The sequence below is a fragment of the Streptomyces sp. NPDC089799 genome (genome assembly GCF_040684755.1).
Lineage (GTDB): Bacteria > Actinomycetota > Actinomycetes > Streptomycetales > Streptomycetaceae > Streptomyces.
This window is the reverse complement of the sequence record NZ_JBFBGR010000004.1, coordinates 168,834-226,504: the sequence shown is the minus strand read 5'-3', so window position 1 is coordinate 226,504 and position 57,671 is coordinate 168,834. Positions and strand designations below refer to the sequence as shown.

General features: G+C 70.4%; 41 protein-coding genes (2 of these 41 cut by a window edge). 24 read left to right on the top strand and 17 right to left on the bottom strand.

Going from position 1 to position 57,671, the window contains the following annotated elements; translation table 11 throughout:
- The 4 genes from AB0O36_RS05555 to AB0O36_RS05540 all read left to right on the top strand — a co-directional run.
- On the top strand, window positions 1–1,287 hold the 3' portion of the coding sequence (locus tag AB0O36_RS05555; protein WP_365104407.1) for an acyl-CoA carboxylase subunit beta. 309 nt of this gene lie to the left of the window's left edge; only the last 1,287 of its 1,596 coding nucleotides appear in the window; the start codon falls outside the window, past its left edge; it ends in the stop codon at window positions 1,285–1,287.
- Between the two features lie 8 nt (window positions 1,288–1,295).
- Window positions 1,296–1,502: an acyl-CoA carboxylase epsilon subunit gene (locus tag AB0O36_RS05550; protein WP_365104405.1), complete on the top strand. Its 207-nt coding sequence runs from the start codon at window positions 1,296–1,298 to the stop codon at window positions 1,500–1,502.
- Between the two features lie 90 nt (window positions 1,503–1,592).
- Window positions 1,593–1,727 carry a hypothetical protein gene (locus AB0O36_RS05545; protein ID WP_365104402.1) on the top strand — a complete coding sequence of 45 codons (135 nt, stop codon included), beginning with the start codon at window positions 1,593–1,595 and terminating at the stop codon, window positions 1,725–1,727.
- Window positions 1,728–1,786: 59 nt separating this feature from the next.
- Complete coding sequence (locus AB0O36_RS05540; RefSeq protein ID WP_365104399.1) at window positions 1,787–2,404, top strand: nucleoside triphosphate pyrophosphatase; 618 nt, start codon at window positions 1,787–1,789, stop codon at window positions 2,402–2,404.
- On the opposite strand, the gene AB0O36_RS05535 is transcribed toward AB0O36_RS05540, so the two are convergent.
- The gene (locus tag AB0O36_RS05535) at window positions 2,385–2,891 is read right to left on the bottom strand and encodes a hypothetical protein (protein ID WP_365104396.1); all 507 of its coding nucleotides are present in this window, start codon (window positions 2,889–2,891) and stop codon (window positions 2,385–2,387) included. The two genes, AB0O36_RS05540 and AB0O36_RS05535, sit on opposite strands and share 20 nt — an antisense overlap.
- A gap of 307 nt (window positions 2,892–3,198) precedes the next feature.
- On the opposite strand from AB0O36_RS05535, the gene AB0O36_RS05530 reads away from it, so the two are divergent.
- Window positions 3,199–4,962 (top strand): biotin carboxylase N-terminal domain-containing protein, encoded by a 1,764-nt coding sequence (locus AB0O36_RS05530; protein WP_365104393.1) that lies wholly within the window; start codon window positions 3,199–3,201, stop codon window positions 4,960–4,962.
- A 91-nt stretch (window positions 4,963–5,053) separates the two neighbouring features.
- Here AB0O36_RS05530 and AB0O36_RS05525 read toward each other — a convergent pair whose 3' ends face one another.
- Window positions 5,054–10,072 (bottom strand): FG-GAP-like repeat-containing protein, encoded by a 5,019-nt coding sequence (locus tag AB0O36_RS05525; protein WP_365104391.1) that lies wholly within the window; start codon window positions 10,070–10,072, stop codon window positions 5,054–5,056.
- Between the two features lie 454 nt (window positions 10,073–10,526).
- On the opposite strand from AB0O36_RS05525, the gene AB0O36_RS05520 reads away from it, so the two are divergent.
- Window positions 10,527–17,291 carry an RHS repeat-associated core domain-containing protein gene (locus tag AB0O36_RS05520; protein WP_365104389.1) on the top strand — a complete coding sequence of 2,255 codons (6,765 nt, stop codon included), beginning with the start codon at window positions 10,527–10,529 and terminating at the stop codon, window positions 17,289–17,291.
- On the top strand, window positions 17,288–17,635 hold the full coding sequence (locus tag AB0O36_RS05515) for a hypothetical protein (protein WP_365104386.1): 348 nt from the start codon (window positions 17,288–17,290) through the stop codon (window positions 17,633–17,635). The genes AB0O36_RS05520 and AB0O36_RS05515 overlap by 4 nt, the downstream gene beginning before the upstream one ends.
- 98 nt (window positions 17,636–17,733) lie before the next feature.
- Here the strand turns inward: AB0O36_RS05515 and AB0O36_RS05510 are convergent, their stop codons facing one another.
- The gene (locus AB0O36_RS05510) at window positions 17,734–22,650 is read right to left on the bottom strand and encodes an FG-GAP-like repeat-containing protein (RefSeq protein ID WP_365104384.1); all 4,917 of its coding nucleotides are present in this window, start codon (window positions 22,648–22,650) and stop codon (window positions 17,734–17,736) included.
- A 461-nt stretch (window positions 22,651–23,111) separates the two neighbouring features.
- On the opposite strand from AB0O36_RS05510, the gene AB0O36_RS05505 reads away from it, so the two are divergent.
- Window positions 23,112–30,347, top strand: a complete 7,236-nt coding sequence (locus AB0O36_RS05505) for a polymorphic toxin-type HINT domain-containing protein (protein WP_365104381.1) — start codon at window positions 23,112–23,114, stop codon at window positions 30,345–30,347.
- A gap of 13 nt (window positions 30,348–30,360) precedes the next feature.
- Window positions 30,361–30,756 (top strand): hypothetical protein, encoded by a 396-nt coding sequence (locus AB0O36_RS05500; RefSeq protein WP_365104380.1) that lies wholly within the window; start codon window positions 30,361–30,363, stop codon window positions 30,754–30,756.
- Between the two features lie 55 nt (window positions 30,757–30,811).
- Here the strand turns inward: AB0O36_RS05500 and AB0O36_RS05495 are convergent, their stop codons facing one another.
- Both AB0O36_RS05495 and AB0O36_RS05490 read right to left on the bottom strand, forming a co-directional pair.
- Entirely contained in the window at window positions 30,812–31,753 is a 942-nt protein-coding gene (locus AB0O36_RS05495; RefSeq protein ID WP_365104377.1) for a DeoR/GlpR family DNA-binding transcription regulator, read from the bottom strand.
- 175 nt (window positions 31,754–31,928) lie between these two features.
- Window positions 31,929–33,368 carry an NAD(P)H-quinone dehydrogenase gene (locus tag AB0O36_RS05490; RefSeq protein ID WP_365104374.1) on the bottom strand — a complete coding sequence of 480 codons (1,440 nt, stop codon included), beginning with the start codon at window positions 33,366–33,368 and terminating at the stop codon, window positions 31,929–31,931.
- A 501-nt stretch (window positions 33,369–33,869) separates the two neighbouring features.
- Between AB0O36_RS05490 and AB0O36_RS05485 the strand changes: the two genes are divergently transcribed.
- The 4 genes from AB0O36_RS05485 to AB0O36_RS05470 all read left to right on the top strand — a co-directional run bounded on the left by AB0O36_RS05485 (window position 33,870) and on the right by AB0O36_RS05470 (window position 37,693).
- A complete protein-coding gene (locus tag AB0O36_RS05485) occupies window positions 33,870–34,307 on the top strand; it encodes a gamma-glutamylcyclotransferase (protein WP_365104371.1) in 438 nt (145 codons plus the stop codon).
- Between the two features lie 160 nt (window positions 34,308–34,467).
- Window positions 34,468–35,274, top strand: coding sequence for a purine-nucleoside phosphorylase (locus AB0O36_RS05480; RefSeq protein ID WP_365104369.1), 807 nt, complete (start codon window positions 34,468–34,470; stop codon window positions 35,272–35,274).
- Window positions 35,275–35,401: 127 nt separating this feature from the next.
- On the top strand, window positions 35,402–37,063 hold the full coding sequence (locus tag AB0O36_RS05475) for a phospho-sugar mutase (protein WP_365104692.1): 1,662 nt from the start codon (window positions 35,402–35,404) through the stop codon (window positions 37,061–37,063).
- A 195-nt stretch (window positions 37,064–37,258) separates the two neighbouring features.
- A complete protein-coding gene (locus AB0O36_RS05470) occupies window positions 37,259–37,693 on the top strand; it encodes a CBS domain-containing protein (RefSeq protein WP_365104366.1) in 435 nt (144 codons plus the stop codon).
- A gap of 58 nt (window positions 37,694–37,751) precedes the next feature.
- Here the strand turns inward: AB0O36_RS05470 and AB0O36_RS05465 are convergent, their stop codons facing one another.
- The 4 genes from AB0O36_RS05465 to afsQ1 form a co-directional block, all read right to left on the bottom strand.
- Window positions 37,752–38,102, bottom strand: coding sequence for a hypothetical protein (locus AB0O36_RS05465; RefSeq protein ID WP_365104364.1), 351 nt, complete (start codon window positions 38,100–38,102; stop codon window positions 37,752–37,754).
- A 106-nt stretch (window positions 38,103–38,208) separates the two neighbouring features.
- Window positions 38,209–38,844 carry a hypothetical protein gene (locus AB0O36_RS05460; protein ID WP_365104362.1) on the bottom strand — a complete coding sequence of 212 codons (636 nt, stop codon included), beginning with the start codon at window positions 38,842–38,844 and terminating at the stop codon, window positions 38,209–38,211.
- 5 nt (window positions 38,845–38,849) lie between these two features.
- Window positions 38,850–40,466 (bottom strand): HAMP domain-containing sensor histidine kinase, encoded by a 1,617-nt coding sequence (locus tag AB0O36_RS05455; RefSeq protein WP_365104690.1) that lies wholly within the window; start codon window positions 40,464–40,466, stop codon window positions 38,850–38,852.
- Window positions 40,364–41,041 (bottom strand): two-component system response regulator AfsQ1, encoded by a 678-nt coding sequence (gene afsQ1, locus AB0O36_RS05450; RefSeq protein WP_365104359.1) that lies wholly within the window; start codon window positions 41,039–41,041, stop codon window positions 40,364–40,366. The genes AB0O36_RS05455 and afsQ1 overlap by 103 nt, the downstream gene beginning before the upstream one ends.
- Before the next feature lie 170 nt (window positions 41,042–41,211).
- Between afsQ1 and AB0O36_RS05445 the strand changes: the two genes are divergently transcribed.
- Entirely contained in the window at window positions 41,212–41,961 is a 750-nt protein-coding gene (locus tag AB0O36_RS05445; RefSeq protein WP_365104356.1) for a SigE family RNA polymerase sigma factor, read from the top strand.
- A gap of 157 nt (window positions 41,962–42,118) precedes the next feature.
- Here the strand turns inward: AB0O36_RS05445 and AB0O36_RS05440 are convergent, their stop codons facing one another.
- Complete coding sequence (locus AB0O36_RS05440; protein WP_365104354.1) at window positions 42,119–42,832, bottom strand: uridine kinase; 714 nt, start codon at window positions 42,830–42,832, stop codon at window positions 42,119–42,121.
- 23 nt (window positions 42,833–42,855) lie between these two features.
- On the opposite strand from AB0O36_RS05440, the gene AB0O36_RS05435 reads away from it, so the two are divergent.
- Window positions 42,856–43,203 carry a hypothetical protein gene (locus AB0O36_RS05435; RefSeq protein ID WP_365104351.1) on the top strand — a complete coding sequence of 116 codons (348 nt, stop codon included), beginning with the start codon at window positions 42,856–42,858 and terminating at the stop codon, window positions 43,201–43,203.
- Window positions 43,204–43,292: 89 nt separating this feature from the next.
- Here the strand turns inward: AB0O36_RS05435 and AB0O36_RS05430 are convergent, their stop codons facing one another.
- The 3 genes from AB0O36_RS05430 to deoC are packed head-to-tail and all read right to left on the bottom strand — an operon-like array spanning window position 43,293 to window position 46,586.
- Window positions 43,293–44,189: an aldehyde dehydrogenase family protein gene (locus AB0O36_RS05430; protein WP_365104349.1), complete on the bottom strand. Its 897-nt coding sequence runs from the start codon at window positions 44,187–44,189 to the stop codon at window positions 43,293–43,295.
- Window positions 44,182–45,618, bottom strand: coding sequence for an aldehyde dehydrogenase family protein (locus AB0O36_RS05425; protein ID WP_365104346.1), 1,437 nt, complete (start codon window positions 45,616–45,618; stop codon window positions 44,182–44,184). The genes AB0O36_RS05430 and AB0O36_RS05425 overlap by 8 nt, the downstream gene beginning before the upstream one ends.
- A 5-nt stretch (window positions 45,619–45,623) precedes the next feature.
- Complete coding sequence (gene deoC, locus AB0O36_RS05420) at window positions 45,624–46,586, bottom strand: deoxyribose-phosphate aldolase (RefSeq protein WP_365104688.1); 963 nt, start codon at window positions 46,584–46,586, stop codon at window positions 45,624–45,626.
- A 150-nt stretch (window positions 46,587–46,736) separates the two neighbouring features.
- Here deoC and AB0O36_RS05415 point away from each other — a divergent pair, with 150 nt between their 5' ends.
- Genes AB0O36_RS05415 through AB0O36_RS05405 form a run of 3 tightly spaced genes read left to right on the top strand, consistent with a single transcriptional unit; the run spans window position 46,737 to window position 48,253 of the window.
- Window positions 46,737–47,363, top strand: a complete 627-nt coding sequence (locus tag AB0O36_RS05415; RefSeq protein ID WP_365104344.1) for a PH domain-containing protein — start codon at window positions 46,737–46,739, stop codon at window positions 47,361–47,363.
- A gap of 44 nt (window positions 47,364–47,407) precedes the next feature.
- A complete protein-coding gene (locus AB0O36_RS05410) occupies window positions 47,408–48,016 on the top strand; it encodes a VanZ family protein (RefSeq protein ID WP_365104341.1) in 609 nt (202 codons plus the stop codon).
- A gap of 36 nt (window positions 48,017–48,052) precedes the next feature.
- Window positions 48,053–48,253, top strand: coding sequence for a PspC domain-containing protein (locus AB0O36_RS05405; protein ID WP_365104338.1), 201 nt, complete (start codon window positions 48,053–48,055; stop codon window positions 48,251–48,253).
- A 76-nt stretch (window positions 48,254–48,329) separates the two neighbouring features.
- On the opposite strand, the gene AB0O36_RS05400 is transcribed toward AB0O36_RS05405, so the two are convergent.
- The 3 genes from AB0O36_RS05400 to AB0O36_RS05390 form a co-directional block, all read right to left on the bottom strand.
- Window positions 48,330–49,082 (bottom strand): hypothetical protein, encoded by a 753-nt coding sequence (locus AB0O36_RS05400; RefSeq protein WP_365104336.1) that lies wholly within the window; start codon window positions 49,080–49,082, stop codon window positions 48,330–48,332.
- 139 nt (window positions 49,083–49,221) lie between these two features.
- Entirely contained in the window at window positions 49,222–49,482 is a 261-nt protein-coding gene (locus tag AB0O36_RS05395) for a hypothetical protein (protein ID WP_365104333.1), read from the bottom strand.
- A gap of 140 nt (window positions 49,483–49,622) precedes the next feature.
- Window positions 49,623–50,771, bottom strand: coding sequence for an adenosine deaminase (locus tag AB0O36_RS05390; RefSeq protein WP_365104330.1), 1,149 nt, complete (start codon window positions 50,769–50,771; stop codon window positions 49,623–49,625).
- 114 nt (window positions 50,772–50,885) lie between these two features.
- On the opposite strand from AB0O36_RS05390, the gene AB0O36_RS05385 reads away from it, so the two are divergent.
- The 3 genes from AB0O36_RS05385 to AB0O36_RS05375 all read left to right on the top strand — a co-directional run bounded on the left by AB0O36_RS05385 (window position 50,886) and on the right by AB0O36_RS05375 (window position 53,797).
- The gene (locus tag AB0O36_RS05385; RefSeq protein ID WP_365104328.1) at window positions 50,886–51,605 is read left to right on the top strand and encodes an alpha/beta hydrolase; all 720 of its coding nucleotides are present in this window, start codon (window positions 50,886–50,888) and stop codon (window positions 51,603–51,605) included.
- 134 nt (window positions 51,606–51,739) lie between these two features.
- A complete protein-coding gene (locus AB0O36_RS05380) occupies window positions 51,740–52,105 on the top strand; it encodes a cupin domain-containing protein (protein WP_365104325.1) in 366 nt (121 codons plus the stop codon).
- A gap of 621 nt (window positions 52,106–52,726) precedes the next feature.
- Window positions 52,727–53,797: a helix-turn-helix transcriptional regulator gene (locus AB0O36_RS05375; RefSeq protein WP_365104322.1), complete on the top strand. Its 1,071-nt coding sequence runs from the start codon at window positions 52,727–52,729 to the stop codon at window positions 53,795–53,797.
- Here AB0O36_RS05375 and AB0O36_RS05370 read toward each other — a convergent pair.
- On the bottom strand, window positions 53,748–54,674 hold the full coding sequence (locus AB0O36_RS05370; protein ID WP_365104319.1) for a LysR family transcriptional regulator: 927 nt from the start codon (window positions 54,672–54,674) through the stop codon (window positions 53,748–53,750). The two genes, AB0O36_RS05375 and AB0O36_RS05370, sit on opposite strands and share 50 nt — an antisense overlap.
- 98 nt (window positions 54,675–54,772) lie before the next feature.
- Here AB0O36_RS05370 and AB0O36_RS05365 point away from each other — a divergent pair, with 98 nt between their 5' ends.
- The 3 genes from AB0O36_RS05365 to AB0O36_RS05355 form a co-directional block, all read left to right on the top strand.
- The gene (locus AB0O36_RS05365; protein WP_365104317.1) at window positions 54,773–56,068 is read left to right on the top strand and encodes an MFS transporter; all 1,296 of its coding nucleotides are present in this window, start codon (window positions 54,773–54,775) and stop codon (window positions 56,066–56,068) included.
- A 170-nt stretch (window positions 56,069–56,238) separates the two neighbouring features.
- Complete coding sequence (locus AB0O36_RS05360; protein WP_365104686.1) at window positions 56,239–56,904, top strand: L,D-transpeptidase family protein; 666 nt, start codon at window positions 56,239–56,241, stop codon at window positions 56,902–56,904.
- A gap of 98 nt (window positions 56,905–57,002) precedes the next feature.
- Window positions 57,003–57,671 carry the 5' portion of a sigma-70 family RNA polymerase sigma factor gene (locus tag AB0O36_RS05355; RefSeq protein WP_365104314.1) on the top strand. The gene runs 312 nt beyond the window's last position, so only the first 669 of its 981 coding nucleotides appear in the window; it begins with the start codon at window positions 57,003–57,005; its stop codon lies beyond the right edge, outside the window.

Here is a 57,671-nt window from a genome sequence, read left to right as displayed (position 1 = left end):
GACTTCACCGTCTTCGGCGGGGCGCTCGGCGAGGTCTACGGCCAGAAGATCATGAAGGTCATGGACTTCGCGCTGAAGACCGGATGCCCGGTCGTCGGCATCAACGACTCCGGCGGCGCCCGGATCCAGGAGGGCGTCATGGCCCTCGGCATGTACGGCGAGATCTTCCGCCGCAACACCCTCGCCTCCGGGGTGATCCCGCAGATCAGCCTGGTCGTCGGACCGTGTGCGGGCGGTGCCGTGTACTCCCCGGCGATCACCGACTTCACGGTGATGGTCGACCAGACCTCGCACATGTTCATCACCGGCCCGGACGTCATCAAGACGGTCACCGGCGAGGACGTGGGCTTCGAGGAGCTGGGCGGCGCCCGGACCCACAACACCACCTCCGGCGTGGCGCACCACATGGCGGGCGACGAGAAGGACGCCATCGAGTACGTCAAGTCCCTGCTCTCGTTCCTGCCTTCGAACAACCTCTCGGAGCCGCCGGCCTTCCCGGAGGAAGCCGACACCGAGGTCCTGGACGCCGACCGCGAGCTGGACGTCCTGATCCCGGACTCGGCCAACCAGCCGTACGACATGCACACCGTGCTGGAGCACGTGCTGGACGAGGGCGAGTTCCTGGAGACCCAGTCGATGTTCGCGCCGAACATCCTGACCGGCTTCGGCCGGGTCGAGGGCCACCCGGTGGGCATCGTCGCCAACCAGCCGATGCAGTTCGCCGGCTGCCTGGACATCAACGCCTCCGAGAAGGCCGCGCGCTTCGTGCGCACCTGCGACGCCTTCAACGTCCCGGTGCTGACCTTCGTGGACGTGCCCGGCTTCCTGCCGGGCGTGGACCAGGAGTACGGCGGCATCATCCGGCGCGGCGCCAAGCTGATCTACGCCTACGCCGAGGCCACCGTGCCGCTGATCACGGTCATCACCCGCAAGGCCTTCGGCGGTGCGTACGACGTCATGGGCTCCAAGCACCTGGGTGCCGACCTGAACCTGGCCTGGCCGACCGCGCAGATCGCCGTGATGGGCGCGCAGGGCGCGGTCAACATCCTGCACCGGCGGGCGATCGAAGAGGCGAATGCCGCCGGAAACGCAGAGGCCGCCCGGGCGCAGCTGATCTCCGAGTACGAGGACACCCTGCTGAACCCGTACACGGCGGCCGACCGCGGATACGTGGACGCGGTGGTACTCCCGTCCGAGACCCGGGCACACATCGTGAAGGGGCTGCGCGCCCTGCGCACGAAGCGGGAGTCGCTGCCCCCGAAGAAGCACGGCAACATCCCCCTCTAGGAGGTCCGGTGATCAAGGTCGTCAAGGGGAACCCGACCCCCGAGGAGCTGGCCGCCGCACTGGCGGTGGTCCAAGCGCGCGCGGCGGCACTGGCCTCGGTGCCGCCGGGCGCTCCGGGCGCGGCGGACCAGTGGGCCGATCCGGCCCGGGTGGCGCGGCGGCGGATGCCGCAGCCGGGCCCGCGCGCGTGGGGCCGTACGTACTGGCCCGCGTAGTGGTGCGGTCCGTCCCCTAGGGGAACGGAAGGCGGCGCCTGAGTACCCGTACTCAGGCGCCGCCGCGCCGTGGGGCGGGAGGATCGGGGCATGCTCTGGTCCGACCCGAAAGACGAGCCGCCGAAGGACATGCGCGAGGCTCAGGCGATGATCCGCCGGCTGACCGTGGTCCTGGCCGTGGCCATGCTGGTCCTGGTCTACGTCCTGGGCGTGGGTGGCCTCTGACCCGGCCCGACCCGGCCCCGGTCCCGGCCCCCGGTCCCGCCTCCCGGGCCCGCCCTACGATGAGGCCCATGACTGCTGCCGAACCCCGCACCCTGGTCCTCGCCTCCGCCTCCCCCGCCCGGCTGAACCTGCTGCGGCAGGCCGGGCTCGCCCCGCACGTGATGGTCAGCGACTTCGACGAGGACTCGCTGGACGCGGACACGCCCGCCGAGCTGGCGCTGGCCCTGGCGGAAGCCAAGGCGGCCGTGGTGGCCGGCCGGGCCGAGGCCGCGGGGGCGCTGGTGATCGGCTGCGACTCCGTCCTGGAGCTGGACGGCGAGGCGCTGGGGAAGCCCGCGGACGCCGAGGAGGCCACCGCCCGCTGGAAGGCCATGCGCGGGCGGGCCGGGGTGCTGCGCACCGGGCACTGCCTGATCGACACGGCGACCGGCCGTCAGGTGTCGGCCACGGCCTCCACCACGGTGCGGTTCGGCGAGCCCACGGACGCGGAGGTGGCGGCGTACGTGGCGAGCGGGGAGCCGCTGCACGTGGCCGGGGCCTTCACCCTGGACGGCCTGTCGGGGCCGTTCGTGGAGGGGATCGAGGGCGACCACGGGAACGTGATCGGGCTGTCGCTGCCGCTGCTGCGCTCGCTGCTGGGCGAACTGGGTGTGTCCATCACGGACTTGTGGGCCTGATCCCGGCGATCCCACCGTTCCCGCCCTCGTTCCCGCCCTTGCCCCCGCGCTCGTTTCCGCGCTCGTTCCCGTCCCCCGGCCGGCCTTCCCGGCCGGGGGTGCCCGGCTGGAGCATCAGGGTCAGGGCGATCAGGCAGAGGGCCAGCATCAGCACGGCGAAGGCGGTCCACCCCAGCAGGCCGACGGCCAGCGCGCCGAGCAGCCCGTGGGCCACCGCGGCGCCGAAGAGGACCGCGCGGGCGAACCGGGCGGGCGGCCGGTCGCGGACGGCGGCCCAGCCGAGCAGTCCGGCGCAGAGCAGCAGGAAGGCGCCCATCCCGGCCCCCAGCGCATACGTCGCCATAGACATGACATCCGGATCGCTGCCGGCGATCGACATGGACTGGCTCTCCGTCGTGCGGCCCAGCACGGCGTGCACCAGGACGACGACCGCCGCCTCCGCGACGAGCACGAGCGCGGCCGTTCCGGCCACCAGTCTTCGCAGCATGCCCCGGAGGCTACTAACGGGTAAATCAGGGGACAAGACTCCGGACACGGGCAAAGAAAGATCAGGTGCTTGGTAGGGATCCAACAAAGATTCCGCAGGGGCCGCTGCGCGTGCGCACAGAGACCTTGGCCACATCTCGGGGTTACTGTGCCGTTGGGGATGCCTCCGACCTGGGGCGCCACAAGGGTTCTTTCACTCGAACCGGCCTCGAATCACGCTCTGTGTGGGCAAGCTCACCTCCGGAGACGGGTCGAAAGCCCGTGTCGGCTGTCCCTAAACTCAGCTTGATTCTCAGGAGGGAGCCATCGTGCGCAAGGTGCTCATCGCCAACCGTGGCGAAATCGCTGTCCGCGTTGCCCGGGCCTGCCGGGACGCCGGGATCGCCAGCGTAGCCGTATACGCCGACCCGGACCGGGACGCTCTGCACGTCCGCGCGGCCGACGAGGCCTTCGCGTTGGGCGGCGACACCCCCGCCGCCAGCTACCTGGACATCTCCAAGGTCCTGCAGGCCGCCGCCGACTCCGGCGCCGACGCCATCCACCCCGGTTACGGCTTTCTCTCCGAGAACGCGGAGTTCGCGCAGGCCGTCATCGACGCGGGGCTGACCTGGATCGGCCCGCCGCCGCAGGCCATCCGCGACCTCGGCGACAAGGTGGCCGCCCGGCACATCGCCCAGCGCGCCGGCGCGCCGCTGGTGGCCGGCACCCCGGACCCCGTCTCGGGTGCCGACGAGGTCGTCGCCTTCGCCCGCGAGAACGGCCTGCCGATCGCCATCAAGGCCGCCTTCGGCGGCGGCGGCCGCGGCCTGAAGGTCGCCCGCACCCTCGAAGAGGTCCCCGAGCTCTACGACTCCGCCGTGCGCGAGGCCGTGGCCGCCTTCGGCCGCGGCGAGTGCTTCGTCGAGCGCTACCTCGACAAGCCGCGCCACGTCGAGACCCAGTGCCTGGCCGACAGCCACGGCAACGTGGTCGTCGTCTCCACGCGTGACTGCTCGCTCCAGCGCCGCCACCAGAAGCTGGTGGAGGAGGCCCCGGCCCCGTTCCTCTCCGAGGAGCAGAACGCCGAGCTGTACGCCGCCTCCAAGGCCATCCTCAAGGAAGCCGGCTACGTCGGCGCCGGCACCGTGGAGTTCCTCGTCGGCCTCGACGGGACGATCTCCTTCCTGGAGGTCAACACCCGCCTGCAGGTCGAGCACCCGGTCACCGAAGAGGTCACCGGCATCGACCTGGTCCGCGAGATGTTCCGCATCGCCGACGGCGAGGAGCTCGGCTACGGCGACCCGCAGCTGCGCGGCCACTCCTTCGAGTTCCGCATCAACGGCGAGGACCCGGGCCGCAACTTCCTCCCGGCCCCCGGCACCGTCACCGTCTTCAACGCGCCGACCGGCCCCGGTGTCCGCCTGGACGCCGGCGTGGAGTCCGGCAGCGTGATCGGCCCGGCCTGGGACTCCCTGCTGGCCAAGCTGATCGTCACCGGCGCCACCCGTGAGCAGGCCCTGCAGCGCGCCGCCCGTGCCCTGGCCGAGTTCCAGGTCGAGGGCATGGCCACCGCCATCCCGTTCCACCGCGCGGTCGTCGTCGACCCGGCCTTCGCGCCGACCGACGGCACTCCGTTCAAGGTCCACACCCGCTGGATCGAGACCGAGTTCGTCAACGAGATCCCGGCCTTCGCCGTCCCGGCCGCCGAGGACACCGAGGACGAGCCCGGCCGCGAGACCGTCGTGGTCGAGGTCGGCGGCAAGCGCCTGGAGGTCTCCCTGCCCTCCTCGCTGGGCATGACCCTGGCCCGTACGGCGGCCGCCGGCGGTGCCAAGCCCAAGCGCCGCGCCACGAAGAAGTCCGGCCCGGCCGCGTCCGGCGACACCCTGGCCTCGCCCATGCAGGGCACCATCGTCAAGGTCGCCGTCGAGGAGGGCCAGCAGGTCCAGGAGGGCGAACTCGTCGTCGTCCTGGAGGCCATGAAGATGGAGCAGCCGCTCAACGCGCACCGCTCGGGCACCATCGTCGGCCTGAACGCGGAGGTCGGCGCCTCCATCACCTCCGGCGCCGCGATCTGCGAGATCAAGGACTGACCTCCGGCTCGCGCAGCACGTACGAAGCCCCCGCCCGGAAGATCCGGGCGGGGGCTTCGCGCTGTGGTGCTACATGCTGTCGGCTACCGGACTACCAGGTGCCCGGGGTGGCCTGCCAGCTCTTCAGCGGGGCGTCGAACCCGCCGTCGGTGCGGGCCTTGAAGGTGAACGCCGCCGTGGCTCCGGTGGCGTAGTTGTACATGATCGAGATGTCCTTGCGGCCGTCCTTGTTGACGTCGCCGGAGACCGGCATGCCGTACGAGCCGGCGTACCAGTTCCCCGCGGGGACCTCCCAGCTCTTGAAGTCCTCGTTGACCCCGCCGTCGGGCCGGCCGGTCAGCGTGAACAGCGCCGCCTTGCCCTCGGTGTAGTCGTAGAGGATGCCGAGGTCGGCACGACCGTCGCCGTTGTAGTCGCCCGCGGTGATCCGGCTCTTGTTGAACTCCCAGTTGCCCGGGGAGCGGGTCCAGGAGGCCACCGGGTCGGCGAAGCCGCCGTCGGGCCGGCCGAGCAGGGTGTAGGCGGTCACGGTGCCGTTGCCGTTGCCGTAGACGGACAGGATGTCGTCCCGGCCGTCGCCGTTGAAGTCACCGGCGACCTGCTTGGACTCGTTCCAGTACCAGCCGCCCTGCGCGGAGCGCCAGCTGCCGAAGGAGTAGTTGAACGAGCCGTCCGCCTTCGACAGGAAGGTGTGGGCGCCGGTGGATCCGCCGTGGTCGTAGAAGAACGCCACGTCGTCGCGCTTGTCACCGTTGAAGTCACCGGCCACGAGCTTGGCCTTGGTCGCATCCCAGTTGCCCGGCCCGGTGTAGGCGCTGCGCGACACCTGGACGAACGTGCCGTCGGGCTGGCCGAGGAAGGTGAACATGCCGTTGGCGCCGTCCCCGTAGCCGTAGAGCGCGGCCAGGTCGTCGCGGCCGTCGCCGTTGAAGTCACCGGCGACCCACTGCGACTGGCTGTAGCGCCAGTTGCCGCGGCCGGTGTCGTAGGCGAGGACGGGCGCGGCGAAGCCGCCGTCGGCCTTGCCCGCGAGCGTGTAGAGCGCCGTGGCGTCGTAGCCGTAGTCGTAGACGGTGGCCATGTCGGACCGACCGTCACCGTTGAAGTCACCCGCCAGGTCGGTGCGCAGGTGGGCGGTGCGGTCGTTCGGCTTGTGCTCGGTGCTCACGAAGGTGGTGTGGTTGTGCCGGATGTAGCCGCCGCTGAAGTCCTCGCGGGGGCCGCCGTAGACGTCGTACTCGTCCGACTGCGGGTAGCCCAGGAAGCTCTTCTCGGCACCGAGCGACACCCACTTGTTGCGGATCTCACCGCGGACCGACCACGCCTTGCCGGTGGTGGAGGTCCAGTAGATGGAGGCGGTGTCGGAGCTCTGGTCCCGGTGGCGGAAGTGGTTGTAGCGGGCCACGCCGTCGGGGTGAGCGGTCTCGTCGGTGGTCGGGTAGCCGAGCAGGCCGCCGGGACCGCCGGTCTCCAGGTACTTCTTGTAGTTCGTGCCGTGGACCTCGTGGGAGTCGGTCGTGGGCGACCAGTAGATGGCGCCCTCACCGCCCGATCCCCGGAAGGTGGACACCACGCCGACGCCGTCGGGGTTGCGGTTCTCGTCCGAGGTCGGGTAGCCCAGGACGCCGTTCTCGGCACCGAGGCTGAACCACTTCGAACGGTTGCCGTTGATGACGATCCAGGCGCCCGTGGAGCGGTGCCAGTAGATGGAGGCGTTGTCGTAGTTGGAGCCGTTCATGCGGAAGTGCATGAACCGGCCGTTGTCGGCGGCCTCACCGACGGCACTCGTCGGCTTGCCGAAGCCAGCGAGTCCGCCGGCCGCCTTGAACTTGGCCAGCAGCGGACCGCACAGGGAGTGCTTGACAGTGGCGTCGGCGGAGGACGGCAGGCTCTCGCACTCGTTCCAGGGCGTACCGCCCAGGACGAGCGTCTTGCCGGGACCGAAGGCGGAGCCGCCGCTCAGGGCGCGACCGGGGAACTCGGTGATCACGCCGTCGCCGCTGCGCGACCACAGGTCGACGAAGCCGTCGTTCTCGAAGTCGCCGTTGCTGCTCAGGTGCGGGTAGGCGGTGCCGGTGAAGCCGGTACCTATGGAGGTGTTCCGGACCGCCGGGTCGGCATACACGGTCAGGTCGAGGGCCACGGCCGCGTTCGGGTCCGTGGTCTTGCGGCTGGTGTACTGGTGGATCTTGCCGGTGGTCTTGTTACGGGCCCAGATCTCCGGCAGACCGTCCTTGTTGAGGTCGCCGGGGGCGATCAGGGTCATGTCCGCCCAGTCGGCGTTGCCCAGCGCGATCGGCCTGAAGTTGCGCAGGCCGAGCTGGCCCGTGGGGGTGCCGGCGTAGAGCCAGAGGTTGGAGCCCTCCTTGACCAGCAGGTCGGGGTTGTCGGCGGCGTCGATCTTGCCGTTCCCGGTTTCCAGGACGGGGTCGATGTCGTCGTTGACGCTGCTGATCGCCACGACCTGGTCGGCCTGGCCCCAGCGGTCGTCCGAGCTGTACTGGGTCGACATCTGGATCGCGGTGCTGTCGCGCTGCTCCAGGTCGCCGTCACCGCTGCCCCGGTAGAGGTACAGGTGCTTGCGGCTGTTGTTCGGCTCCGGCCGCAGGGCGACCAGGTCCTCGTAGTAGTCCGCGTCCCAGCTGCCCCGGTGGGTCAGCGAGGTGACGTTGGCGAAGGAGCCCTTGTCGAGCTTCTTCGACGCCTCGAACGACCCGTCGCCGTTGCCCGGGTGCATCCACAGCTGGCCGGAGCCGGGGTCGACGCTCCAGATGTCGACGGTGCCGTTGCCGTCGAGGTCACCGTGCTTGTCCCGGTTCAGCTGGCGCTTGGCCGAGTAGGCGTACGACCGGACGTCGGAGCGGTTGCCGGAGGCGTCGAGGCTCCAGACGAAGAAGGTGTGCGGGCCCGCCGAGGTCGGGGTGTACTTGACCTGCGCCGGACCGCCGACGGACGTCGCGTTCACCGTACGGACGGTCGGGTCGGACGCCGTGTTCCACTGGTACTTGACGATGTCGGAGACCCCGTTCGCGGTGAGGTTGAACGTACCCTCGGAGCGCGCGTAGGAGGTGTTCACCGGATCGTTCTCGGGGAACTGGGGCGAACTCACGCCCGGCTGCGAACCGGGGCGGTCCCGGTCGATGCCGAACGCGCACTGGCCGGCCCAGGGGCCCGCGCCGGTCCCGTCGAGACCGCGTACGTCCCACCGGTAGGCGGAGCCGGGCAGGTCGGCCTTCGGGATCCGCAGGAGGGCGACGTTGCCGTTGGTGATCTCGACCTGGGCCCTCTTGATGGTGCCGTTGTAGTCGCTGGCCTGCCAGTAGTTGAACTCGGCCCAGACCTTGTTGTCCTCGGCGTCACTGATGCGGGCGCGCAGCACCACCTCGTCGGTGGTCCCGATCGGGCCGCCCTCACAGGGGACGGCCGGGGAGGGGTCCATCGAGCGCTCGGACGGCGGGTTGGGCAGCGTGTTGAACTCGGTCGAGATGCGGGCGCTGTCCGGGTTCAGCTTGCGCCAGGAGACGTCGACCGTATCGTTGGCGGACTTCAGGCCGAAGGTCCAGGCCGGCCAGCCCCAGCGGGCGGCGTCCGCGACCGCGGAGGTCACGTTCAGCTCGATGGTGTCGCCGTCGCCGGGGCAGTTTCGGCCGCCGTAGGACTGGCCGGAGGCGTCGACGAGACGCTTCCAGGCGGGCTGGTTGTTCCAGGTGGTGGCACCGGAGATGGCGTCGGTGTCCCAGACCTGGATGTCGCCGGAGTTGCAGCTCCAGGAGCCCGCCGACTTCTGCTGGATGCGCAGGGTGGATCCCAGGATCTGCTTGCCACCCAGGCCTCCCATGCCAACCTGGAAGAAGGTCTTGGCACAGACGACGGCGTTGCCCTTCTGGGCGTCCTTGGCGCAGCCGACGCGGGCGTCGTTGCTGAGGGTGCCGCCGTTCCAGTAGTTGGTGTTCGCCGAACCGGGGATGGCGTTGTGCTTGTAGGCGACCGCCCAGGCCGACTTCCAGTCGTCCCGCCACACCGGGTCGATGACGACCGGGAAGGCGGTGTCGGGCGCGGTGAGCAGCTTGCGGTCGGTGGTGAGCGTCAGCTTGTCGGCCTTCAGTGCCACGCCGAGGTCGGCCTGCTTGCTGCCGAGGGAGATGCCGTCGACGGCACGGACCCGGTCGGCGGCGTGGGACTTCGGCGCCTTGGCGGCCTTGGCCGCCGGGGCGGCCTGGGCAGCGGCGGCGGCTTCGGCGGCGGACTTCGCCGAGGAGCCGCCGGAAGACTTGGCGGGCGGGGTGGGCGTCGGGGAGGCGGCCGGCTGGGCCTGATCGGCGCCCGAGTCCCACATCTGCGGCTTGGCGGAGCTGAACAGGGTCTGGCCCGCCGGGTCGACGGCCCGGAGCTCGCCGTTGACCTCCTTGCGGACCGTCACGCCGTTGCCCTTGAGGCCGAAGTCGACGGAGGCCAGCTCCGGGTTGGCCGCGGCCTCCCGGTCCTTGACCACCAGCTGGTGCGAGAAGCCGGTCACGTCCGCGCTGACCCGGAGGTCCACGCCCTTCATGACCTCGGCGTAGGTGGCGCTGTTGCCCTCCACCGTCGGGGCGGGCAGCGGCTTCGGCCAGGTGAGACTGATGTCCCGGCCGTCCTTGCGCATGGTGACCAGGGCGCCCTTGCCGCCGCCGGAGAAGCTGAGCCCGGCGACCGTCGCCTTGGGGGCGATCCGGCCGTCCTTCTGCTTCACCAGGCCCGTGTCCACGGGGACGTAGGCCCCGCCGCGACGGACCCGGGTGGGCACCAGCGACTGCTCCGAGGTGAACGAGCCGTCCGGGTTCGCCCAGACCTCTTCGGTCTCCGAACGCAGCGACGGGACCTCGGTGCGCTTGCCGGTGCGCTTGGCCTCGGCACCGGCCTTGGCCGAGGCCTTCGCCTCGGGGGACATGTTCTCCTGCTCGGCCTTCTCGGCCTTGGCCGCCTGCGCGGCGGACGCGAGCGCGGGCGCCCCCGCGGCAACCGCGGGCAACGCGCCGGTCAGGGTGGCGACGAGCGCGGTCGCCAGGATGAGTACGGGCGCCCTGCGCGAGGGCGGCCCCGCGACGCGTGACCGCGTCGGGAAGGGTCTCACTGACTGAGTCCTTGGGGTCGGTTTCCGGCACGGCCCCTCAGAGAAGCGGCCGGAAATCATCGGTTGAACCCGCCACCGGACGACGAGATTCCGCCATCCACAGGGAGTTCACAGGTGTTCGATTGCTTTCTAGCACCCGCACCCCCGGTAATTCGAGGCCCCAGCCCCGAAACCGCCCGTAACCTCGGCTCCTTATCAGGCATTTCCCGGAACTCCAAATTCCGAATATCGAATTCCGCTTCAGGGTTCGGACCTGCCCATACGGACCCGGCACCCGCTCCGGTGCACCGCCAAAGCGGCGGCACCCAACAACCCCTCGCTGCTAAATTCGGCGCGATTGAAGCAAGCGCGAAAATACCGCGCTTCGCGCCACCTGACGAGGAGTGTTCGAATTTTGAGAAGGTCCCAGGCACACGCGATGCGTGCGCCTCTGAGACGTGTCTGGCGGTGGCCCGTGCCACTGCTGGCCACGACGCTGCTCGCGAGCGGCCTGACCGTGGTGGAGGCGTCCGCCGACTCCCGGACCCAGCTCCCTGGGCTCCAGAAACTGACGAAGGTCAGCGGTTCGGACGTCAAGGGCAAGCCCGCGGCCGGTCCCGCGGAGTCGCAGAAGAAGGCGTGGAAGTCCGCGCCGGCGATCTCCTGGCCCGCGCCGGGTTCGGCCGAAATCGCGCTGCCTGACGCCCCCGGTGTCGGAAAGAGCACACTGAAGTCGGCCACCGGTGGGGCCTTCGGCCTCGCCGCCAGTGACACCGGCGCGGCCGGCAAGCCGGTCAAGGCAGGCAGCCTGCCCGTCTCGGTCGCCGCCGTCGCACCGAGCGCGGCGTCCGGCAACCCCGCGAAGCAGTCCATGGCGGCCGGGGCTCCGGCTGCCGCCCCGACCGGCGTCAAGCTGAAGGTCGACCTGCTCGATCAGCCCGCCGCGAAGCGCGTCGGCCGGGCGGGCGGCCTGGTCCTGAACGTCGACCGCACCGACGCGGGCCGTACCTCCGCTCCTGTTTCGGTGGAGTTGGACTACGCCTCGTTCAAGAACGCCTACGGCGGCGGCTGGGGCTCCCGGCTCCGTTTCACCGCGGTCCCGGCATGTTCACTGACCACCCCGAACCGGCCGGAGTGCCGGGGGAACATCCCGGTCACCACCAGGAACAACCCCGAGACCGGCAAGCTGATCGCCACGTTCGAGGCCCCGGCCAAGGCGGCCCCGGCCGTGAAGCCGGCGGGTGCGGCGTTTCTGAGTGCGCCTGCGGCGGCGGCTGCGAGCGGTGCGGTGATGTTGTCCGCCACCGCGGGTGCGGAGGGTGCGAACGGCACCTACAAGGCCACGTCGCTGAGCGCCTCCGGCTCCTGGCAGGCCGGCGGTTCGGCGGGTGACTTCTCCTGGTCCTACCCGCTGGACATCCCCGCCTCTCTGGGTGGTCCGAGCCCGTCGCTGTCGCTGGGCTATTCCAGTGCCCAGATCGACGGCCGGACGAGTGCTTCCCAGCAGCAGACGTCCTGGGTGGGTGACGGCTGGGACCTGGCCTCGAACTACATCGAGCGCTCGTTCACGCCGTGCAGCCAGGACAAGCGCAAGGATTCGGGCTTCAACAACCCGAAGGACGACACCGGAGACCTCTGCCACGGCGCGCCGATGGTCACGATGTCGCTGAACGGTGGCTCGACCCCCCTCGTCCTGGACGACGCCACCAAGAAGTGGCGTCCTGCCAAGGACGACGGCTCCCGCCTGGAACTCCTCTCCGGCGCCGACAACGGCGACAAGGAGGGCGAGCACTGGCGGTTCACCAACCCCCAGGGCATCCAGTTCTACTTCGGCCTGAACAAGGTCCCCGGGTGGACGGCCGGCAAGCCGGTCACCAACGCCACCTGGACCGTCCCGGTCTACGGCAACCACCCCGGTGAGCCCTGCTACAACGCCACCTTCGCGGACGCGGTCTGCGACCAGGCCTACCGCTGGAACCTGGACTACGTCGTGGACCCGCGCGGGAACGCGATGACGTACTGGTACCAGAAGGAGCAGAACTTCTACGGCTCCAACTACAAGATCGCCGGCGGCTCCACCGCCCGCGAATACACCCGCTCCGGCTGGCTCGACCACATCTCCTGGGGCCTGCGCAGCAACAACCTGTTCGCCTCCGCCCCGGCCGAGGCGCGTTTCAAGGTGGAAGAGCGCTGCCTGAAGTCGGACACCTTCGACTGCGACCCGGCCAAGCTCAAGCCCGAGGTCGACTGGAACATCGCCAAGATGTGGCCGGACACCCCCGGCGACCAGCTCTGCGCCAAGGGCGAGGAGTGCAAGGCCCGGTTCACCCCGACCTTCTTCTCCCGCAAGCGCCTCACCGAGGTCAGCACCTTCGTCTGGAACGGCACCACCCACAAGCCGGTCGACACCTGGAAGCTGACCCAGGACTTCCCCCAGACCGGTGACGGATCCGACTACCCCCTGTGGCTCTCCGAGATCCGCCACGTCGGCAAGAACGGCACCGACGTCGTCGGCACGCCGAACAAGGAGATCGAACTGCCCGCGGTGAAGTTCCGCGGCAAGCAGCTCGACAACCGAGTCGACGCCAACGGCGACGGCAAGGTCCCCTACAAGCGCTACCGCATCGAAGCCATCGACACCGAGACCGGCTCGACCATCTCGGTCAACTACGCACCCACCCAGTGCAAGGCCACCGACCCGCGGGTCATGCCGGCCTCCCCGGAGAACAACACGCTCCGCTGCTACCCGGTCGTATCCGAACTCCCGGACCCCTCCGATCCCAATCGCGAGCGGAAGATCTACTCCACCGACTGGTTCCACAAGCACATCGTGGACTCCGTCCAGGAGGAAGACCGCAACGGCAACTCGCCAACCCGGCGCACCGAGTACAAGTTCATCGGCGACCCCGCGTGGGCGTTCGATGACGAGACGGAGATGATGCGTCCGAAGACACGTACGTGGTCGCAGTGGCGCGGCTACGAGCGGGTCAAGACGCTCATCGGCGCGGCGCCCGACAAGCGCTCCATGACCGAGACGCTCTTCTTCCGCGGCCTGGACGGCGACCGTGCCGGCCCTGACGGCGGCAAGAAGTCGGTCAAAATCAAGGACTCCGAAGGCAACGAGATTGCCGACCACCGCCTCTACGCCGGCCAGACCCGCGAGGTACTGGCCTACAACGGCGAAGGCGGCGCACTCGAAGCAGCCACCACCTACACCCCCTGGATCCGCGGCCCCACCGCCACCCGGCTCCGCAAGGGCGAGGTCGCCGCGGAGGACATCGAGCCCCTCCAGTCCTTCGTCCAGCAGACCACCCACGTCAACTCGCGCATCCTGCTCTCCGACGGCCGCGGCTGGCGCCGCACCGCCATGGAGACCAACTACGACGACCGCGGCATCGCCCAGTGGGTGTCAAACAAGGGCGACATCGCCGACCCCAAGGACGACAGCTGCACGCGCTACGAGTACGAGTCGGACGAAGCCCGCTGGATCATCGCCCGCCAGAAGCGCGTGGAAACGGTCGCCAAGGCATGTGACGCCACCGTCCAGCGTCCGGCGGACGTCACCTCCGACGTCAAGATGGCGTACGACGCGGCCGGCAACGTGAAGTCGACCGAGTCGCTGACCGGTTACTCCGGCAGTACCCCGCAGTACCAGGTCGACGGCAGCGCCACCTTCGACGCCTACGGCCGCCCGAAGACCACCACCGACGTGTTCGGCAAGGTCACCAAGCTGGACTACACCCCGGCATCGGGTCAGATCGTCACCAAGGTCGTCTCGACCAACCACGCCGGTCACACCCAGACCACGGAGACCGACCAGGGACGTGGTTCCGTCCTGGCCAAGGTGGACACCAACAGCCGTCGCCAGAACATGGAGTACGACGCGCTCGGCCGACTGACCAAGGTATGGGGTCCCTCCCGTAACCCGTCGAGCAAGTCGCCGAACGGTGAGTTCTCCTACGACGTCCGCACCGACGGTCCGGTCGTCATCACCAACAAGGCCCTGCTGGACGACGGCACCTACCGCACCAGCTACGACATCTACGACAGCAGCCTGCGCATCCGCCAGACCCAGATGGAAGCACTGGCAGGCGGCCGCATCATCTCCGACACCTTCTACAACAGCCTCGGCCAGGTCTGGAAGTCCAACGGCGCCTACTACACCGCAGGCACCGCCTCCGGCACCCAGTTCGCACCCAAGGACAACGAGGTCCCCTCCTCCACGGTCACCGAGTACGACGGATCGGGCCGCTCCACCGCCCAGATCTCCCGGAAGCTCGGCGAGGAAACCTCCCGTACGACGACCTCGTACGGCGGCGACAACATCACCGTCGACCCGCCGACCGGTGAGACGCCCACCCGGGCCTTCCTCGACGGAGCCGGCCGCAAGACCGAACTCCGCTTCTTCCGGGGAGACTCCCCCACCGGCGCCTACGACAAGACCAGCTACGCCTACAACCAGCGCGGCGCACTGGAAGCGGTCGTCAACCAGGCCGGCGACAAGTGGGAGTTCGGCTACGACATCCGCGGCCGCCAGACCACGCAGAAGGACCCCGACAAGGGCACGACGTCCATGACGTACGGCCAGGGCGACCGTGTCACTTCGGTGACCGAGGGTCGCGGCAAGACCGTCGTTCCGGAGTACGACGCGCTCGGCCGAGTCATCGCGACCCACGAAGGCACCCTCGCAGGTCCGAAGCTGACCTCCACGACGTACGACACCCTGCCGGGTGCCGTCGGTCTGCCGGTCGCCTCTACCCGCTACGTGAACGGCAAGGCATACACCCAGGAAGTCACCGGCTACGACATCGCGTACCGCCCCACTGGGTCGAAGACCACGATCCCGTCCTCGGAGGGTGCTCTCGGGGGTACGTACGAGTTCACCACCGGGTACCGGGAGAACACCGGCCTGGTCGACTGGATGGAACAGCCGGCCGTCGCCGGTCTGCCCATCGAGCTCACCACGGTCAAGTACAACCACTTCGAGCTGCCCACCGTGATGGGCATCGAAGGGAAGACCTTCGTCGACAAGGTCGACTACTCCCCCATGGGCGATGTCCTGCGCACCCACACGGGCGCTGCCGGATCCCAGGTCTACACCTCGAATTTCTACGACGAGCAGACCCGTCAACTGACCCGGACGGTCAACAGCCAGGAGAAGTCCCCGGCCGCGATCAACGACACGTCGTACAACTACGACGCCGTCGGCAACATCCTCAAGATCTCGGACAAGGAAGGCACCAACCCCACCGCCGACGTCCAGTGCTTCGCCTACGACTACATGCGCCGCATGAACGAGGCGTGGACCGCCACCGACGACTGCGCCGCCAAGCCGGACTCCGCGGGTCCCGGCTCCAAGCCGCAGGTCGGCGGCCCCAACCCCTACTGGAGCTCCTACAGCTTCGATGCGGCCGGCAACCGCACCAAGGAAGTCCAGCACTCCCCGACCGGTGACCTGACCAAGGACGTCACCCGCACCTACACCTACGGAACCCCCGGCAAGCCCGCAGCCAACCGGCTGCAGAAGGTCGACACCACCGGACCCGGCGGATCCCGCACCGAGTCCTACACCTACGACGACGCCGGCAACACCAAGACCCGCACCATCCAAGGCGAAACCCAGACGTTTGACTGGACCATCGGCGGTCAGCTGGAGAAGGCCACCAAGGGCACCGACTCGACCGAAGTCGTGTACGACGTGGGCGGAAGTCGCCTGATCAAACGCGACAAGACCGGCACGACGCTCTACCTGGCCGGAACCGAAGTCAAGCTGACGGCCGCGGGGAAGCTGGAGGGCACCCGGTACTACGCCCACCCGGCCGGCCCCACCATGGTCAAGACCGTCAAGGACGGCGTGACCACCACCTCCTACCTGATGGCCGACCAGAACAGCACGGCCACCACCGCGGTCGACACCAAGACCGGAGCCGTCACCCGCCGCAAGTTCACCCCCTACGGCGAGACGCGCGGTGCACAACCCTCCGTCTGGCCCGGCAAGAAGGGCTTCGTCGGCGGCGAGATCGACGAGACCATCGGCACCGTCCACCTCGGCGCACGCGAATACGACCCCGCAACGGGCCGGTTCCTCTCCGTCGACCCCATCGTCGACTTCAGCGAGCCCAAACAGCAGAACCCGTACGCCTACGCCAACAACTCGCCCATCACCTACAGCGACCCCACCGGCCTTTCCATCGCACCGCCCGTGATGCCCATCAAGGACTTCACGGACGCCGAAGCCGCCTGGGCCAACATGATCCAGGGCAAGTCCGCCCTGGACATCGCCCTCGAAGTCGCCATGGGCATCCTCAAGGACGCCTCCGGCTACAACGACATCCGCGACTGCCTCGGCGGCGACTGGGGCGCCTGCGCAGGACTCGCACTCGACGCAGCACTCCCCTTCGCAGGCCGCGCCAAGCGCATCCTCAAAGCACTCGACCGCGCCTGGGAAGCCTTCAACAGCTGGGCCGGCAAACTCTCACTCGCCCGAGACATCCTCCGACGAGTCGAGCGCTACCAGCAGGCCATGGCCAAATACGCCGAAGACCTGGCCGAATGGAAACGCCAGATAGAAGAAGCCGCCGAACGAGCAAGAAAACTCGAGGAAGAAGCAGCAGCAGCACGCAGAGCCGCACAAGAAGCAGCCGCCGCAGCCGCCAAGAAAGCCGACGAAGCAAAGGCCACTGCAGCCAAGCAGGCCAAGTCGTCGACCACCAAGACGAAGAACACCGACGGCGGCGGAAAGGCGGCGAAGGCCGAGGAGACGAAGAAGGCCGACGCTCCCAAGAAGTCGGACGCCAAGAACGCGGACACCGGTACCGAGAGTCGCCTCGCGGGAAGGCCCAGCGCCCCGGGGAAGGCGACGGTCCGCTGGGATGAAGACATGGAGCATGCCACCATCCGAGTGGAGAGTCACGGTAAATCCCTCGAAACCGAGCAGACTCTTCCGGAATGGGATGGGGAGGGACAGGCTCCTCACGGCTCCCCCACCGAGTCCGATCGCGCCGGCCCCCTCGGAAAGAACGTCATCGAGATAACCATCGACCTCCCCGACGCAGGTGCTGCCAAGAGGTACCAGAGGCAAGACATCGGCCGACCCAGGGGTGGTTACGATAAGTACCACAACAGCTGCATGACCTACGCTGTTGACGTCCTCAGAGCAGGGGGCGTCGATATCCCGGCCGGCGCCCCAGGAATGGTGGTTCTCATGAAAATGATGAAGGCGAAGAAGGCGTCGGGATGATCCGAAGGGAAGAGCACCATGACGCAGTTCTCGCCGAGATCATCCTGAGCGACCGGGTCGGAACGTCCCACATCCGCTACGTCGGAGACATCCTCTCCACTCGGGCACAGTTGAGCATGGGAATGACCGGACCGGTGGGTCTCGATCTCGACCAGTACACCGAGATGGTTGAGAAGGTCCTCGAACTTGAGGATGCTTACCGGCGCGCATGGAAGGCAATGGCCGGCGAGGCTGACTTCAACAAGGCCAAGTCGAAGCTGCCGGAGCTTGAAGACGCTCTGCGAAGCGCCGCCGAAGGACTCCGTGAAATCGGTGCCCGTCACGGCATCGAGTTCGGCTCCTGACCGACCTGAACATGCATGAAGAAGCCCCCGCCCGGGTGATCCGGGCGGGGGCTTCGTCGTGTCACGCGATCACGTGGTCACACCATCAGGCGGTGGTGTCACCAGGTGCCCGGCAGGGCCTGCCAGCTCTTGAAGCTGTTCTCGAAGCCGCCGTCGGTGCGGCCCTTGAACGTGAAGGCGGCGGTGGCGCCGGTGGCGTAGTTGTACATGATCGACACGTCCTCGCGGCCGTCCCCGTCGGCGTCGCCCGAGACCGCGAGGCCCGTGCTGCCGGCGTACCAGTTGCCGTCCGGGGTGTCCCAGCTGCGCAGCTCGCCGCCGACCTTGCCGTCGGCCTGGCCGAGCAGGGTGGTCAGCGTGTCGTTGCCCTCGGCGTGGTCGTACATCAGCGCCGCGTCGGCACGGCCGTCACCGTTGTAGTCGCCGACCGTGAACTTGGTGCGCGCGTACTCCCACTCCTCCTTCGTCTTGCTCCACGACTTGACCGGGGCGGCGAAGCCGCCGTTGGCCTGGCCGTTGAAGGTGAACATCGCGACGCCGCCGGCGGTGTAGCCGTACAGCGCCATGATGTCGTCGCGGCCGTCGCCGTTGACGTCACCGGCCCGGAACGAGGCGTGGAAGATCCACCAGTTGCCCGTGGGCACCCGCCAGCTGGCGACAGCCGAGTTGAAGGTGCCGTTGGCGTTGCCGGTCCAGGTGTGCAGGCCGGCCGCGCCGTCGCCGTAGTCGTAGACCATGGCGATGTCGGACCGCTTGTCGCCGTTGAAGTCGCCGGCGACGTAGATGCCCTTGGACCAGTCGAAGTTGCCCACGGCCGCCGTCAGACCCTTGACCGGGGTGAAGGTGCCGTCGGCGTTGGAGAGGAAGTTCCACAGGGCGTTGCTGCCGTCGGCGTAGCCGTAGACCGCGGCGATGTCGTCGCGGCCGTCGCCGTTGAAGTCACCGGCGAGCCACTTGGCACGGTTGTAGTCGAAGCTGCCCTTGTTGCTGGTCCAGCGGACCGTCGGCTCGCCGTAGCCGCCGTCCCCGCGGGCGTTGAGCACCCACAGGGCGCTGGAGCTGTCGTCGTAGTCGTAGACGGTCGCCATGTCGCTGCGGCCGTCGCCGTTGAAGTCACCGGCGAGGTCGGTCCGCAGGTGTGCGGTGCGGTCGGCGGGACGGTGCTCCAGAGCCACGCCGGTCGTGCGGTTGTAGCGGATGTAGCCCCCGGCGAAGTCGGCCCGTACACCGGCCGCGACCTCGTACTCGTCCGACTTCGGGTACCCCAGGAAGCTCTTCTCCGCGCCGAGCGCGATCCACTTGGTGCGGATGGCGCCGTAGACCGGGTGCGCGCCCGTGGCCGACGTCCAGTAGATGGAGGCGCTGTCCGCCGTCTGGCCGCGCTTGCGGAAGTGGTTGTAGCGGCCGATGTTGTCGGTGTGCCTGGTCTCGTCGTTCGTCGGGTAGCCGAGCCGGCTCGGGCCGCCCATCTCCAGGTAACGGCGGTAGATGCCTCCGTTGACCTCCCAGGCGCCGAAGTCCGACGTCCAGTAGATCGCGCCGGCGCCCCCGGAACCGTTGAAGGTGCTGAACCGGCCGACCTCGTCGAACGTCTTGCCCTCGTCGGAGGTCGGGTAGCCGAGGAGGCTCTTCTCCGCGCCGAGCGCGATCCACTTGGTGCGGATGGCGCCCTGGACCAGCCAGGCACCGGTGCTCGGGTGCCAGTAGATGGAGGCGTTGTCCGAGGTGGTGCCGTTCATCCGCAGGTGGACGAACTTGCCGCCGTCGGGGTTGTCCGTGACCTTGCCCGAGGGCTTGCCGAAGCCGGCGACCCCGCCCTTGGCCTTGAACTTCGCCAGGATCGGGCCGCACAGCTGCTGGGTCGTCCCGGCGGTCACCGCCGCGACGTTCTCGCACGTGGTCCACGGGGTGCCGCCGACCGCGATCTGGCGGGCCGCACCGAAGGCGGACCCGTTGACCGGCTGACGGCCCTGGAACTCCCAGAGCACGCCGTTGTTGTCACGCGACCACAGGTCGGGGAAGCCGTCCTTCTCGAAGTCGCCCAGGCTGGCCAGGTGCTTCCGGTCCGCACCGGTGAAGCCGGTGCCGAGGGACTGGGTGCGCACGGCCGGGTCGCCGTAGACGGTCAGGTCGATGCCGGCCTTGGAGGACGGGTCGGTGGAGGGGCGGCTGGTGTACTGGTGGATCTTGCCGGTGGTCTTGTCGCGGGCCCAGACCTCCGGCAGGCCGTCCTTGTTGAGGTCGCCGGGCGCGATGAGGTCCATGTTCTGCCAGTCGGCGTTGCCGAGCTGGATCGGGTCGTAGCCACGCCGGTCCAGAGTGCCGTCGGACTGACCGAAGTAGAGCCAGAGCTGCCCGTCGCCGGTCTTGACCAGGAGGTCGGCCTGGTCCGCCTCGTCGATCTTGCCGTCGCCCTCGGTCTGGTCGGCCAGGGGGTCGTCGTTGACGCTGCCGATGGCCAGCACCTGGTCGGCGTTCGACCAGCGGTCGTTGTCGTCGAAGCGGGTGCCCAGCTCGATCCGGCTGGCCTCCGGGTCTTCGAGCTCGCCGTCGCCGGCACCGCGGTAGACGTAGAGGTTCTGCCGGCTGTTGTCGGCCGAGGGCTCCAGGACGATCAGGTCCTCGTAGAAGTCGCCCTCGTTCCAGCTGCCCCACTGCGTCAGGGACCGGGCGGAGGCGAAGTTGCCGTGCTCGGCCTGGCGGGGCACGCCGAAGGCGCCGCCGCTCGTGCCGGGGACCACCCACAGCCTGCCGTCGCCCGGGTCGACGCTCCAGATGTCGGTCTGGCCGTCACCGTTGACGTCGCCGTGCTTGTCCCGCTCCAGCGGGCGCTTGGCGTAGTACTGGAAGAAGGTCTTGTTCGACGGGTTGCCCGCCGCGTCCAGGCTCCACACGTAGAGGCTGTGCGGACCGGCCGACACCGGGGTGTACTTCACGTCCACCGATCCGCCCTTGACGGCCGGGGTGGCCGTCCGGACGGTCGGGTTGTCCGCGGTGTACCACTGGTACTTGGCCACGTCGGGGTCGGGTACGACACCGGACTCGAACGTGAAGGTGCCCTCGGTGCGGGCGTAGCCGTTGCCCGTCTGGTCGTCCTCCGGGAACTGCACGGAGGACACCTTGGGCTTGGTGGTCGGGTCCTTCAGGTCCACGGTGAACGAGCACTGGCCCAGCCAGCCGCTGGTGTCGGTGCCGTCGCTGACCCGGACGTCCCACTTGTAGGTACCGTCGGCGGGCTTCGGGATGCGCGCCGTGACGACGCTGCCCGAGGACTTCTTCTCGAAGACCTTCTTCAGCGTGCCGCTGTAGTCCTCCGCCCGCCAGTAGTTGAACTCGGCGGTGAGGGCGGTGTCCTCGGCGTCCTTCACGGTGGCGCGCAGGACGACCTCGTCCGTACGGCCGATGGTGCCGCCCGAGCAGGACACGTACGGGTCCATCGTGGGGCTGGAGACGGTCGGGGTGGTGTTGTACTTGGTGGAGATGCGGAGGCTGTCCGGGTTGAGCTTCCGCCAGGAGACGTCGACGGTGTCCTTCGCGGCCTTCAGGCCGAGGGTCCACACCGACTTGCCGCCCTTGAGGGCGCCGGCCACGCCGGAGGTCACGTCCATCTCGATGGTGTCGGAGTCACCCGGGCAGTTGCGGCCGCCGTAGGACTGGCCGGAGGCGTCCACCATCCGGTTCCAGTCGGGCTGGTTGTTCCAGGTGGTCGACTTGCTGATGGGGTCGGTGTCCCAGACCTGGATGTCCCCGGAGTTGCAGCTCCAGGAACCCGCCGACTTCTGCTGGATCCGCAGCGTGGAGTCCATGATCCGCTTGTTCCGGTACTGGCTGACCGGGACCTGGAAGAAGGTCTTGGCGCAGACCACGGCGCCGCCCTTGGCGGCGTCCTTGGCGCAGCCCACCCGGGCGTCGTCGCTGAGGGTGCCACCGTTCCAGTAGTTGGTGTCGGCGGTGCCCGCGATCCCGTTGTGCTTGTACGCCACCGTCCAGGCGGACTTCCAGCTGTCGGTCGTCTTGGGATCGATGACGACGGGATAGGTGGTGTCCGGAGCCGTCAGCAGGCTGCGGTCCGGGGTGAGGGTGAGGTTCTCACCCTTCAGTGCGACCCCGAGGTCGGCCTGCTTGGTGCCGATGTCGATGCCCTCGGTGGCGGGCGTGGCGTCCACCGGCGTCGCGCCTGCGGCCGGCGCACCGGCGGCGGTCTTGGCGCCGGGAGCGGTCTTGGCAGTGGTCCCGGCCGGGGCGGGAGCCTTGGCGGCAGCGGTCTGCGCCGCCGCCTTCTCCGCGCCGGAGTCCCACATCTGCGGCTTGGCGAAGCCGAACACCGTCTCCCCGGAGGGGTCGACGGCGCGCATCTCGCCGTTGGCCTCCTTGCGGACCGTCAGGCCGTTGCCCTTGAGGCCGAAGGGGAGGGAGGCGAGCTCCGGGTTGGCGGCGGCTTCCCGGTTCTTCACGATCAGCTGGTGCGAGAAGCCGGTGGCGTCCGCGCTGACCCGCAGGTCGACGCCCTTCATGACCTCGGCGTAGGTCGCGCTGTTGCCCTCGACCGTCGGGGTCGGCAGCGGCTTCGGCCAGGTCAGGACGATCTCCCGGCCGTCCTTGCGCATGGTGGCCAGCGGGGCCTTGCCGCCGCCGGAGAAGGTCAGTGCACTGCGGGTGGCCTTGGTGGCGAGCCGGCCGTCCTTCTGCTTGGCCAGGCCGGTGTCCAGGGGGACGAGCTTGCCCCCGCGGTGGACACGGATCGGCACCAGCGCCTGCTCGGACGTGAAGGTCCCGTCCGGGTTGGCCCAGACCTCCTCGTACTCGGTGCGCTGGGAAACGACCTCGACGCGCTTGCCGGTGCGCTTCGCCTCGGCACTGGCCTTGGCGTTCTGTTCGGCCTCGGTGGCGGCCGGGGTGTTGGGCTTCGGCTTGGCAGCGGCCGGCGCCACGGCCGGTCCGGCCGCAGCGGCGATGGGCACCGCGCCGATCAGGGTGGCGACCAGCGCGGTCGCCACCGTGGTGATGACTGGCACCCTGCGGGAGGGCGGCCCGGTGACGCGGGAGCGCGTCGGGAAGGGTCTCACTGAGTGGGTCCTCGGTGTCGGTTCCGGCTGCTCCCCTGACGGGCAACGGCCGAAAGGAGCCTGCTGAGCCTCCGACGGGAAAGCGGTATCCGGCCATTCCGTTTTAGGCCCGCTGTGTTCGATTGATTTGTAGCAGCAGAGGGGCTCTTCATTCGACCCGGATCCCGCCCCGCGAAACGCGCCCGGACCACTAACACGGGCCGTAAAGGAACTCCAAATTCCGAATTCAACATTCCGTTGAAACAGCTCTCCACCTGCCCATATGTGGACTTGATCGCTCCGGATATTTTTCGACCAGGCGGCCCAGGCGCTGTTAGGTTCTGCGCGTCTGGTAAACCACGCGAAATCACTGGGATCCGCGTGCAAGAATCAGGAGCGTTCGAATTTTGAAAAGACCCCAGGCGCATGCAATGCGTGCGCCTCTGAGGCGTGCCTGGCGGTGGCCGATACCGCTCATTGCCGCCAGTCTGCTGGCCACCGGCCTGACCGTGGTGGAAGCATCGGCGGACTCCAAGTCCAAGCTGCCCGGCAACCAGAAGCTGACGAAGGTCAGCGGTTCGGACGTCAAGGGCAAGCCCGCGGCAGGTCCCGCGGAGTCGCAGAAGAAGGCGTGGAAGTCCGCGCCGAACGTCGCCTGGCCCGCGCCCGGAACGGCTGAAATCAGCCTGCCGGACGCCCCGCCCGCGCCCGCCACTGCGATGAAATCAGCCACCGGCCCGGCCTCCGCTCCCGCGGCTGCGGCTGCCGGTTCGGCGAAGCCCGGCAAGGCGGTCAAGGCCGGCACGCTGCCCGTCTCCGTGGCAGCCCTGCCGGCGAAGAACCCGCTCTCGGCGACGGGCCGTTCGGCCGGTGCCGCAGCGGCTCCGGCGGCCGGCGCCCCGAACGCCGCTCCGACGGGCGTCAAGGTCAAGGTCGACCTCCACGACCGGGCTGCCGCGCACCGCGCGGGGGCCGACAACGGACTGCTGCTGACCGTCCAGCGCACCGACGCGGGCACCACGCCCGCTCCGGTCTCGGTGGAGCTGGACTACAACGCGTTCAGGAACGCCTACGGCGGCGGCTGGGGCTCCCGTCTCCGCTTCAAGGCCGTCCCGGCCTGTTCCCTGACGACCCCGGAGCGTCCCGAGTGCCGGGTCACCCAGGACGTCGTCACCAAGAACGACCCGGCCACGGGCAAGCTCATCGCGACCTTCGAGGCCCCGGCCAACCGCGCCCCGGCCGGCAAGGCCAAGCTCGCCGGCAGCGCCTTCATGTCCGCCCCGGCCGCAGCCGCGGCGGGCGGCGCGACGATGCTCTCCGCCACCGCAGGCGCCGAGGGTTCCAACGGCACCTACAAGGCCACCTCGCTCAGCGCCTCCGGCTCCTGGCAAGCCGGCGGTTCCGCGGGCGACTTCTCCTGGTCCTACCCCCTGGACATCCCCGCGTCCCTGGGCGGCCCGAGCCCGTCCCTCTCCCTGGGCTACTCCAGCGCGCAGATCGACGGCCGCACGAACGCCTCCCAGCAGCAGACCTCCTGGGTCGGCGACGGCTGGGACCTGGCCTCGAACTACATCGAGCGGGGCTTCACGCCGTGCAGCCAGGACAAGCGCAAGGACTCGGGCTACAACAACCCGAAGGACGACACGGGCGACCTGTGCCACGGCCCGCCCATGGTCACCATGTCGCTGAACGGCGGCTCGACCCCGCTCGTCCTGGACGACGCCACCAAGAAGTGGCGTCCTGCCAAGGACGACGGCTCCCGCCTGGAACTCCTCTCCGGCGCCGACAACGGCGACAAGGAGGGTGAACATTGGCGGTTCACCAACCCCCAGGGCATCCAGTTCTACTTCGGCCTCAACAAGCTGAAGAACTGGGCCACGGGCAAGCCGGTCACGAACTCGACCTGGACCGTCCCCGTTTACGGCAACCACCCCGGTGAGCCCTGCTACAACGCCACCTTCGCGGACGCGGTCTGTGACCAGGCCTACCGCTGGAACCTGGACTACGTCGTGGACCCGCGCGGGAACGCGATGACGTACTGGTACCAGAAGGAGCAGAACTTCTACGGCTCCAACTACAAGATCGCCGGTGGCTCCACGGCGCGCGAGTACACCCGCTCCGGCTGGCTCGACCACATCTCCTGGGGCCTGCGCGAGGACAACCTCTTCGCCGCTGCTCCCTCCGAAGCGCGTTTCAAGGTCGAAGAGCGGTGTCTGAAGTCGGACACCTTCGACTGCGACCCGGCGAAGCTCAAGCCCGAGGTCGACTGGAACATCGCCAAGATGTGGCCGGACACCCCCGGCGACCAGCTCTGCGCCAAGGGCGAGGAGTGCAAGGCCCGGTTCACCCCGACCTTCTTCTCCCGCAAGCGCCTCACCGAGGTCAGCACCTTCGTCTGGAACGGCACCACCCACAAGCCGGTCGACACCTGGAAGCTGACCCAGGACTTCCCGCAGACCGGTGACGGATCCGACTACCCCCTGTGGCTCTCCGAGATCCGCCACGTCGGCAAGAACGGCACCGACGTCGTCGGCACGCCGAACAAGGAGATCGAGCTCCCCGCGGTGAAGTTCCGCGGCAAGCAGCTCGACAACCGAGTCGACGCCAACGGCGACGGCAAGGTCCCCTTCAAGCGCTACCGCATCGAAGCCATCGACACCGAAACCGGCTCGACCATCGCGGTCAACTACGCCGAACCCGAGTGCCGGGTGGCCGACCCCCGCGTCATGCCGGCCTCCCCGGAAACCAACACTCTGCGCTGCTACCCGGTGATCTCCGAACTCCCGGACCCCACCGACCCCAAGCGCGAGAAGAAGATCTACTCCACCGACTGGTTCCACAAGCACATCGTGGACTCCGTCCGTGAGGAAGACCGCAACGGCAACTCCCCCACCCGCACCACCTCCTACCAGTTCCTCGGAAAGCCCGCCTGGGCCTTCGATGACGAGACGGAGATGATGCGGCCCAAGACACGCACCTGGTCGCAGTGGCGCGGCTACGAACGCGTCAAGACGCTCATCGGCGCGGCGCCCGACAAGCGCTCCATGACCGAAACCCTCTTCTTCCGGGGTCTGGACGGCGACCGAGCCGCCCCGTCCGGCGGCAAGAAGAGCGTCAAGGTCAAGGACTCCGAGGGCATCGAAATCGCCGACCACCGCCTCTACGCGGGCCAGACCCGCGAGGTCCTGGCCTACAACGGCGAAGGCGGCGCCCTCGAAGCAGCCACCACCTACACCCCCTGGATCCACGGCCCCACGGCCACCCGCGTCCGCAAGGGTGAGGTCCCGGAAGAGGACATCGAACCCCTCCAGTCCTTCGTCCAGCAGACCACCCAGGTCAACTCGCGGATCCTCCTCTCGGAGAACCGCGGCTGGCGCCGCACCGCCATGGAGACCAAGTACGACAACCGCGGCATCGCGCTGTGGGCGTCGACCAAGGGCGACATCGCGGACCCGTCCGACGACAGCTGCAGCCGCTACGAGTACGACGCGGACGAGACCCGCTGGATCATCGCCCGCCAGAAGCGCGTCGAAACCGTCGCCAAGGCCTGTGACGCGGCCGTCCAGCGTCCGGCGGACGTCACCTCCGACGTGAAGATCGCCTACGACGCCGCGGGCAACGTGAAGTCGACCGAGTCGCTGACCGGCTACTCCGGCAGCACCCCGCAGTACCAGGTCGACGGAAGCGCCACCTTCGACGCCTACGGCCGCCCGAAGACCACCACCGACGTCTTCGGCAAGGTCACCAAGCTCGACTACACCCCGGCATCCGGCCAGATCGTCACCAAGACGGTCACCACCAACCACGCCGGACACACCGAGACCACGGAGACCGACCAGGGCCGTGGCTCCGTCCTCGCCAAGCAGGACACCAACACCCGCCGCCAGACCATGGAGTACGACGCCCTCGGCCGGCTGACCAAGGTGTGGTCCCCCTCGCGGACCCCCACCACCAAGTCCCCGAACGGCATCTTCTCCTACGACGTCCGCACCGACGGACCCGTGGTCATCACCAACAAGGCACTGCTGGACGACGGCACCTACCGCACCAGCTACGACATCTACGACAGCAGCCTGCGCATCCGCCAGACCCAGATGGAAGCACTGGCAGGCGGCCGCATCATCAGCGACACCTTCTACAACAGCCTCGGCCAGATCTGGAAGTCCAACGGCGCCTACTACACCGCAGGCGAAGCCTCCGGCACCCAGTTCGCACCCAAGGACAACGAGGTCCCGTCCTCCACGGTGACCCAGTACGACGGCTCCGGCCGATCGGTGGCCCAGATCTCCCGCAAGCTCGGCGAGGAGACCGACCGCACCACCACCGCCTACGGCGGCGACAACATCACCGTCGACCCCCCCAAGGGAGAAACCCCCACCCGGGCCTTCCTCGACGGAGCCGGCCGCAAGACCGAACTCCGCCACTTCCGCTCCGACTCGCCGACCGGCGCCTACGACAAGACGACGTACGCCTACAACCAGCGTGGTTCGCTGGAGTCCGTCGTCAACCAGGCCGGCGACAAGTGGGAGTTCGCGTACGACCTCCGTGGCCGCCAGACCCTCCAGAAGGACCCCGAGAAGGGTTCCACCACGCTGGACTACGGGCAGGGCGACCGTCTCAAGTCCATCACGGACGCTCGCGGCAAGGTCCTCGTTCCCGAGTACGACTCCCTCGGCCGCGTCATCGCGACCCACGAGGGCTCGATCACCGGACCGAAGCTCACCTCGACCACGTACGACACCCTGCCCGGTGCGGTCGGCCTGCCGGTGACCTCGACCCGATACGTGAACGGCCAGGCGTACACCAAGCAGGTCACGGGCTACGACACCGAGTACCGGGCAACGGGAACGAAGATCACGATCCCGTCATCGGAAGGCGCTCTCGGCGGCACGTACGAGTTCACCACCGGATACCGGGCGAACACCGGCCTGACGGAGTGGGTGGAAAGCCCGGCCGTCGGCGGCCTTCCCATCGAGCTCACCACGATGAAGTACAACCACTTCGAGCTGCCCACCGTCATGGGCATCGAGGGCAAGACGTTCGTCGACAAGGTCGACTACTCGCCCATGGGCGACGTCCTGCGCACCCACTCCGGCCCCGCCGGATCCCAGGTCTACACGACCAACTTCTACGACGAGCAGACCCGGCGCCTCACCCGGACGGTCAACGACACCGAGAAGGCCCCCGGCCGGATCAACGACACGTCGTACGACTACGACGCCGCCGGCAACATCCTCAAGATCACCGACAAGGAGGGACCGACCGCAACCCCTGACGTCCAGTGCTTCGCCTACGACTACATGCGTCGCATGAACGAGGCCTGGACCGCGACGGACAACTGCGCGGCTCAGCCCAACGCCGCAGGCCCGGGCTCCAAGCCGCAGGTCGGCGGACCCAACCCGTACTGGAGCTCGTACAGCTTCGACGCGGCCGGTAACCGGACCAAGGAAGTCCAGCACTCCGCCATCGGTGACCTCACCAAGGACGTCACCCGCAGCTACACCTACGGCACCCCCGGCCAGCCCGGAGCCAACCGCCTGAAGCAGGTCGACTCCACGGGTCCTGACGGATCCCGTACCGAGTCCTACACCTACGACGCCTCGGGCAACACCGAGACCCGCACCATCCAGGGTGACACCCAGACCTGGAAGTGGGACGCCGCCGGCAAGCTGGAGAAGGTCACCAAGGGAACGGACGAGACGGGCTTCGTCTACGACAGCGGCGGCAACCGCCTCATCAAGCGCGACAGCACCGGCTCCACGCTGTACCTGCCCGGCACCGAGGTCAAGCTCACCAAGGCCGGCAAGCTGGAGGGCACTCGTTACTACGCCCACCCGGCCGGACCGACCATGGTCAAGACCGCGAAGGACGGCGTGATCACCACGTCGTACCTGATGAGCGACAAGAACGGCACGGCAACCACGTCTGTGGACGCCAAGACCTCAGCCGTCACCCGCCGCAAGTTCACCCCCTACGGTGAGGTCCGCGGCGCGGCCCCCTCCGTGTGGCCGACGAAGAGGAGCTTCGTCGGCGGCGAATTCGACGAGTCGCTCGGAACGGTCCACCTCGGGGCCCGTGAGTACGACCCTGCGACCGGCCGCTTCCTGTCCGTCGACCCCATCGTCGACTTCAGCGAGCCCAAGCAGCAGAACGCGTACGCCTACGCGAACAACTCGCCGATCACGTACGCCGACCCCAGTGGTCTCTCCATCGCGCCGCCCGTGATGCCCATCAAGGACTTCACGGAGGCCGAAGCCGCCTGGGCCAACATGATCCAGGGCAAGAGCGCCCTGGACATCGCCCTCGAAGTCGCCATGGGCATCCTCAAGGACGCCTCCGGCTACAACGACATCCGCGACTGCCTCGGCGGCGACTGGGGCGCCTGCGCAGGACTCGCACTCGACGCGGCCCTGCCCTTCGCAGGACGCGCCAAGCGCATCCTCAAGGCCCTCGACCGAGCCTGGGAAGCCTTCAACAGCTGGTCACACAAGATCGCACTCGCCCGCGACATCCTCGCCAGGGTGAAGCGCTACGAGCAGGCCATGGCGAAATACGCCGAGGACCTGGCCGAGTGGAAACGCCAGATGGAGGAAGCCGCCGAACGAGCGAGGAAGCTCGAAGAGGAGGCGGCAGCAGCCAGAAAGGCGGCGCAAGAAGCAGCTGCGGCCGCGGCCAAGAAGGCCGACGAGGCCAAGGCGACAGCGGCACGTCAGGGCAAGGCATCCGCACAGAAGGCCAAGAAGGCCGACAGCGACGGCAAGGCGTCCAAGTCCGCCGAGTCGAAGAAGTCCGACGCTCCGAAGAAGTCCACTTCGAAGGACAGTGACCGCGGAGACTCCTCGGACACGTCCTCCGCTTCGAAGCCGTCGAGGAGTGACACGGACAGCAGCTCCGGCGGAACCCCTCAGTGCAAGAACAGCTTCGTGGCGGGTACCGAGGTCCTGCTCGCTGACGGTTCCTCCAAGCCCATCGAGGATCTCGTCATCGGCGACGAGGTGACGGCGACGAATGCCGAGTCCGGAGCAACGGCCGCTCAGCCGGTCGTCGGGCAGATCATCGGCGAAGGACAGAAGAACCTCGTCGAGATCACGATCGACACGGACGGCACCCGGGGCAATGACTCGGAGAAGGTGACCGCTACCGATCTCCACCCGTTCTGGGCGCCTGCCGTGAATGCGTGGATCGACGCCGCGGACCTCACTGCGGGCCAGTGGCTGCGGACGTCCTCCGGCACCTGGGTGCAGGTGACCGAGGTCAAGAAGTGGACTCAGCAGAAGCGGGTCTACAACCTCACCGTCGCCAAGGAGCACACGTACTACGTGCTCGCGGGCTCCACGCCGGTTCTCGTCCACAACTGCAAGATCTCGATGGAGGAGGCCGTCAATCGCGCAGTGGCACACGTCGGGGACACCGATGTGCGGATCGTCAGGTCCGGCAGTGGTGGCGTTCAGTTCATGAGCACGTCCTTCGACGAGGCCGGCAACGAGATCACGAGGATCGCGCGGTTCGACGTGAACCCCAACAGCGGTCACGTCCAGAAGTTGTCCCCGCACCTGAACCTCGAAGTCCAGATCAACAGAGAGACGGTGACGTCGGGCCCGCTCGCCGATCCCCACACTCTCATCGATCCGGCTACGATCCGGCCGGGGGACTGGTGGGACAGATAAGGACTGACAAGGTATGGCACTGAAAGTGTTGCGCCACGATGGAACCGGAGAGCTGGAGCTTTCCGGAACCCGCTCCGACCTGGCTGCCTTCGGCCGGGCTCTGCACAGCGGCGATGGCACGGTCCTTCTGACGGAGGTTCCGGACCCGTCCCCCTACAGCAGGTCCCTGTCGCGGATCGTGGTGCGACGCTCGGACGGCGAGATCGTCATCGACGTGCCGGACAACGGGGAAGCCCTCAGGATCGAAGGCGAACCGGAGTTCCTTTCCCTTCTGGCCAGGAACATCGAATCGTTCGCCCTGGAGGCTGATTCGGAGGGTCACCTGCATGTGGAATTCCCCGGTCGCGACTATCTGACGGAAGAGTCGGACCCGATGGTCGTCGCCATCGACAGCAGCCGCGATTCCTGATGCGGCGAAAAAGGCGTAGCCCCGGTCGAGGAATTCGACCGGGGCTACGCCCTTTTCACCGCCGCCGCATGTCCGCCACCCGTGCCGCCGCCTGTTCGCCCAGGGGGGCCGCGCTGCGGAGGGGGGCGGCGGCGCCTGCGCGGCGCTGGACCGGGAGGGGGGCCTCGCGGCGGGGCCGGCTCCGGCCCGGGAGGCCGTCGACGGCGGCGGACGGGCCGGAGCCGGCGATGGTGACCTGGACGCCCTGGTCCGCGAGGGCCTGGAGTTCCGCCGCGGCGCGGTCGTCGTGGGGCGGGGGCTCGTCCGTGACCAGGCGGGTGATCACGTCCGTCGGCACCGTCTGGAACATGGTGTCCGTGCCGAGTTTCGTGTGGTCCGCGAGGACGACCACCTCTGCCGCCGCCTGCACCAGCGCCCGGTCCACGCTCGCGCTGAGCATGTTGGACGTCGACAGGCCGCGCTCCGCCGTCAGGCCGCTGCCCGAGAGGAAGGCCCGGGAGACGCGGAGCCCCTGGAGGGACTGCTCGGCCCCGCTGCCCACCAGGGCGTAGTTGGAGCCGCGCAGGGTGCCGCCGGTCATGACGACCTCGACACGGTTGGCGTGCGCCAACGCCTGGGCCACCAGCAGGGAGTTGGTGACCACGGTCAGGCCGGGCACCCGCGCGAGCCGGCGGGCCAGCTCCTGGGTGGTGGTGCCCGCGCCGACGACGACCGCCTCGCCTTCCTCGACGAGGCCGGCCGCGACATCGGCGATGGCGGTCTTCTCCGCCGTCGCGAGATGGGACTTTTGCGGGAAGCCGGATTCGCGGGTGAACCCGCCCGGCAGCACCGCACCGCCGTGCCGGCGGTCGAGGAGTCCTTCTGCCTCGAGCGCCCGCACGTCCCGCCGTACGGTCACTTCGGAGGTCTGGACGACGCGGGCGAGCTCACGGAGCGACACGGCCCCGTTGGCGCGCACCATTTCGAGGATCAACTGGCGACGTTCTGCAGCGAACACGGAACAGACGGTAACGCGGGCGACCGTCTGCTTTCAGCTCTTTGCGCCGGAATACCGAAGTTGTTCGCAGAGCCGGGTGACTAGTGGTATACGCGGCGCGAGGGCTCGGTGAACTCCTCGCGCCGCTCCGGTGCCCGACCCCAACGGCCCTGCGGGCCGCCGGGGTTCGGCGGCGTCACGCCTCGCCGGTCGCCTTGCGGGTGTGCAGCTGGCGGGCGACCTCGGCGATCGAACCCGACAGCGAGGGGTACACCGTGAACGCGTTTGCGATCTGCTCGACCGTCAGGTTGTTGTCGACCGCGATCGAGATGGGGTGGATCAGTTCGCTCGCGCGCGGGGAAACGACCACGCCGCCGACCACGATCCCGGTGCCCGGACGGCAGAACAGCTTCACGAAGCCGTCCCTGATGCCCTGCATCTTCGCGCGCGGGTTGCGCAGCAGCGGCAGCTTCACCACGCGGGCGTCGATCTTCCCGGCGTCCACGTCGGCCTGGGTGTAGCCGACGGTGGCGATCTCCGGGTCGGTGAAGACGTTGGAGGAGACGGTCTTGAGGTTCAGCGGGGCCACCGCGTCGCCGAGGAAGTGGTACATGGCGATGCGGCCCTGCATGGCGGCCACCGAGGCCAGCGCGAACACTCCGGTCACGTCGCCGGCCGCGTACACGCCGGGCGAGGAGGTGCGGGAGACCTTGTCGGTCCAGATGTGGCCGGACTCCTTCAGGCGTACGCCCGACTCCTCCAGGTTCATGTCCCGGGTGTTGGGGATCGCGCCGACCGCCATCAGGCAGTGGGTGCCGGAGATGACCCGGCCGTCGGAGAGGGTGACCTCCACCCGGTCGCCCACGCGCTTGGCGGACTCGGCGCGGGACCGGCCGATGACGTTCATGCCGCGGCGGCGGAAGACGTCCTCCAGGACGGCGGCGGCGTCGGGGTCCTCGCCCGGCAGCACCCGGTCACGGGAGGAGACCAGGGTGACCCGCGAGCCGAGGGCCTGGTAGGCGCCGGCGAACTCGGCGCCGGTGACGCCGGAGCCGACCACGATGAGCTCCTCGGGGAGCTCCTCCAGGTCGTAGACCTGGGTCCAGTTCAGGATGCGCTCGCCGTCGGGCTGGGCGTCGGGGATCTCGCGCGGGGTGCCGCCGGTGGCGATGAGCACGGCGTCGGCGGTCAGGATCGTCTCGGTGCCGTCGGCGGCCGTCACGATGACGTCGCGCGTGCCGTCGATGCCCTGCGGGCCGCCCAGCTTGCCGCGGCCGCGCATGACCTTGGCTCCGGCCCGGGTGACGGAGGCGGTGATGTCGTGCGACTGGGCCAGCGCGAGGCGCTTGACGCGGCGGTTGACCTTGCCGAGGTCCACGCCGACCACACGGGCGGCCTGCTCGATGTGCGGGGTGTCGTCGGCGACGATGATGCCCAGCTCCTCGTAGGAGGAGTCGAAGGTGGTCATCACCTCGGCGGTCGCGATGAGGGTCTTGGAGGGGACGCAGTCGGTGAGCACCGACGCCCCGCCCAGACCGTCGCAGTCGACGACGGTCACCTCCGCGCCGAGCTGGGCGCCCACGAGCGCCGCCTCATAGCCGCCGGGTCCGCCGCCGATGATCACGATCCGGGTCACGAAAAGTCCGCCTCACGTCTGCCCGGCCGGCAGCCGCCCCGGCCGGTGTCCGGGGGGTGTCCCCGGGGGATGCATTCCGTGCCCCATTGTCCCGCACGCGTGAACGTACTTCTGCCCGGGGCGCCGCCCCCACGCCGCCGCCGTGCGGGCAGGCGCGCCGCAAGGTGACTCACTCCCCCCTCCACGCCACCGTGTGGGCAGGCGTCGCGCAACGCAGCCCCTTCCCTCTCTACGCCGCCGTGTGGGCAGGCGTGCCGCAGGGGTCTGGAGGAGGCAGGCACACGGCACCCCGGTCCGGCGCGGGTGCGCGCAGCTCCCCCCCACCCCCGCCCCGCTCACCCCGTACGCCCCCTTCCGCGCCCCCCGCACACCCGTCCCGCCGCCACCGCGCCAGGCCCCACCGAGCCCCCAACGGGCCCCACCACGCCCCCACCCGACCGAACTCCCGGGTAACGCCCCGGGGAGCGCGGTCGGCGCCGCCCCTCCCGTACCCTCGACGTCATGTCGCTCTACGCCGCGTACGCCGGCAACCTCGACCCGCGGCTGATGACGCGCCGCGCCCCGCATTCGCCGCTGCGCGGCACGGGCTGGATCAACGGATGGCGGCTCACCTTCGGCGGCGAGCAGATGGGCTGGGAGGGCGCTCTCGCCACGATCGTCGAGGCACCCCGCCAGCAAGTGTTCGTGGCGCTCTACGACATCGCCCCGCTGGACGAGGACTCGATGGACCGCTGGGAGGGCGTCGGGCTCGACATCTACCGGCGCATGCGGGTCCGGGTGCACACGCTGGACGGCGAGGAAGCGGCCTGGGTCTACGTCCTGAACGGGTACGAGGGCGGCCTCCCCTCGGCCCGCTACCTGGGCGAGATCGCCGACGCCGCGGAGATGGCCGGCGCCCCGCACGACTACGTGATGGAACTCCGCAAGCGCCCCTGCTGACCCTGCCTCCGCCCCCTGCCGCCGCCCCCTGCCGGCCCCTCCGCCCCGGGCGGCAAAAGGGCCTGCGGTAGCAAATCGTCGGAAACGACAAGGCAACGATCCGAACACCGTGAGCTATGCCATCTACGCGCGTAGGCCAAGAGGGGATACGCTCGTCGGCGTGAACGCATCTGTTACCGACCCCCACGCCGCCGCCTCCTCCGCCGCCGCGCGTCTGCGTGAGCTGACCGGCGCCGAGACCCACGATGTCGCCCTCGTCATGGGCTCCGGCTGGGCGCCCGCCGCCGAGGCCCTCGGCGCCCCCGAGGCCGAGTTCCCGGTCACCGAGCTGCCCGGGTTCCCCCCGGCCGCCGTCGAGGGCCACGGCGGCAAGATCCGCTCGTACAAGATCGGCGACAAGCGCGCCCTGGTCTTCCTCGGCCGCACGCACTACTACGAGGGCCGCGGCGTCGCCGCCGTCGCCCACGGTGTCCGCACCGCGGTGGCCGCCGGCTGCAAGACCATCGTGCTGACCAACGGCTGCGGCGGTCTGCGCGAGGGCATGCGTCCGGGCCAGCCGGTCCTGATCAGCGACCACATCAACCTCACCGCGACCTCGCCGATCGTCGGCGCGAACTTCGTGGACCTCACCGACCTGTACTCGCCGCGGCTGCGCGCGCTGTGCAAGGAGATCGACTCCTCCCTCGAAGAGGGCGTCTACGTGCAGTTCCCCGGCCCGCACTACGAGACCCCGGCCGAGATCAACATGATCCGCGTCATGGGCGCCGACCTGGTCGGCATGTCCACCGTGCTGGAGGCCATCGCCGCCCGCGAGGCGGGTGCCGAGGTCCTGGGCATCTCCCTGGTCACCAACCTGGCGGCCGGCCTGTCCGGCGAGCCGCTCAACCACGAAGAGGTCCTCCAGGCCGGCCGCGACTCGGCCGCCCGCATGGGCGAGCTGCTCACCCGGGTCCTGGCCCGGATCTGATACGTACCGGATCGGATACCCACCGGATCCGGCGGGTGGCGGTACGCGGCTCCGCGAGCAGCCGCGACCGCGGCCGCAGCCGTACGCGACGAGAGACCCACGAGTCGAGAGTGAGGCACTAAGAGTGGTGCAGGACGCGCAGGACGAGCTCCTGATCGCACGGGCCCGGGCCTGGCAGGCCGAGGACCCCGACCCCGAAACCGCACAGGAGCTCGGCCGGCTCATCGAGTCGGGCGACCTCGAAGCGCTGGCGGACCGGTTCTCCGGCACCCTGCAGTTCGGCACCGCCGGACTGCGCGGCGAGATCGGGGCGGGCCCGATGCGGATGAACCGCTCCGTGGTCATCCGGGCCGCGGCGGGCCTCGCCGCGTACCTCAAGGACCAGGGGCACGAGGGCGGCCTGGTCGTCATCGGCTACGACGCGCGCTACAAGTCGGCCGACTTCGCCCGCGACACCGCCGCCGTGATGACCGGCGCCGGACTGCGCGCCGCCGTCCTGCCGCGGCCGCTGCCCACGCCCGTCCTGGCGTACTCGATAAGGCACCTGGGTGCCGTCGCCGGCGTCGAGGTGACCGCGAGTCACAACCCGCCGCGGGACAACGGCTACAAGGTGTACATGGGGGACGGCTCGCAGATCGTCTCCCCCGTCGACGCCGGGATCGCGGAGCGGATCGCGGCGGTCGGGACGCTGGACACCGTGCCGCGTCCCGCCGACGGCTGGCTGCAGCTCGACGAGGAGGTCCTGGAGGCCTACCTGGCGCGCACGGACCGGGTCCTGAGCCCGGGGTCCCCCCGGACCGTACGGACCGTCTACACGGCCATGCACGGCGTCGGGAAGGACGTCCTCGCGGCGGCCTTCGCCCGGGCCGGCTTCCCCGCGCCGGCGCTCGTCGCCGAGCAGGCCGAGCCGGACCCCGCGTTCCCCACGGTGTCCTTCCCCAACCCGGAGGAACCGGGCGCGATGGACCTCGCCTTCGAGGCGGCCCGCGCGGTGGTCCCGGACATCGTGATCGCCAACGACCCGGACGCGGACCGGTGCGCGGTGGCCGTGCCCGACGACTCCTCCGAGGGCGGCTGGCGGATGCTGCGCGGCGACGAGGTCGGCGCGCTGCTGGCGGCGCACCTGGTGCACAAGGGGGCGCGGGGCACCTTCGCCGAGTCGATCGTGTCCTCCTCCCTGCTGGGGCGGATCGCCGAGGCGGCGGGCCTGCCCTACGAGGAGACCCTGACCGGCTTCAAGTGGATCGCCCGGGTGGAGGGCCTGCGCTTCGGTTACGAGGAGGCGCTCGGCTACTGCGTGGACCCCGAGGGCGTCCGCGACAAGGACGGCATCACCGCCGCGCTGCTGGTGGCGGAGCTGGCCTCGGAGCTCAAGGAGCAGGGCCGGACCCTGACCGACCTGCTGGACGACCTGGCCATGGAGCACGGCCTGCACGCCACCGACCAGCTGTCGGTGCGGGTGTCGGACCTGTCGGTGATCGCGGACGCGATGCGCACGCTGCGCGCGCAGCCGCCGGCGGAGCTCGCGGGCCTTCGGGTGACCTCGGCGGAGGACCTCACCCGGGGCACGGAGACGCTGCCGCCGACCGACGGCCTGCGGTACTACCTGGAAGGCGACTACAAGGCGCGCGTCATCGTCCGCCCCTCCGGCACCGAGCCCAAGCTGAAGTGCTACCTGGAGGTCGTGGTCCCGGTGGCGGACGCCTCCGGCCTGGCCTCGGCGCGGTCCCGTGCGGCGGACGTACTGGCGGCGATCAAGAAGGACCTGGCGGCGGCCGCCGGCATCTGAGTGCTCTGCGCGCCGGACTCCGTCCGGCGATGCCCCGGGCCCCGCTCCGCAAGGCCCCCGGACCCCCCAGGGTCCGGGGGCCTTCGCGCGTGCCGGGGCGGCCGGGGCCCGGTCCCCCGACGCGCCGGGTGCCGCCATTCGTGCTGTGCTCGTAGGGGGACGTAGCAGCACGAGGCAGGAAACGGAGGACGAGTCATGGCCAAGAACCTCAAGGCCAAGGACATCATGACGGCCGGCGTGCAGTGCGTCGGCGAGCACCAGAGCCTGCTCGACGCCTCGCGGATGATGCGCGAACTGAACGTCGGCGCTCTGCCCATCTGCGGTGACGACCAGCGCCTCCAGGGCCTCATCACCGACCGGGACATCGTGGTCAGGTGCTGTGCCGAGGGCAAGGACCCGGCGACGATGAAGGCGGGCGACCTCGGCGGGAACCTGCACTGGATCGACGCGGAGAGCAGTGCCATGGAGGCGGTCGACTCCATGGAGATGCACCAGATCAAGCGGCTGCCGGTGATCGACGTGAAGGGCGGCCACAAGCTGATCGGCATGATCACCGAGGCGAACCTGGCGAAGAACCTCTCCGACGAGCAGATCGCCGAGTTCGCGGTCCGCGTCTACGCGGCCAACTGAACCGCGGGGGCTCCAAGACGCCCGGTGGCGGACCTGAGCGGCCCCGCCACCGGGCCCTTCAGGCCCTGTCCCGCGGTCCGACCTCCCGGACCACCGCGTACGTCGGCACGCCGGTCCCGCCGAACTCGGCGGTGCCCGACAGCCCTGCCACGGCGGCCCCGATGGCCGCCAGCCGGCCCTCGGTGTCGGAGGTGTCGACGAAGTTCCGGTAGTCGGCCTCGCTCCGCCAGGTCACGACGTTGTGCACGCGCTTCCCGTCGGTGCTCGCGTGGAAGCGGGCCGAGACGTAGCCGGGGTACCAGGCCACCCAGCGCTCCAGCAGCGGCACGAAGGCGTCCACCAGCTCCTGCTGGGTCTCCGGGCCGTCGACGGTGTACTCGATGATCGAGGCGAAATCGGTGCCGCTCACGGTGTGCTCCTCGTCGTGCGTGGATGACGTACGACGATCATGGAACCCCAACCACACTCGAGGTCAAGCCCCCCGGACCGGCCCGCCCAGCCGGGGGCCGGCCGGGTCAGCCGCTGACGATCTCGCCCAGCGTCGCCACCGACTCCGGCCGGGTCCGCATCGCCTCCGTGCACTCCCACTTGCGCGGCGGATCGGCGTCCGGACCGCCCAGGATCACCGGTCCCGGACCCGCCGACACGGCCCCGCTGCCCGCCAGCGTGCACACGACCTGGGCCAGCACCACCGGCTGGAGGTCCTCCGGCCTGCGGCTCAGCCGCAGCGTGCCCGGCGGGTCGCCGGCCCGCGAGGGGACCGCGGAGAGGTCGCGCGGCACCACGGTGGTGAACCCGGCGTCCCGCTCCTCCTCCGACGGGTCCCGCTCCAGTGCCTCCAGCAGCGCCTGCGCGCCCAGCACCATCGGGTCCTTGGAGGGCCGCTTCTCCGGAGCGGGCACCACCCGCTCCACGCCCACCAGCTGCGAGCCGCAGACCAGCTCCACGGTGGCCCGGACGCCCGGCACGGACGTCTGCCCGGACTGCGCCGGGGTGTCGCAGGACAGCCGCGAGGGCGCCGCCCCCACGTCCACCGGGACCGTCGTCGCCCGGATCCCGCACCCGCTCAGCAGCAGCGCCCCGGCCACGGCCGCCGACAGCGGCACGGAGAACAGCACCCCCAGCCGCGTGGCCCTGCTACGCATCGGCATCCGCATCATCCGTCGGCATCCGCATCATCCGTGCCCTCGCCACCGTCGCCACCGGCGATCACCTTTCCCACGTCCAGCGGCAGCCTCAGCGTGAACAGCGCGCCGCCCTCGGGCGAGTTGGCCGCCGTGATCTCACCGCCGTGGATGTGCGCGTTCTCCAGCGCGATGGACAGTCCCAGTCCGCTGCCGTCCGAACGCGGCCGCGACGCGCTCGCCTTGTAGAAACGGTCGAAGACGTGCGGCAGCACCTCCGCCGGGATGCCCGGACCGTTGTCCTTGACCTCGATGACCAGCCAGTCGCCGTCGACCCGGATGGAGACCCGGACCGGCGAACCGCCGTGCTTGAGGGCGTTGCCGATCAGGTTGGCGAGGATCACGTCCAGCCGGCGCGGGTCCAGCCGCACCATGATGCCGCGGTCCGCGTCCAGTTCCACCGCGTCCAGCCAGGCCCGCGCGTCGATGCAGGCCGTGACCTGGTCGGCGACGTCCACGTCGTCGAGGACCAGCCGGGCGGTGCCCGCGTCGAAGCGGGTGACCTCCATCAGGTTCTCGACCAGGTTGTTGAGCCGCCGGGTCTCGCTGACCACCAGGGCCACCGCGGGCGCAATCATCGGATCGAGGTCCTCGACCTCCTCCTCCAGCACCTCGGTGACCGCCGTCAGCGCGGTCAGCGGGGTCCGCAGCTCGTGCGACATGTCCGCCACGAACCGCCGGCTGGACTCCTCGCGGGCGCTCATGTCGGCGACCTTCTTCTCCAGCGCCTCGGCCGTCTTGTTGAAGGTGCGGGACAGGTCGGCGAGTTCGTCCGTACCGGACACGTCGAGCCGGGTGTCCAGCTCGCCCTCGCCCAGCCGGCGCGCCGCGTCGCCGAGCCGCTGCACCGGCTTGAGCACGGTGCGGGCGGCGGCCTGCGCCAGCAGCGCCGAGCCGAGCAGCGCCAGCGCCGTCGCGATGCACAGCGACCAGGCCAGCGCATTCAGGTCGTCCCGCTCGGTGGCCAGCGACTTGTACATGTAGCCGGTGGGCCCGCCGCCCGCGATGCGGGTGCCGCCCACCAGGTAGGGGTTGCCGCCGGGCTTCGTCCGCTGCCAGTACATGTGGTACTCGGAGTCGTCGTCCGCCGTGACCTTCTTGCGGTCGTTGACCGCGAGCTTCAGCGACTTCGGTACGTCGTCCAGGGTGAAGGCGTCCGGTCCGGCCGAGCCCGTCACGATCCGGTGGTCCTTGCGCTCGTCGACGAGCAGCACGCTGTAGCCCGGGGAGCTGCCCGCCATCAGTTCGGCGGTGCGCTGGAGCTCCTGGGGCATGGGGTCGACGGGCAGCGCGGCCGCCCGCAGCTGCATCTCCTGCCGGAAGTCGCCGAGGGCGGCGTCCTGGGTGCGGGTGAGCACCGCTTCCCGGTTGAGCCAGTACGCGATCCCGGACGCGGACACCGCGGCGGTCAGCGCGACCAGCGCGAACACGATCAGGAGCCGCAGCCGCAGGCTGGTCCAGAGCCGGCCCGCGATCAGGGCACGGATCACTGCGGGGTGTCCAGCCGGTAGCCGACCCCGCGCACGGTCCGGATCAGTGTCGGCGAGGACGGCACGTCCTCCACCTTGGCGCGCAGCCGCTGCACACAGGCGTCGACCAGCCGGGAGTCGCCGAGGTAGTCGTGCTCCCAGACCAGCCGGAGCAGCTGCTGCCGGGACAGCGCCTGGCCGGGCCGCCGGCTGAGCTCCAGCAGCAGCCGCAGCTCGGTCGGGGTCAGCTGGAGGTCCTCGCCGTTCTTGGTGACGGTCATCGCGGCCCGGTCGATGACCAGCGAGCCGAACGCCGCCGAGTCGCTGGCCTCCCGCTCGCCGCGGCGCAGCACGGCCCGGATGCGGGCGTCCAGCACCCGTCCCTGGACGGGCTTGACCACGTAGTCGTCGGCACCGGACTCCAGGCCGACGACGACGTCGATGTCGTCGCTGCGGGCGGTGAGCAGGATGATCGGCAGCTGGTCGGTCCGCCGGATGCGCCGGCACACCTCGAAGCCGTCGATCCCGGGCAGCATCACGTCCAGCACGATCAGGTCCGGACGCTGCTCGCGCAGCAGTCGCAGGCCGTCCTCGCCCGTCGCCGCGGTGGCCACACGGTGGCCCTGGCGGGACAGGGAGAGTTCGAGGGCCGTGCGGATGGCGTCGTCGTCCTCGATCAGCAACAGGAAAGGCACCCGCACATTCTGGCCCATGCCCCGTTCCGAGTTCGACCGTCGTGCACCCGGCGTGCACACGCCGTCCGCTGTGACAGCCCTGTGACAGTCGGCGGACAGCCCAGTCATGTCCGGCGGGCAATCTTTTTCGTGTCGGACGAAGACCAGACTCCACGCCGGGGAGGCGCGAGATGAACACGCTGCACAGCACCACGCCCAGCGCGGTCGTCACGCGGCTGCACGATGTGAACCGCCGGGCGGGAGTCCGTACGGTCTCCCGGCCCCGGCCGGTGCATCTCACAGCCATTGACGCCAACCGCTACCAGGCGGTTCCCGCCCAGCGCACGGAATCTCCGGAGCTCTCGGCAGCGTCCGCGGCGACCCGCCCGGCGGAGCCCGCCTCCGGCCCCTCGGCCGCCTCGGAGGCCGAGTTCACCGCCTACGTGCAGGAGCGCCGGGCCGCGCTCTACGCGACGGCGTTCCACCTGACCGGCGACCGGTACGAGGCCGAGGACCTGCTGCAGAGCGCGCTGTTCTCGACGTACCGGGCGTGGGACCGGATCACCGACAAGGCGGCGGTCGGCGGCTACCTGCGCCGCACCATGACGAACCTGCACATCAGCGCCTGGCGCCGGCGCAAGCTGAACGAGTACCCGACGGAGGAGCTGCCGGAGTCGGCGGGCGAGTCGGACGCGATGCGGGGCACCGAGCTCCGCGCGGTGCTCTGGCAGGCGCTGGCCCGGCTGCCCGAACCGCAGCGCACCATGCTGGTGCTGCGCTACTACGAGGGCCGTACGGACCCGGAGATCGCGGAGATCCTGGACATCAGCGTCGGCACGGTGAAGTCGAGCATCTGGCGCTCGCTGCGCCGGCTGCGCGAGGACGAGGTGCTGAGCTTCGGCCGTGACGAGGCGGAGTCCTTCGAGGAGCTGGTCGCCTGACGCGGCGGCACGGGAAGACCACTGGCCGGGGGGCCGTCCTGCGGGGGTGGGACGGTGGCCATGGGGGAAGCGCGGGATCGGTCGGCCGGGGGTCCGACCGGTCCCGCGCTGCGTTGTGCGCCTCCGGCGCGGGCGCTGATGCCGCCGCCGCTACGGGTTACGCGGCGGCCGTGGTGCTCGCGCCCGCGGAGCGGTGGCGGCCGGCGGCGGCCGCCGCGAGACGGCCCAGCGCCTCGTCGCGGCCGCACGGGTGCGCGCCGAGCGCGGTGTGGCGGGCCACGATGCCCCGCTCGGCGCGCATCAGCCGCCAGCCGCGGCGCAGCAGGAACAGCACCGACTTGCGGCCCTCGCGCAGGTCCCGGGCCAGGCGGCGGCGGAACGTGGTGGACGGGCGGCCGCGCAGGCAGATCGCGTCGGCGAGCAGGCCGAGCTCCTGGCAGCGGGCCGCGATGTCGGCGGCGAAGATGCCCTCGGCGATGAACAGCGGGGTACGGGCTATGTCCAGGGTGTCCGCGCCGGTCCGGGAGCTGGTGGCGATGTCGTAGACCGGCACCTGGGTCCGTCCGCCCTCGCACAGTTCGGCGACGGCGGCCACCGCGGCGTCCGCGTCCCAGGAGAGCGGGGAGTCCCAGTCGATGTCGGAGCTGCCCTCGACCAGCGGCAGGGTGGGGTCGTCGGCTTCCTTGTAGAAGTCGTCGAGCCGGAGCACCGGCAGCCCGGACCGGGCGGCCAGCGAGGACTTGCCGGACCCCGAAGGACCCGTCAGCAGGACCACGCGCGTGGGAAGGGGAGATGAACAGCTCACGGAACACCAGTGTGCGGCATTCCCCTGGGTGGGGGACCCCCGTTGACACCCGTTGGTATTCAGCATCACATCTCAACTACGCTGAGTGCATGGGACGTCACGCAGCATCCGCACCCCGCACCGCTCTCCGCACCGCCGGCATCACCGTTTCCATGGCGGGCGCGGCCCTGGCGATGGCCGCCGGCTCGGCGCAGGCGGGCGAGGTTTCCGTACCGCACGCGCTGGCCGGGGTCGGCGAGGTCGCCAACCTGAAGGTGAACCCGCTCGCCCACACCGGGGTGGACCCCCTGGACAACGGGGTCGGTACCAAGGTCGCCGACTTCCCTGCCGTCGGCACCGGCATGGTCACCGGCACCCTCACCCAGGGCCCGTCGGTCCGCGAACTGCCCACGGCGGCGGTCTCCTCCCTGCTGGCCCCGCTCAACGGCGCCTCGTAGGCCGCCGCGGGTACGCGAAGACCCCGGCAGACGGGGGAGCGCTGCCGGGGCCGGTCTTCGCGGGGTGCCGCCGTACGGGCGGCCTCGTACTAGTACGAGGAGCCGGACGCGCCCAGCGAGCCCGTCGGGTGCCAGACCGTCTTGGTCTCCAGGAAGGCCGTCATGCGGGCCGTGCCCGGGTCGGCCGTCCAGTCGTCCACAGGCTGTGGACGCAGGACCCGCTTGAGGTTGTCCGCGGCCGCGATCTCCAGCTCCCGGGCGAGGGCCGCGTCGGCGCCCGCCAGGTCGACGGCGTTGACGTCCATGTGCCCCGCCAGGTGCGGGCCCATCTCGCCGGCCTTGCCGGAGAGGATGTTGACCACGCCTCCGGGCAGGTCGGAGGTGGCGAGCACCTCGCCCAGGGAGAGCGCCGGGAGCGGCGCCTTCTCCGAGGCGATGACGACCGCGGTGTTGCCGGTCGCGATGACCGGGGCGATCACCGAGACCAGACCCAGGAAGGACGAGTCCTGCGGGGCGATCACGGTGACCACGCCGGTCGGCTCCGGGGTGGAGAGGTTGAAGTACGGGCCCGCGACCGGGTTGGCCCCGCCCACGACCTGCGCGATCTTGTCGGTCCAGCCGGCGTACCAGACCCAGCGGTCGATCGCCGCGTCCACGACGGCGCCCGCCTTGGACTTCGACAGGCCCTCGGCCTCGCCGACCTCGCGGACGAACTGCTCGCGGCGGCCCTCCAGCATCTCGGCGATGCGGTAGAGGATCTGGCCGCGGTTGTACGCCGTGGCGCCCGCCCAGCCGCCGAACGCCTTGCGGGCCGCGACGACCGCGTCACGGGCGTCCTTGCGGGACGACAGGGGGGCGTTGGCCAGCCAGTTGCCCTTCGGGTCCGTCACTTCGTACACCCGGCCGCTCTCGGATCGCGGGAACTTCCCGCCTACGTACAGCTTGTAGGTCTTGAAGACGTTCAGACGGTCAGTGCGCTCAGACATCGAGGTAGGCCTCCAGACCGTGGCGGCCGCCCTCGCGGCCGAAGCCCGACTCCTTGTAGCCGCCGAAGGGCGAGGTCGGGTCGAACTTGTTGAACGTGTTGGCCCAGACGACGCCGGCGCGGAGCTTGCCCGCGACCGCGAGGATGCGGGAGCCCTTCTCCGTCCAGATGCCCGCGGACAGGCCGTACTGGCTGTTGTTGGCCTTGGCGACGGCCTCGTCGGGCGTACGGAAGGTCAGCACGGACAGGACCGGGCCGAAGATCTCGTCACGGGCGACGGTGTGCGCCTGGGTGACGTTGGTGAAGAGCGTCGGCGCGAACCAGTAGCCGGCGGACGGCAGCTCGCACGCCGGGGACCAGCGCTCGGCACCCTCGGCCTCGCCGGTCTCCGCGAGCGCGGTGATCCGGGCCAGCTGCTCCGCGGAGTTGATGGCACCGATGTCGGTGTTCTTGTCCAGCGGGTCGCCCAGGCGCAGCGTGGAGAGGCGGCGCTTGAGGGAGTCCAGCAGCTCGTCGTGGATCGACTCCTGGACCAGCAGGCGGGAGCCCGCGCAGCAGACCTGGCCCTGGTTGAAGAAGATGCCGCCGACGATGCCCTCGACGGCCTGGTCGATGGGGGCGTCGTCGAAGACGATGTTGGCGCCCTTGCCGCCCAGCTCCAGGGTGACCTTCTTGTCGGTGCCGGCGACGTGGCGGGCGATCTTCTTGCCCACGGCGGTCGAGCCGGTGAAGGCGACCTTGTTGACGTCCGGGTGCTCGACGAGGGCCGCGCCCGCGTCGCCGTAGCCGGGGAGGATGTTGACGACGCCCTTGGGCAGACCGGCCTGGCGGCAGATGTCCGCGAAGAACAGCGCGGAGAGCGGGGTCGTCTCGGCCGGCTTCAGCACGACGGTGTTGCCGGTGGCGAGCGCCGGGGCGATCTTCCACGCGAGCATCAGCAGCGGGAAGTTCCACGGGATGACCTGGCCGGCCACGCCGAGCGGGCGCGGGTCGGCGCCGTAGCCGGCGTGGTCGAGCTTGTCGGCCCAGCCCGCGTAGTAGAAGAAGTGCGCGGCGACCAGGGGGAGGTCCGCGTCGCGGGTCTCCTTGATCGGCTTGCCGTTGTCCAGGGTTTCCAGGACGGCCAGCTCGCGGCTGCGCTCCTGGATGATCCGGGCGATGCGGAAGAGGTACTTGGCGCGCTCGGAGCCGGGCAGCGCGGACCACTTCTCGAACGCCTTGCGGGCTGCCTTGACGGCGCGGTCGACGTCGGCGGCGCCGGCCCGGGCGACCTCGGAGAGGACTTCCTCGGTCGACGGGCTGATGGTCTTGAAGACCTTGCCGTCGGCGGCGTCGGTGAACTCACCGTCGATGAACAGGCCGTAGGAGGGCGCGATGTCGACGACCGAGCGGGACTCGGGGGCCGGTGCGTACTCGAAGAGGGATGCCATGGTGATCAGTCCACCGTCACGTAGTCGGGACCGGAGTAACGCCCGGTGCTCAGCTTCTGGCGCTGCATGAGCAGGTCGTTCAGCAGGCTGGAGGCGCCGAAGCGGAACCACTCGTTGGTCAGCCAGTCCTCGCCCGCGGTCTCGTTCACCAGGACCAGGAACTTGATCGCGTCCTTGGTGGTGCGGATGCCGCCGGCCGGCTTCACGCCGATCTGGATGCCGGTCTGCTCCCGGAAGTCGCGGACGGCTTCGAGCATGAGCAGGGTGTTCGCGGGGGTGGCGTTGACGCCCACCTTGCCGGTCGAGGTCTTGATGAAGTCGGCCCCGGCGAGCATGCCGATCCAGGAGGCGCGGCGGATGTTGTCGTAGGTCGACAGCTCGCCGGTCTCGAAGATGACCTTCAGCCGGGCGGCGGTGCCGTCCTCCCGGACGCACGCCTCCTTCACGGCCTTGATCAGCTCGTACGTCTCCAGGTAGCGGCCGGCGAGGAAGGCGCCACGGTCGATGACCATGTCGATCTCGTCGGCGCCGGCGGCGACGGCGTCACGGGTGTCCGCGAGCTTGACCGGGAGCGCGGCGCGGCCGGCCGGGAAGGCGGTGGCCACGGAGGCGACCTTGACGTCGGCGCCGTTCAGGGCGGCCTTCGCGGTGGCCACCATGTCCGGGTAGACGCAGACCGCCGCGGTCATCGGGGTCGTACGGTCGGTGGGGTCGGGATTGACGGCCTTGGTGGCGAGCGCCCGGACCTTGCCCGGGGTGTCCGCGCCTTCCAGCGTCGTCAGGTCGATCATCGAGATGGCCAGGTCGATGGCGTACGCCTTGGCCGTGGTCTTGATCGAACGCGTGCCGAGGGCGGCCGCGCGGGCCTCCAGGCCGACGGCGTCGACGCCGGGCAGCCCGTGCAGGAACCGGCGCAGCGCACTGTCGGACGTCGTCACGTCAGCGAATGCGGTGAGGGTGGTGGGCATGGTCACCACCTGAGCATATCTACGCGCGTAGCGACATGTCACCCCCAGCCGCTCCTTCGAGCCGGGCGTGACACATCTGTAATGGGTGGGGCGGACGAGGCAGGGCTTCCGATCTCGTGGAGTGAGACGGCGTACGGCAGAATCGGCGGCATGACGAGCCCCGCACCCTCCGCCGACGAGCCGGTCTACCAGGACCGGGTGTACCGCTCACCCATGGCCATGGTCGGCGGCGTGCTGCTGCTCGCGCTGGTCGTGTGGCTGTGCGGGGACGCCCTGGTGCGCGGGACCGGGAACGAGCCCTGGTTCGGGGCGGCCGCGGCACTGCTGGTCGTGCCGCTGGCGGTGGCCTTCACCCTGCGGCCGGCCGTCTTCGCGAACGCGGACCGGATGCGGGTGCGGAACCCGTTCCGCACCATCGAGCTGCCCTGGGCCTCGGTGGAGGCACTGCGCTCGGGGTACTCGGCCGAGGTGTGCACCGAGAACGCCAAGTACCAGCTGTGGGCGATCCCGGTCTCGCTGCGCGACCGGAAGAAGGCGAACCGGCAGATCGCGCGGCGCGAGGCGCTCTCCCGCAAGGGCGAGATGGATGCGCAGTCCGCCGGGGACACCCCGCGGGCGCAGGCCGACAAGCACGTGGACGAGCTCCGCGAGCTCGCCGGGAACGGGGCCAAGCGCGAGGGCGCCCAGGGACCGGCCGTCGTGCGGTGGGCGTACGAGATCATCGCCCCGGCCGTGGCCGGAGCCGTGCTGATGACTGTGCTGCTCGCCACGCGATAGGCCGAAGCGGAACCGGAGCCGCGGAAGGCCGCGTCATCGCAGGTGTGCAGCGTCATCAGGCCGGCGGAAACGCGGCCATTCCACTCCGGCTCCGGATCCTGGGCGGCGTGCTGCTGGCCGCCCACCTGCTCTTCGTCGGCTGGCTGACCCTGCGGCCGCTGGACGTGCCGTGGGCGGCCGCCCCCAATCTGACCCCGCTGGCCGGGATCCGGGCCGATCTCGCCTACGGGCCCCCGGAGGCGGCCTGGCTGATCGGCTCGTCGACGGCGCTGCTGGCGCCGCTGGGGGTGCTGCTGCCGCTGGTGAGCGGGCGCCTCGCACCCTCCCCGCTGGCCGCCTGGTCCTCGCTGGCCCGGACCACCGCCGCCGGGACGCTGGCCTCGCTGGTGATCGAGCTGCTGCAGACCGCGGTGCCCGGGCAGGTGGTGGACATCGACTCGGTGCTGCTGAACACGGCCGGCGTGGCGCTGGCCCATCTGGCCGTCGTACCGGCGATGCGCTCCCGGCTGCGGCGCAGGGCGGAAAAGGGAGGAGCGGAATCCAGGGGGCCGCTGTCCCGCGGGACGGAATCTCAGGGGTCGACCCCGAGGATTCCCAGGGTCAGGCTCGATCCGTGGACCGAGGTCCTTTCCGCGGTACCGCGGGAGTATTGATTCATCGCAGAGAGATGAATCGATGAGGAGAGACCCATGAGCGCCCTTGTTCGCCCGCGTGACGGACGGTGGATCGGCGGAGTCTGCGCCGGTCTCGCACGACGCTTCGGCATTTCCGCGAACACCATGCGGATCATATTCGTCGTCTCGTGCCTGCTGCCCGGCCCGCAGTTCCTGATCTATCTGGCACTGTGGCTGCTGATGCCGAACGAGAAGAATTCCGCCGTGGCCTGGTGAATGCCCGGCAGGCTAAAGGCCCGGCAGGTGAATGCCCCGGCCGGTACACGCCCGGCCGGGAGAAGAGCGGGACGGCTCAGTGCGCGTTCGCGCGGAGCTTCTCCAGCTGCTTGTCCGTCACCTCGTGCGGGACCTCGGCCGGGGACTTCCCGCCGGCCACGTTGAGGGCCATCAGGCGGACGACCGTCGCGCCCTCGCGCACCACGACCAGGTGCACCCGGGCGGAGACGCCCTCGGCCGCGGCGACGGTGGTCCAGCTGACGCTCTCGTCGCCGTCCGCCTCGTACGCCGCCGGCTTGACCTCGGTGTAGCGGCCGGTCTGCTTCTCCACCGTCGCGGAGAAACCGGTGCCGCAGGCGGCGACCGCGTCCCGCAGCCGGCCCATCAGGCGCTTGGCGTCGTCCTCGGAGTAGGAGCTGATCGAGGCGGACACGGCCAGGCCGAGCTGCTTCTGGGAGCCGACGCCCCGGTTCACCGTCTCGCGGGCGGTGGGGTCCGGCTCGTCGCCCATGATGTCGGCCAGCGGCTGGCAGGGCTTCTTGTCCGCCTGCGGCTGCCCGTCAGGGGCGCTGGGGTTCTTGCCCTGCGCGGAGATCTGGTAGCCGGGCAGGTCGCCCTGGACCAGCGCGGCCCTTTCCAGCGGGGTGCGGGCGGCGGGTGGTGCGCCCGGGGCGCCGGAGGCCGCGGGTGCGGCGGCGGAGCCCTTGGGATCGGGGCGATGGCCGGCCGGACCGCTCTTCGCACCGCTGTCCGAGCCGCCGCAGCCGGCCGTGCCGAGCAGCAGGGCGGGCAGCAGTGCGGCGACCGCCGCGGATGACTTCAGGCGCATGACCGAGACCTCATACCCCGTGTGGTGAAAGGCGGTTGGGGGGTGATCGTGGCACACCGCACGGCGGGGCGCCCACCCGATCGAACGGGCGTGCGCCGCGCCGTGCGCGCGTACGAATGCGGGACGGGTCCCGCGGGGATCAGCCGCCGATGCCGCCGGGCAGGGGCAGACCGCCGAGCAGGCCCGTGACCTGGCCGACCGCCGCGCCGGGGTCGGTCGCCCCGGCCTGCTGGGCGCCCTGCTGGTGCGTCAGGCCCTCGGCCGTGTTCGCGACCATGCCCAGCGCGTCGGTGGGGTTGAGCGCGGGCAGGGAGGAGGCGGAGGCCGTGCCGGCGGCGGCAGCGGCGGCGGCCATGCCGAGGACGGCGACACCGAGGGTCTTGGCAGCAGACTGCTTCATGAGAATTCGGTCCTTGCGACGGGGACTTGAGCGGCTCCGCAAACTAGCCAGTCCAAACCCGCCCCCGCAAACATCATCCGATACGAGAAAGCGCCCGGGCCGTGACCGGCCCGGGCGCTCCCCCGCTGTGTTCAGCTCGCCTAGACGGCGACAGAACCGCTGGTCGAGGCGGTCTGCTTGAAAAGCCACTCCGACTTCAGCTCGGCATAACCGGGCTTGATCACGTCGTTGATCATCGCCAGTCGTTCATCGAAAGGAATGAACGCGGACTTCATCGCATTGACGGTGAACCACTGCATGTCGTCGAGCGTGTAGCCGAAGGTGTCGACCAGGTGCTCGAATTCCCGGGTCATGCTGGTGCCGCTCATCAGCCGGTTGTCGGTGTTGACCGTCAGGCGGAAGTGCAGCTTGCGCAGCAGGCCGATGGGGTGCTCGGCGTAGGAGGCGGCCGCACCGGTCTGCAGGTTCGAGGTGGGGCACATCTCCAGCGGGATGCGCTTGTCCCGGACGTACGAGGCCAGGCGGCCCAGGGTCACGCCGCCGTCCGCGGCGACCTCGATGTCGTCGATGATCTTCACACCGTGGCCGAGGCGGTCGGCACCGCACCACTGCAGGGCCTGCCAGATCGACGGCAGGCCGAAGGCCTCGCCGGCGTGGATGGTGAAGTGGTTGTTCTCGCGCTTGAGGTACTCGAAGGCGTCCAGGTGGCGGGTGGGAGGGAACCCGGCCTCGGCGCCGGCGATGTCGAAGCCGACCACGCCGTTGTCCCGGTAGCGGTTGGCCAGCTCCGCGATCTCCAGCGCGCGGGCCGCGTGCCGCATGGCGGTCAGCAGGGCGCCCACCCGGATGCGGTGGCCGTTGGCCCTGGCCCGGCGCTCACCCTCGCGGAAGCCCTCGTTGACCGCCTCCACGACCTCTTCGAGGCTCAGACCCGCTTCGAGGTGCTGCTCGGGGGCATAGCGGATCTCGGCGTACACCACGCCGTCCTCGGCCAGGTCCTCGGCGCACTCGGCGGCGACCCGGTACAGGGCCTCCTTGGTCTGCATGACGGCGCAGGTGTGCGCGAACGTCTCCAGGTAGCGCGGGAGGGAGCCGGAGTCGGCGGCGTCCCGGAACCAGACGCCCAGCTTGTCGGCGTCGGACTCGGGAAGCTTGTCGTAACCGACCTGGCCGGCCAGGTCGAGGATGGTCCCGGGACGCAGGCCGCCGTCGAGGTGGTCGTGCAGCAGCACCTTCGGAGAGCGGCGGATCTGGTCCGGGGTCGGCAGGGTGGGGGTCTCGCTCGTCATCTGCGCACTCTACTCCTACGCGCGTAGAGTTCCCGACCGTTCCAGGGGGTCGATATGTAACGGTGACCGTGCAGACGGGTGGCGTACGCGTGCGTGCTCTGACAGTGTTCCGGCGTGACCCAGCATGAGACGCCGGAGCGCGGGGCCCTCCTGGGGCGGGCCAGCGGCGCGGACGGATCCGGCACGGCAGTCGGCGGAGCGGTGATCCTCTTACCGGGACGCCCCGGAATGCCCCTCCTGTCTCCCGGTCCGGTACGGGCGCTGGTGCGGGAACTGGCGCGGGCCGGCGGCCCGGACGGGCTGGCGGCCCATGTGGTGCGGGGCGGCGCGGACGACTCCCCCGAGCGGGCGGTGGACGAGGTGGTACGGCGCTACGGCGACGTGCCCGTCTGCCTCGCCGGGTACGGGACCGGCGGCCTGGCGGCACTGCGGGGCGGCGGGCATCCGGCGGTCAACTCGGTGCTGGCCCTCGCCCCTTGGGTTCCGGACGAGCCCGCCTCCGTACCGCCGGAACCGGTCAAACACCTCGCCGGACGGCAGGTGTTGATCGTGCACGGCACCAACGACGGGCGCGCGGATCCGGAGTTGTCGTTCCGGCTGGCCGCGCGGGCGAAGAAGGCGAATCGTTCGACCTGCCGTTTCGAGGTCCACTCCGACGGGCACCGGCTGCGCGAGCACCGTGCCGAAGTGGTCGCGCTCGCCGTGGACTTCGTCCTCGGGGCGGTCATGGGCGGCCGCTGGTCCCGCCCGGTCACCGACGCCCTGGCGGCTCCGCCGCCGCTGGGCCTGCGGATGCCGCTGGCCTCGGGCTTCGGCCGGTCGCTGCGCGGCTGACGGACCGGGCCGACGGACCGGGCTGACGGGCCGGGCAGGCAGGCCCGGGCCGGCGGGCTGGGCGCGGGGCGGAAACGTAGAGTGGAAACGGACTCGGGGCCCGCTCGGGGATCTCCCTGGGAGGCGACATCGCGATGGCCGGAATCCAGCTCAGAAACTTCGACAAGCCGGACGAGACCCGCCCCTTCGAGGGCGGCAAGGGCCGGCTGGACCTGTTCCAGACGGCCGGCGGCCCGGTCGGCCGCGGGGTCTTCGAGCCGGGCTGGCGCTGGTCGGAGCACGTGAAGCCGATCGCGGGCACCGACAGCTGCCAGGCGGCCCACACCGGCTACGTGGTCAGCGGCCGGATGAAGATCGTGATGGACGACGGGGAGACCGCGGAGATGGGCCCCGGCGACTACATCGAGATCGCCGCCGGCCACGACGCGTGGGTGGTCGGCGACGAGCCGTGCGTGGCGCTGGACTGGACCGGCTACGGGGACTACGCGAAGCGGGCGTGAGGCGGGCCGGACGGGGCGGCTGCCGCCCGGGCAGGTGCGTCCGCGGCCGGAGCGGCACTCGCCCGGGTCGAACGCGCTCGAACGCCGGAACGCGCGGACGGCGGCCGGAGTCGGGGTCGCTCGGGCGGGGTCGCCCGGCGGTCGCTTCCGCGGTCACGTCGGTGACAGGGGCGGGGCCGGGCCGGGGGGCGTCCGGACGGTCGCGTCCGCAGCCGGAGCCGGGGCGCTCGGACACACGGCGCGGGAGCCTGACCCGCGGGCGTCCGGGCAGGGACGGCGGCGGCCGGAGTCGGGCGCTCGGGTGGTCCGACGGCGCCCTAGTCGCCGCCGCTCGGGCGGCCGGGGCAACGACCGGGCCGTAACCGCCTGGGCGCCTCCACCGGGCCGTAACCGCCTGGGCGCCTCCACCGGGCCGTAACCGCCTGGGTGCCTCCGCCGGGCCGCCCGTACCGTCCCCTCTCGGTCGGACGGCGCCGGCGGGTCGGCGTGCCCCCCGCGAGACGCCGCCCGTCCACTCTGCCGGTCCGATGGGCGTTGCAGGCCCGCCGCCGGGCCTCGTATTGCCGCCTTGCGGGAATACGAGGGGTTTATGAAACCCCCCATCAAGGGACGAATAGCCACATGCCGGCCGAGCATCAGGTGAACGGCGCGGGCGACGGCGCCGCCGATCTGAGTCCCGCCGCCCTGCGGCTCTACGCGTACGCCGTCGAGCGGCACGCCTTTGCCGCCTGCGAGGCGACCCGCGCGCTCGGCGCCCGGGCCGCCGCCGCGATCACCGAGCTGGCCGCCGCCCACCTCCTCCAGCGGGCCCCGGACGGCGGCCCGGACCGGTGGTCCGCCGTACCTCCGCGCGCGGCCGCGGCCCGCGCGCTGGCGCCGCTGGCGCTGCGGGTCCGGGAGACCCATGACGAGATGGACCGGCTCCGGGAGCGGCTGGAAGCCCTGGTGCCGGCGTACGAGGCGGGGACCGCACAGCGGGACCGGACCGGCTCGGGCGGCCTGGAGGTGGTCACCGACCTGGGCTCCGTACGGGCGCTGATCGCGCAGCTCTCGGCGGGCTGCGAGGCGGAGCTGCTGATCTCGCAGCCGGGCGGCGGCCGCCCCCAGGAGGTCCTGGAGGACGCGATCGGGCGGGACGAGTCGATGCTGGAGCGCGGCGTCCGGATACGGACGATCTACCAGCACACCGCCCGCTACTCCCGGCCGACCGCCGCCTACGTGGAGCGGGTGACCGCCCTGGGGGCGCAGGTCCGCACGCTCGGGGACGGTCTGCCGCGGATGCTCGTCTACGACCGCAGCACCGGCCTGATGGCGGTGCACGACGTGCCGGGCGCGGCCCTGGTGGTGCGGGAGCCGAGCGTCGTGCACTTCATGGCGGAGGTCTTCGAGCGGTCGTGGGTGGCGGCGGACCCGTTCGCCACCACGGTCGGGCCGGACCAGGCCCGCTCGCTCTCCGACGAGCTGCGCCGGGCGATCGTACGGATGCTCGCGGAGGGCCTGGAGGACAAGGTCATCGCCCGCCGGCTGGGTATGTCCGAGCGGACCTGTCAGCGGCACATCGCGGAGATCATGCGGGCGATGGGGGCCAAGTCCCGCTTCCAGGCCGGGTACGCGGTGGCCCGGAGCACGGCCGGGGCGCCGCTCACGACTCCGGGATCAGCCGCCCCCGGCGGGACATCAGGAACCGCTTGAACGCGGCCACCGGCGGGGTGTCCGGGTGGCCCTCCAGCCAGGCGACCCCGATCTCCCGGACGGCGCGCGGCGCGGTCACGGTCAGCTCGACCACGCCCGGGCGGGGCACCGCGGGCGGCGGCAGCAGGGCCACGCCCAGGCCGGCGGCGACCAGGCCGCGCAGGGTCTCGGCCTCCTCGCCCTCGAAGGCGACCCTGGGGGTGAACCCGGCCTCGGCGCACAGGTCGTCGGTGATCCGGCGGAGCCCGTAGCCCGGTTCGAGGGTGACGAAGGTTTCCTCGGCCGCCTCGGCCAGCCGGATCCGCTTGCGGGAGGCGAGCCGGTGGTCGTCGGGGACGACCAGCCGGAGCCGCTGCTCGTCGAGGCGGCGGGTGGCCAGGTCGGGTGCGTCCGGCACCGGCGAGGTCAGGCACAGGTCGAGCTCGCCGGCCCGGAGCCGTTCCAGCATGGCCTCGCCGTAGTTCTGGACGAGGGAGAAGCGGACGCCGGGGTGGTCGGCCCGGAAGGCGCGGATCAGTCCGGGCACGGTCTCCGGGCCGAGGGTGTGCAGGAAGCCGAACGCCACCTTGCCGGCGTGCGGATCGGCGTCCTGCCGGACGGATTCGGCGGCCCGGCCGATCTCGCCGAGCGCGCGCTCGGCGGAGGCGAGGAAGGTGCGGCCGGCCGTGGTGAGGGAGACGGTGCGGCCGGTGCGGGCGAACAGCGCGATGCCCAGGTCCTGTTCGAGCCGGACGATCGCCCGGGACAGGGTGGACTGCGGAATCCCCAGCTCGTGGGCGGCGCGGGTGACGTGCTCGTGGCGGGCGACGGCGGCGAACCAGGCCAGCCGGGGGGCCAGCAAGCTTGTCAGCGTGATGTCTTCTTCGTAACGGCTCATCGACAAGCACCCCTGTGAGCTGTGCTGATGCACGAGTGGATCGATTTCCGCGATTCTACGCATTGGACGCATGAAAGAAGGGGTCCTACCGTCGAGGTATGCCTCCCGCCCATACCGGGGCGGCCACCACCGTGGCCGCCTCCACCCCGTCGTCCCCCGAGCCCCTCTCCCCCGGCACCAGCGGCTACCGCCGCATGAGCCTCGCGCTCTTCGCCGCCGGACTCGCCGTCTTCGTCCTCCTCTACTCCACCCAGGCGCTGCTGCCCGCGATCTCCGCCGACTTCGGCGTGACGGCCGGTCAGGCCAGCTGGACGGTGTCGGCCGCGACCGGCGCGCTCGCCCTGTGCGTGCTCCCGCTGAGCGCGCTGTCCGAGCGGTTCGGGCGGACCCGGATGATGCTCTGCTCGATGGCGGTGGCCGTGGCGGTCGGCCTGCTGGTGCCGTTCGCGCCGAACCTGGAGTGGATGGTCGCGCTGCGCGCCGTCCAGGGCGCGGCGATCGCCGGTGTCCCGGCGTCCGCGATGGCGTACCTGGCGGAGGAGGTCCGGCCCAAGGCGCTGGTCGGGGCGATCGGGCTGTTCGTGGCCGGCAACTCCATCGGCGGGATGAGCGGCCGGCTCGTCACCGGCTGGGCCGCCCAGATGTGGGGCTGGCGTGCGGCGCTGCTGACCGTCGGCCTGCTGGCGCTGGGCTGCGCGGCGGTGTTCGCCGCCCTGCTGCCCCGGGCCCGGTTCTTCCGCCCGGCCTCGCTGGATCCGCGGGCGGTGGGCCGTACGGTCGCCGGTCACCTGCGGGACCCGCTGCTGCTGCGCCTGTACGGCATCGGCGCGCTGTTCATGACGGTCTTCGGCGCGGTCTACACGGTGATCGGCTACCGGCTGACCGAGGAGCCGTTCTCGCTCGGCCAGGGCGCGGTCGGCTCGGTCTTCCTGATCTACCTGGTGGGTACGGCGGCCTCGGCGGCGGCCGGGCAGCTGGTGGCCCGGCTGGGCCGGCGCGGCGCCCTCTACCTGGCGGTCACCACCACCGCGCTGGGCCTGCTCGCCTCGCTCTCCGAGTCCCTGGGGCTGATCCTGCTCGGGCTGGTCCTGATCACCGCCGGGTTCTTCGCGGGGCACGCGGTGGCCTCCTCCTCGGTGAGCCGCACCGCGAAGACGGGCCGCGCGCAGGCGTCGGCGCTCTACCAGTCGGCGTACTACCTGGGCTCCAGCGCGGGCGGCACCCTCGGCGCGCTGGCCTGGCACTCCGGTGGCTGGCCGGCCACGGTCGGGCTGGCCCTGGCCGCCGTACTCGGGGTCGTGTCGATCACCGTGTACGGGTCGCGGGTGGCGCGCACGGAGCTCCGTGCGGAGCAGCGGGTGGCGCGGGCGGAGCGACGGCTCGCCTCCGCGTAGCAGTGGAGTGACTCGTACGCCTTCCGTATGAGTCGATATACGACGGCCCGGACGCAACCGCGTCCGGGCCGTCGTGCGTCCACCCGCCTACAGACGCAGCACATGGCTGCGCTTCGGTCGGGGAGGCCGACGTGAGCACATCAGGCAGGACACTGCGCATCCGGGTGGCGGTGGGCGGCGGGGCACTGGCCCTGGCGGCCCCGCTGGTGGTGCTGGGGGGCGGTACGGCACAGGCCGCCTCGTGCAATCTGACCACCGGGCCGTACCAGCGGCAGGTGGAGCAGTTCCTCGGGCGCCCGGTGGACGGCAGGCAGTCCGCCGCGGACTGCACGGCCATCAGGGCCTTCCAGGCCAAGCACGGCATCACGCCCACCCAGGGCTACGCCGGCCCGCTGACCTGGCAGACGATGAACACGATGCTCGCCCAGCGGGCGGCGGGCACGAACCCCAACAAGTCGGGTGCCTGCCCGACCAACCGGGGCCGGATCGCCTGCGTCGACCTGACCCGCCAGCTGAGCTGGATCCAGGACGGCGGCAAACTGGTCTACGGCCCGGTCCCGGTCCGCACCGGCAAGGACGGCACGGAGACCCGCACCGGCCTGAAGAAGATCTACTACCGCAGCATCAACCACTGGTCGTCGCTCTACAACGTGTCGATGCCGTACTCCCAGTTCTTCGACGGCGGCATCGCCTTCCACTCCACGACCAAGAGCATGTGGAACCCCCCGGGCTCCGGCGGCTGCGTGAACATGACCTCCACGGACGCCAAGGCCTACTGGAACCTCCTCTCCAAGGGCGAGGACGTCTACGTCTGGGGCCGCAAGCCGGGCACCTGACCGGCCTCGGACCTGCAAGGACCGTGTTTCCGGCTGCCGTTGTCAGTGGGCTCGGGTAGTTTCCGGAGGGACGGGAACTACGCAGGGGGACGGCCGACATGAGTGACCTCGCGACGACGGATCCGGTGCTGGACGAGGCGATGGAGCGGTACCGGGTCGAGCTGACCGGGTACTGCTACCGGATGCTCGGCTCGTCCTTCGACGCGGAGGACGCGGTCCAGGACACGTACGTGCGGGCCTGGCGCAGCTTCGCGAAGTTCGAGGGGCGCTCCTCGCTGCGGTCCTGGCTGTACCGGATCGCCACCAACGTGTGTCTGGACCTGCTGAACGCCGGAAACAAGCGGGCCCGGCCGATGGACCTGACCGCGCCGCAGGCGCAGGCGTCGGCCGTGCTCAACGAGCGGCCGGAGGTGACCTGGCTGGAGCCGGTGCCGGACGGGCGGGTGCTGACGCAGACCGCCGATCCGGCGGAGGCGGCGCTGGCCAAGGAATCGGTGCGGCTGGCGTTCGTCGCGGCGCTGCAGCACCTGCCGGCGAAGCAGCGGGCCGTGCTGATCCTGCGGGAAGTGCTCGCGTGGAAGGCGGACGAGACCGCGGAGCTGCTGGACACCACGGTGGCCTCGGTGAACAGCGCGCTGCAGCGGGCGCGGGCGACGATGGCGGCGCATCCGCCGCGGGACAGCAGCCCGGCCGATCCGCTGGACGCGGACCAGGCCGAGCTGCTGGGGCGCTACCTGACGGCCTTCGAGGCGTACGACATCACCGCG

Excerpts from the sequence above, each read along its gene's own strand:
- AB0O36_RS05545 (WP_365104402.1), top strand. The coding sequence starts at position 1,593 with ATGCTCTGGTCCGACCCGAAAGACGAGCCGCCGAAGGACATGCGCGAG.
- AB0O36_RS05540 (WP_365104399.1), top strand. The coding sequence starts at position 1,787 with ATGAGGCCCATGACTGCTGCCGAACCCCGCACCCTGGTCCTCGCCTCC.
- AB0O36_RS05535 (WP_365104396.1), bottom strand. The coding sequence starts at position 2,891 with ATGCTGCGAAGACTGGTGGCCGGAACGGCCGCGCTCGTGCTCGTCGCG.
- AB0O36_RS05515 (WP_365104386.1), top strand. The coding sequence starts at position 17,288 with ATGATCCGAAGGGAAGAGCACCATGACGCAGTTCTCGCCGAGATCATC.
- AB0O36_RS05505 (WP_365104381.1), top strand. The coding sequence starts at position 23,112 with ATGCGTGCGCCTCTGAGGCGTGCCTGGCGGTGGCCGATACCGCTCATT.
- AB0O36_RS05500 (WP_365104380.1), top strand. The coding sequence starts at position 30,361 with ATGGCACTGAAAGTGTTGCGCCACGATGGAACCGGAGAGCTGGAGCTT.
- AB0O36_RS05485 (WP_365104371.1), top strand. The coding sequence starts at position 33,870 with ATGTCGCTCTACGCCGCGTACGCCGGCAACCTCGACCCGCGGCTGATG.
- AB0O36_RS05470 (WP_365104366.1), top strand. The coding sequence starts at position 37,259 with ATGGCCAAGAACCTCAAGGCCAAGGACATCATGACGGCCGGCGTGCAG.
- AB0O36_RS05460 (WP_365104362.1), bottom strand. The coding sequence starts at position 38,844 with ATGCCGATGCGTAGCAGGGCCACGCGGCTGGGGGTGCTGTTCTCCGTG.
- AB0O36_RS05445 (WP_365104356.1), top strand. The coding sequence starts at position 41,212 with ATGAACACGCTGCACAGCACCACGCCCAGCGCGGTCGTCACGCGGCTG.
- AB0O36_RS05440 (WP_365104354.1), bottom strand. The coding sequence starts at position 42,832 with ATGCTGAATACCAACGGGTGTCAACGGGGGTCCCCCACCCAGGGGAAT.
- AB0O36_RS05435 (WP_365104351.1), top strand. The coding sequence starts at position 42,856 with ATGGGACGTCACGCAGCATCCGCACCCCGCACCGCTCTCCGCACCGCC.
- AB0O36_RS05430 (WP_365104349.1), bottom strand. The coding sequence starts at position 44,189 with ATGTCTGAGCGCACTGACCGTCTGAACGTCTTCAAGACCTACAAGCTG.
- AB0O36_RS05425 (WP_365104346.1), bottom strand. The coding sequence starts at position 45,618 with ATGGCATCCCTCTTCGAGTACGCACCGGCCCCCGAGTCCCGCTCGGTC.
- deoC (WP_365104688.1), bottom strand. The coding sequence starts at position 46,586 with ATGCCCACCACCCTCACCGCATTCGCTGACGTGACGACGTCCGACAGT.
- AB0O36_RS05415 (WP_365104344.1), top strand. The coding sequence starts at position 46,737 with ATGACGAGCCCCGCACCCTCCGCCGACGAGCCGGTCTACCAGGACCGG.
- AB0O36_RS05405 (WP_365104338.1), top strand. The coding sequence starts at position 48,053 with ATGAGCGCCCTTGTTCGCCCGCGTGACGGACGGTGGATCGGCGGAGTC.
- AB0O36_RS05400 (WP_365104336.1), bottom strand. The coding sequence starts at position 49,082 with ATGCGCCTGAAGTCATCCGCGGCGGTCGCCGCACTGCTGCCCGCCCTG.
- AB0O36_RS05395 (WP_365104333.1), bottom strand. The coding sequence starts at position 49,482 with ATGAAGCAGTCTGCTGCCAAGACCCTCGGTGTCGCCGTCCTCGGCATG.
- AB0O36_RS05390 (WP_365104330.1), bottom strand. The coding sequence starts at position 50,771 with ATGACGAGCGAGACCCCCACCCTGCCGACCCCGGACCAGATCCGCCGC.
- AB0O36_RS05380 (WP_365104325.1), top strand. The coding sequence starts at position 51,740 with ATGGCCGGAATCCAGCTCAGAAACTTCGACAAGCCGGACGAGACCCGC.
- AB0O36_RS05375 (WP_365104322.1), top strand. The coding sequence starts at position 52,727 with ATGCCGGCCGAGCATCAGGTGAACGGCGCGGGCGACGGCGCCGCCGAT.
- AB0O36_RS05370 (WP_365104319.1), bottom strand. The coding sequence starts at position 54,674 with ATGAGCCGTTACGAAGAAGACATCACGCTGACAAGCTTGCTGGCCCCC.
- AB0O36_RS05365 (WP_365104317.1), top strand. The coding sequence starts at position 54,773 with ATGCCTCCCGCCCATACCGGGGCGGCCACCACCGTGGCCGCCTCCACC.